The following is a 54,513-nucleotide window of genomic DNA, read 5'->3' as shown; positions in this document are numbered from 1 at the left end:
TCGATCAGATTATCCATGATGTGGCTATTTCTGACCATCATGTGATTCTCTGCTTTGACCGTTCCGGGGCAGTTCCAGGAGACGGAGAAACTCATCAGGGAATTTTTGACATCGCCCTTCTGCGACCGATTCCCAATATGACGATGCTTTCTCCTGCCACGGCCCTTGATTTGAGCCTCTGCCTTATGTGGGCAGTGAACGCAAAAAGACCGGTGGCAATCCGTTATCCAAAACTTTCCTGTCCTAGCGAGCTTCCTTCTTTTGAGGGGAATTTTGTTGAGGGACGGGGAGTTCTTCTTAAAAATTCAGAATTTGCCCCCAACCTCAGCGTGAATTTTGATTCAGAACTTGCCATTTCTGATGAGGAAAAAAAGACTTCCCGCTCAGCCGAAAAGATTTTGCTCGTCTGTACTGGCGGAATCCTAGATGAGTGCCTTGTTTGCGCCCGAAATCTTCTTCAGAAAGGCAAAAACACCGACATTTACACCCTTCGTTTTATAAAGCCCCTTGATGAAGACTATTTTCTCTCGCTGGCAAAAAAATATGACAGGGTGGCGGTGATTGAGGACGGAGTAAAAAATGGCGGAATCGGCGAGTATCTGGAAAATCTTCTGTTTGAGCACGGCTTCAAGAATGTGAGCCTTTTTGCCTTCCCTGAAAAATTTTTCTCTCAGGGAACAAGGGCACAGATTCTTGAAGAAGCCGGTCTTTCCGCAGGGGAAATCGTTAAAAAATTATTAGACGCGGATTAACGCAGATAGACGCAGATAACCTCTGTGAACTCTGTGAGGAATTTATGAAAACACTGCATCTTTCAAATCGCACAATCTCAACTAATCTTCCGGCTTTTGTAATGGGAATCGTGAACGCTACTCCTGATTCTTTTTTTGACAAGAGCAGGGGGGGCGCGGATGAGGCTTTGCGCCTTGTTGACGAGGGAGCGGAAATCCTTGACATTGGCGGGGAATCCAGCCGGCCGGGAAGCGATTATGTGAGCTGTGAAGAAGAAATCCGCCGGGTGATTCCCGTGGTTGAGGAAGTTCGCCGCCACTCAGACATTCCGATTTCGGTGGATACGAGAAAATTTGAAGTGATGAAGGCGGCTTTTGAGGCTGGCGCGGATATTTTAAACGACATTTCCGCCCTTGAAGACGACAGCTCTCTCGCGCCTTTTTGCGCTGAGACAAAAATTCCCGTGATTCTCATGCACAAGAGGGGAAATCCTTCCACGATGCAGAAAAACACTGTCTACGGAAATGTCTTTGACGAGGTGAACGAATATCTTAAAAGCCGGGTGGAATTCGCAAAATCTTTTGGAATCGCTGACGAAAAAATCTGGCTGGATCCAGGAATCGGTTTCGGGAAAAATACCGCCGATAATTTTGAGCTTATGCGCCGTTGCGGTGAATTTTTAGAAGGAAAATATCCTCTTCTTATGGCTCTCTCGCGGAAAACCTGCATAGGGGATGTGACTGGCCGTGAGGTTTCACAGCGGCTTTCTGGCACTATTGCGGCAAATCTTCTTTCAGTGCTAAAAGGGGCTGGTATGATTCGCGTCCATGATGTGAAGGAAGCGGTAGACTCCTTGAAAGTGATGAAGGCCTTTTTTGAAGAGTAATGGCGGCTGGGGATTGAAGCCACCCGCTCTGCGGGGTGCGAAGCACTGGAGCCGAAAGGCGTAATGGCGGAAAGCCCACCAGAAAGTTCTTTCTGCCCCTAAAAAATTATAGATAAATCCGCAAAAAAACGCTATAATACTTGTCTGGAGTTTTTTAATTGAACGCGTTTGACGGATTACAGACGGTTTGGAATCTTATTCGACCGATTATCGATGTGGGTATAATCACTTTTCTCCTGTATAAGGCCTATCAAATTATTATTCGAACGAATGCCGTGCAGATTATTATGGCCGGAATTACGGTCGCTTTGTTCTACGCGGTGGCCTATGTCTTAAAACTTTCCACCCTTTTATGGATTTTAACAAGTCTCGCTCCTGGTTTTGCCATTGCTTTTGCCATTGTCTTCCAACCTGAGTTGCGAAAAGTTTTCCTTAAAATTGGTCAGAATGATTTATTTACATTCGGAAACCGCTCGCGTCACACCTATGTGGATACGGCTGTTGTTGCGGCGGAAACTCTTTCAAAACTCAAAAAAGGTATGCTGGTCGTTTTTATGCGTCATACCCGCCTGGATGATATTATCGAAACAGGAACGAAACTCAATGCGGATATTTCTTCGGCTCTTCTAGTCACTATATTCGGGCATGAGACTCCCTTGCACGACGCGGCTTGTATCGTTCAGAACGGAAAGGTACTTGCGGCCGGCTGTTTCTTGCCTTTAAGCGAGCAGTATGATATCAAAAAGACTTTCGGAACCCGGCATAGGGCGGCTTTGGGCTTGTGTGAGACGACTGATGCCGTCGTTCTTGTCGTTTCTGAGGAGACAGGGGCAATAAGTCTTGCTTATGATTCAAAACTCCATTATGACTTAAAACCTGCACAAGTCACGAAAATGCTTGAGAATCTGCTTGAGGTTTCTGCCGCTCAGCGAACAATTGAGGATACAATCGATGAAAGCAAAGCAAGTATTTGATAAACTTACGGAAAACTGGCTGCCTAAGGCACTTTGTTTTATCATTGCGGTTTTTCTCTATGTAATCTATCAAAACCAGAGTGTAGATACCAGAGTTTTTTCGGTTTCTCTTGGTCTTGAGGCAAAAAATGGGTTCGTATCTGTTGAGCCCCATCCTCGTACTGTCGTAGTTTCTGCCAGAGGCAAATCAGAAGAGCTGGCGCAAGTCCGTGAAAGCGATTTAAAGGCTTACCTTGATTTGAATTATGTTGCGAAAGACGGAAGCTATGATTTTCCTGTCCTGCTTACACTTTCTGATTCTGCCAGCGTGCTTAATCCGCTTGAACTTAAAGTTACTCCTGAGAGAGTGCGTCTTCGGGTTGAAGAAGAAGTTACCGCCTATGTTGATATAAATCCTCTTACAACGGGCAAACCTGCCTACGGATATGGAATCAAGGATGTTACGGTTGTTCCGGATCAGATTGCTATTACTGGTCCTAAAACAATGGTAGAGAATTGCAAGTCTCTTAATACTCTTGGGGTGACTGTATCAAACGCAAAGAGAAATTTCACATCTAAGACAAAGGTTGAGCAAAAGGGATTTTTCATCAAGCATGAGGATTTGTCCGTATCGGTGACAGTTGAGCTTGAGGAAATGGATGGAAGCAAACAATTTACAAAACTTCCTGTAAAAGTCTTAAATCTTTCTCAAGATCTTGAGGTTCGCGCTGTAACGAATGATGTTACTGTAACGCTTCGTGGTTCCCTCGTTTCTCTTGACTCTTTTAAGCCGGATGAAAATTTTGTAACCGCTGATGCTTCAAATATCGAAGAGCCGGGAACCTTTTATGTGCCCCTTTCTTTTTCTGTTCCAAAAAGATTTGCACTTGCTGACGGATATACAAAAAGTGTTCCGATTACATTTACGACAAAACAAACAACTTCGCAGACTGATGCGGTCGAGGAAAAGATTACAGTTGTTGAGACTGATACAGGTATGCTGGAAGAAAAAGTGGAGCAGAAAAAGGCACGATGATTTTAGGACTGGGAACTGATATTGCCAAGGTCTCTCGCTTTGAAAAATGGGTAAGAAACGGAGAGATTATCTCCAGATTTTTTAATGAATGCGAGATTGTAAAAATTGATGACGCTGCTTCGATTGAAAAACGAATGCATTTTCTTTGTGAGCATTATGCTTCACGATTTGCGGCTAAAGAAGCTTTCGCAAAGGCTCTCGGAACTGGATTCGTTGGCCTTGAACTGGCGGATTTTGGTGTTCAAAAAAATGAGAATGGAAAGCCTTCTTTCTACTTTGGCGAAAAAACGACTTCTATAATAGAAAAAAAATGTGGAAAAGGTGCGAAAGTGTTCGTTTCCATTTCACATGAAAAAGAATATGCTGTATCATCTGTAGTAATAGAACAGAATTAATGTGTACGGGGGTGTGATATGTATAAAAAATCTTCAAAAGCTGAATCTGATTCGGATAAAAAGCCGAAGCTCTCATATTGGTCAAAGACTAAGTGCCGTTGCCCGGTTTGTCAGCGTGATTTTGCAAAAGAGGAAATGCTCACCGGTAGCGGACGAATGAATGCCGGTGATTTGACAGATGAGCTTCACAGAAATTACATCCCGTCAGAAAAGTATGGTGCTGTCTATCCTCTTATTTATTCGGTTGGTGCTTGTCCTCGCTGCCATGTTGCTTTTTTATGGAAAGATTTTGAGGAAATTACGGACAAAGCCTCAATTGATGCCTTGCGCGATGATGACGATAACCGAAAGCAAAAAGTTTCGAATATTTTTCCTCATTATGACCTTGAGCATGAGCGAAATCTTCTTGACGGTGCTGCCATGTATTATCTTGCCCTTCTTTCTTATGAGAAGGTTGATTTGGCTTATGCACCAACTTTTAAGCGCGCGATGCTTTCTCTTCGGCTTGCGTGGATTTGCAATCATTTGAATGAGGCGATTCCTGGTTACAATTATGATTATGTTGCAAAACTCTTTTATCAGAAAGCAACTTTTTTCTACGAGCAGACGATGATAAATGAGACTGGTAGAATCGAAACTTTCGCCTCTGTCAGTAATTTTGGTCCCGATATCGACAAAAACTATGGTTACGACGGCATGATTTACCTGATTGGCTTGCTTGAATACAAATACGGTCAAACCGATGACCTGCCTCTCCGCTACAAAAAACTTGATGCGGCCAAGCGTGCGATTGCCAGGGGATTCGGTCTCGGTAAATCTTCTAAGGCAAAACCGGGACCTCTCCTTGAAAATGCCCGAAATCTTTACGACAAAATCACTGACTTAATCAAAGATGCCAACACTATTGATTTTGGCGATGACGACGAAGAAGAAGAGTAGGCAGGAGCTGTCGTGAGGAATATTCTTCTTACCCTTTCCTATGACGGCACTGATTTTTGCGGCTGGCAACGGCAGGACAAAAGCGACGGCGGAAAGCCTGTCCGTACCGTGCAAGGCGAAATCGAAACCGCTTTAGAGAAAATCCACAAGACTCACATTGCCCTCACCGGGAGCGGCCGCACAGATTCCGGGGTTCATGCCTTCAGGCAGGCGGCGAATTTTTTTTCTCCCATTGATTCTATTCCCGTGGAAAGATATGTTCCCGCGATAAACGCTTTTTTGCCCCCGGATATCCGCATTGCCGCCTCAAAAGAGGTTGGGGAGGATTTCTCATCGCGATTTTCTGCCACAAGCCGGACTTACAGATATTTTATTCATACCAAAAATCCCTTCGCTTCCCAAATGCGCTATGTCTGGCCGATTCACCATGAGCCGAATCTTCAAGTCCTGAACGAAATGGCCTCGCATTTACGGGGCGAGCTTGACTGCGCTGCTTTTGCCGCCGCCGGAGACCAGAGCCTTTCCACCTGCCGCTACATTGAGGGCGCGCGCTTTTTCCGTGACGAAAAGGACAGCGATGTGATTGTCTTTGAGATTTGCGCCAATGCTTTTTTATGGAAGATGGTCAGAAGTCTCACCGGAAGCCTGATTTTCTTTGAGAAAAGCGGAAAGGACGCCGCCTATTTTAAGGAAGTGCTGGAGTCAAAAGACCGGAGCAAGGCCGGCCCCACGGCTCCGCCAACAGGCTTATTTTTGTACGATGTGAGTTTTGAGGGCGAGAGGAGGCATGTATGACAAAAGACGACAAAATCAAAATCTATAATCTTCTCAAAACTGCCTCAGACTCTCTTTGCGGCTATGCCTCTCCTGATTTTGCGGGAGAAATGCCGGAATTCCAAGACGATATTGTAATTACTTCTTCTGATTCTACTATTTCTCATATCAATAAAAAAATCGCCGAGTGTAAGCGATGTGGTCTTTGCGCGGGGCGTCTTAATGTGGTTCCGGGAATGGGCGTTGAAAAGCCTCTGGTGCTTGTGATTGGAGAGGGACCTGGTGAGGAAGAGGATAAGCAGGGAAAGCCTTTTGTCGGGCCTGCCGGTCAGCTTTTGGACAAAATGCTTGGAGCGATAGGGCTTTACCGGGACAAAAACTGTTACATCGCCAATATCGTAAAGTGCCGGCCTCCTATGAACAGAAATCCCCTGCCAGAGGAAGCGGATGCCTGCCGTCCTTTCCTTGACGCCCAGATTGCGGCCCTTAAACCCAAGGCGATTTTGTGCGCGGGAAGTGTTGCCGTAAAGAATCTTTTTCACAGCGAAGAGGGCGTAATGAAGCTGCACGGAAAAATCCTCGACTACAAGGGAATTCCTGTGGTGACCACCTGGCACCCAAGCGCACTTTTACGCGCCCCTGAGAACAAGCGCCCTGCATGGGAAGATTTGAAAGTCTTTAAGAATCTTCTTCTTGGAATCGTGCCTGACTACGATAAATGAAAAAATTCCTTCAAGTCGTATTGAACATTCCTCTCAATCAGGCCTTCACTTACCTGGACTGCGAAAATCCTGAGAATAAAAGCAGGACTGGCTTCCGCGCGGACTTAAAATTCGGAAACAGGCGCATGACGGGCTTTGTCGTGGGTGAAAGCGATTCCCTGCCTGCCGATTGCCCGGTTGAGGAAAGCAAAATCCGCCCAATCCTCCGCATTTTGGATGAGGAGCCTCTTTTTAACGAAGAAATCATAGAACTTGCCAAATGGGTCTCCCGCTACTACCTTTGCTCAGTGGGCGAGGCAATCAGCGCCATGCTGCCCGGCGGTAAGCGGGAAAGTGACGCCGGTGGATTTTCCTTCCTTGAAGAAAGCCCTGAGACCAAGGCGCGGACTTTAAGTGACGAGCAGAAAAAAGCGGTTGAAGAGATTTTAGGAATTAGGAATGATTCTAATCTTCACTATCTTTACGGGGCCACAGGAACCGGCAAGACTGAGGTTTTCATGCAGGTTTGCGAGCGTCTTTTGGCACTCGGAAAGGGAGTGATTTACCTTGTCCCGGAAATCGGACTTACAAAGCAGGTGATTCAGGCCGTGGTTTCCAGATTCGGAAACACTGCCGCCGTCTTGCACTCAGGCCTTACCCCCAGCCAGAAATTGAGCGAGTGGCGCAGGATTTTGAATAAAGAAGCCCGCATTGTCATCGGAGCCAGGAGCGCGGTTTTTGCCCCCCTTCCTGATTTGGGCATGATTATAATCGACGAGGAGCATGACGGCTCTTACAAGTCAGGGAACACTCCCCGCTATCACGCCCGTCAGGTGGCCATGTACCGCTGCGGCAAGAAGAAAATCCCCCTTTTGATGGGAAGCGCCACTCCCAGCGTGGAGGCCTGGCACTTAATGGAGAGCGGCGGAATCAAAAAGCATGTCCTCACCCGGCGGCTTGCTGGGGGAGCCATGCCTCAAATCAAGTGCGTGAATCTTTCATCGCTTTCCATTGACGGAGCGATTTCCCCGGTCTTGCAAAAAGAAATTGAAGCCACCCTTGCCGAAAAAAGGCAGACCATCCTCTTTTTGAACCGCAGGGGTTTCACTCACTTTTTCCGCTGTAACTCCTGCGGCTTTGAACTTAAATGCAAGAACTGCTCGGTTTCCCTCACTTTCCACAAGGCCGAAAAGCGGCTTCGCTGCCATTACTGCGGCTATTCTGTCTCTCCGCCCCAGGTCTGCCCTGAGTGCGGCTCTTTGGATGTGGGCTATTCTGGCTTCGGGACGGAATTCATCGAGACGGAGGTGAAGGCTAAATTCCCCAATGCAAGGGTCGTCCGGGTGGACACCGATTCCTTGAATCACAAGGGGGAGCTTACTGAAAAACTGGACGCTTTCAAAAAAGGCGAGTATGACATCATGCTGGGAACTCAGATGGTGGCAAAGGGCTTGAATTTCCCCAATCTCAAGCTGGTAGGCGTGGTTCTGGCCGACACAGGCCTGCACATGCCGGATTTTAGGGCCGCCGAGCGTACTTTCGCTTTGATTACTCAGGTGGCCGGGCGGGCAGGGCGCTTTTTCCCGGACGGCAAGGTTTTAGTCCAGACTTACTGCCCCGATAGCGAGCCTATAGCCTATGCCGTGGCTGGGAAGACCGAGGAATTTTACGAGAGCGAAGTCAAAACACGGGAAATGCTGTCTTTTCCTCCCTTCGCCCGAATCTTGCGCATGGTTTTCCGCGCTCCCAGCGAGCATCAGGCGGTGGCGGGGGCAAACGGGGCTGCCGCCATCCTGAAAAAAATCCTTTACGGCTCAAAATCAAATCCTTCAAAGTTGCAGGAAGCCGCCCTTCACACAGAAATTTTAGGGCCGGCTGAGTGTCCTCTCTCAAAAATCGCCGCAAATTACCGCCAGCAGATAATTCTCCGCGGGCCTTCAATCAGTCTGCTTCAATACATGGCTTCCACTTTTATGGCGAATTTCAAGGCTCCCGGCGAAGTCTACATCGAGTATGATGTTGACCCTGTTTCCTTGTTGTAAAGTTCTCTTTATTTCTATAAAATGATATCTTCTATGAATATAGCTTTGTTTTCTGATTCATATCTGCCTACAAAAAGCGGAATTGTCACTGTTGTTGTTCAGCTTCGTAAAATTCTTACGGAACTTGGTCATCATGTGGTTATTGTCACGGTCTCGCCCCACGGTTATGAAAATTCTGAAGATGACGACCCGAATGTTCTCCGCGTCTATTCAATTCCGGCTCCTGTTGGCGACAATCAGTATATTGCCTTTCCCCACAAAAAAGTTGTCGTTGATTTCTTAAAACAGCACAATATTCAGATAATTCACTCTCACACGGAATTTTACATCGCTCATGCGGCAAAATCTGCCGGCAAGATTCTTCATATTCCTGTGGTTGCAACGACTCACACCATGTGGGAAGATTTTTACAAATACTATCTTTTTCCCTTTGGACGGATGGTTCCAAAAAAAGTCATTCGAAAAATCGTCCGCCGTCTCTACAAAAAATTCTACGCTCTCATTAATGTAAGCGACAAGGCTAGAGAATATTTTAAATCTCCCTTTATGCTTCCATTTACGCCCTCTGTTGTTATTCCTAACGCCATTGACACAGAGGCTTTCCTTTCTCAAAAAATAACAGATGAAGATAAATCTGCCCTCAAAAAATCTCTCGGAATCAATGATAATGAAATTACGCTTATATTTGTTGGCCGTGTGGTTGAGGAAAAGCGAGTTGAAGAATTATACGATGTCATTGTTCGGGTTTTGAAGGCCCGTGCGAATGTTAAAATGATTTTCGTTGGTTCTGGAGGGGCAAGTTATGCCCTTGAGGCGGAAACGGCCCGTCTTCATCTTTCTGATAGAATTCTCTTTACGGGCTTCGTCAACTGGGAAAATCTTTCCCTATATTATTCAATTGGCGATATTTTCGTCACGACTTCTCTTTCAGAAATGCACTCAATGACAGCCCTTGAGGCCCTTCTTTCCCATCTTCCCATTGTCTGCCGTCGGGATGAGAGTTTTTCTGACACGGTTTTTCACGGTAAGAACGGATATCTTGCTGATACCGACGAAGAGATGGACGAATTAATCCTTGATTTGGTGGATGATGGCGAAAAACGAAGGAAATTTGCCGAAGAGAGTTTTGAAATCTCCAAGAATTTTTCTATCCGCCTGCACGGACTCCGCACGCTTGCCTTCTATAAAGAAGTGTTGAAACACTATCCTCTTCCAAGCCCTGTTTTTGACCGTGATTTAAAAAAGGCGATTGATGCCGTAAAGATTGACTAGGAGTTGTTTTTTATGAAAAAGTTCGCTTGCCTGCTGTTTTCGATTTTTGCCTTTCATTTTTCACTTTTTGCCAGAAGTGCGCAGGAGCTTGTGCCCAGCGGGCATTGGGTTTATGATTCTTTGACCGCTCTTTCCCTAGAGGCTGGTATCCGCAATTTTGGTGATAGTGCACCTCTTACAATTGCAGAAATACAATCCTATCTTGGAGAAATCGACTCTGACAATTTGAGTGCGGCCGGAAAAATCCAGTGGCAGCGTATTCAGGATTATTTTTCTGAGGAAAATTTTACTTTCAAGTCTGACATCATCGGCATTGATTTTGATCCGTCCGTAAATCTTGAGGGCTACTACAAGAATAATGATGAAATCGACTGGGTATATGACAGGTATTCGCGAAACAATCTGATTGAAGTTCCTCTTACGATTTCTGTTAAAGACTGGCTTACCCTTGGAACTGAAGTTCATCTGGGCGAGAATAAAGGTGCGACCTTGCACAAGGATAATTATTTCAATGTTCCCACAAAGGACACGGAAGTCGATGTAAACTTTCCTGATTACGGTTATCTTTCTACTGGTTACAAATTCACCGAAAAAACAGGAATTTCCTTTCAGCTTGGAATGGGGGAGCAGTCTCTTGGCCGCACCCAGACAGGCAGCATCATTCTTTCTGATTACATGACAGGGGCCAGCTTCGGAAAACTTTCTCTCTATTCGCCGAATTTCAAGTATACCTTCGATACGATTCAGCTGAATGTTGATAAATATATGTATTTCCATGATTTTGAGGCTCGAATTTTCAAAAAACTCACTGTCAGTTTTATGGAAGCGACTCTCACAAATGCCCCCTGGGAATTGCGTTATGCGAATCCCCTTATGATTTATCACGGAATGGCTCCCTGGCGCGATTACAGCGATGATGACGCTAATAACGGTGAATTTATGGGAATCAAGCTTGATTGGGCTCCTGTCAGATATTTGCGTTTATACGGTATGTTTGCCATGAATCAGTATCAGGTTCCTTACGAGCGGCGAGATTTTGCCGACAGCCTGACTCCGAACTCTTTGGGCGGACAGGCAGGGCTTGAATCAATGATTCCGGCGGGAGAGGGCTATGTGAAAATCTGTGCGGAAGGATATTACGCCCAGCCGACCCTTTACATCAAGCAAAGCCCGGACTGGTCATTTTTCCGCACTTATACGGACAACATCGGGGATAACCAGATTTTCTATGAATGGACAGGCTCTCCCTTCGGCCCGGACACAATCGCAGGGGAACTTTCTATTGGTTATGAAAAACCTGGCTCTTGGTCGCTTGATTTGATTTATCTCTTCATGGCTCAGGGAAATAATGCCGAGAAATCAATTTTCTACGATAAAACAAGTGATACATGGTACAGCTCCACGGACAATGACAATGCGAAAATCCGCGCTGCTCACTCATCGACTGACGCAACGCCTGACAATTGGGCGTATCCCACAAAAGATAACGGAAAAAATCAGTACGCCGAGACTCCGACCGACGTGCCCAAATACACGCATAGAATCTCGCTTCGGGGAAAATGGCAGGCTACAAAAAGCATTTCCTTTACATTCCAGCCTTCTTTTGTCGTGATTTTGAACAAGACTGGCGCAAGCGGATTGCATGAGCGGGGTAATAACGAATTCGGTTTTGAAGGAGCCCTTGCCATGAAAATTCAGCTTGCGAAAATGAAGAATTAGCAAAAAGGAGTTAAAAATGAAAAATTATTCACACAATATGAGGAAGATTTTTGTCTCTTTACTGGTGTTTTTATTTGGAAGCGTTATCTTCTCTCAAGTTGCTGTCGATATTAACGATCCTTTCTATTCTGATGCTCAGGGCTGGGAACTTCGGGGAGTCACTTCAACCCTGCCGCAGCTTCGCCCATACCCCTTAAAGACAGTGGAGCGAATCCTGAATGATGTTATTGAAAACGGAAGCGAAAGGGATTCTGAACTGGCGAAAGAGCATTATGAGCGGATTTTCTCAAAGCCCTATAATTTTTATGCGGAGGGGAGCGGCAAGGCAAAAGTCTCAAAAGAAAAATACGAAAATGAGTCTGAGTCTTCAAAAACAAAGGCCGCAATCGTAAATTTTGGCATTGGCGGAGACACGACTCTTCATCCCCTCGTTTCATTTGCCTATAAAATCGGTCTTTTCTGTCAGACAAAGGATTTTGAAGAGTATTCCCCGCTTTACACAAACATTCCTGCCGACGCGATTTTTGACCCTACGGAGAGCGGGCCATTCACGAATTACGTCACATGGAACGCAAATGCTTCTGTGGGTACGGAAGCTGTTTACGGAACTGCCGGCATGAACCGCATGGGTTTCGGACCTTTCTATGGCGACGGGCTTGCCTTGAACGACACTGGCTATCATTCGGCGAACATCGCATTCAATGCTACGAGCGAAAAATGGAGCTATGCTTCGGTTTATGAGACAATCGGTGCTACCCGCAATATGGGGCGTGATACAAGTGATAACTGGCTTGGCGCTAACAAATATCTTGCTTTTCACGCTATAAAATGGCATTCCCATGAAAAATTCCAAGTGACTTATTACGAAAATATCGTCTTTGGTCCTTACAATAATCTTTCATACTTCGCTCCCGCTCCCTATATGGGCTTGCAGAATATCGGCGGTGCGAATGACAATCTTCAGATGGGCCTTTTGCTTGAGTTCAAGCCGGTCAAAGGTCTTGAGATTGCCGCTGATTTTTTTGCAGATGATATTGATTTGAATGCCCTGTTCAAGGGAAATCTTGATTCAAAGAACAGATTTGGAATTCAGACTGGCGTGATTTATGCCCCTTCCGATTCGATTTTTTCAAAACTGTCTCTTAATTACACGGTTGTCATGCCTTATGTCTACGCTCATTGGGAATATGACGACAATAAAACAGGTTCTTTCACAGGATCAACATGGAATTATCAGAATTATACGAACGGAGGAATTAACATAGGCTCAACGCTTGATCCGAATTCTGACAAAATCTCTCTGAGCGCACAAATCAATGCTACAAAGAATTTAAAAATCACTCTTCTCGGAAACCTGATTCGCCATGCCAACGGTGCGGAGGATTTCTCTGATGACGAAGCGGCAGAATATATGCTGGCTCCTACCGGCACCTACGCCACAAACGGCACTCTCTACATGAGCCAGATGTTTTCTGATGAAACTTCTTCAAGCGGAAAACATGTGGACTCAGCCTGGGAAAAACTGGGCTTCATGACCAGCGACCATAAAATGTACGTGGCACAGCTGGGCTTTAACGCAGAATACACCTTCGCCCGCACAAGAGCCGGAAGATTCTCCCTTTGCGCAGGCTACACCTTCGAGTATGTGAAAAACGCCGGCGTGAACAATAACATTTACAAGGGCGGAGTTGAATATACGGCAAACGACGATGGCACTTACACCGCAGGCGGAAACACATATTCATCATGGGAAGATTTGAAAAAGTCTGACTATGTGCAGAATGCGGTAAAAGCGGCCAGAGAGCAGTGGATTTCAAATCTCTACGATTGCATGAACCATTATTTCTCTGTGTCGATGAAATATAGTTATTAAATAAGACGCGGATAAACGCGGATAAACGCAGATTTATATAAACCTTATCCGCGTGTATCTGCGTGCATCTGCGTCTAAAATATTACAGGAAATCTTATGACTTATACGAAATTTTATATCGGAAAAATCGGGGAGCTTATCTTAAAAGGCTCTAATATCAAGACTTTTGAAAAGCAGCTGGTGGCGAATACTAAGGCTTACCTCAAGAACGTGAATGCGCGCGTCTCCCTTATGGCAGGCCGCCTCTATGTGGAGTGTGACGATGAGGCGCAGGAGAGGGTGGAATTTGCCCTTTCTCACCTGATTGGAATCACCGGCTGGGCAGAGGCCGTTATCGTTGAGAAAAACATCGAGGCAATTAAGCAGGAAGTTTTGAGAGAGGCTATTAAGGCGCGGGATAACGGAGCCAAGACTTTCAAGCTTGAATCCCGCCGAAGCGACAAGTCTTTCCCTTATGACCACTACGGAATCTGCTCTGAGGGAGCAAGCCTTGCCTACAATCAGAAAATCCTCGACGTGGATGTAAAAAATCCTGATGTGGTGATTATGGTTGAAGTCCGTGACCGCTGCTTCGTCTACTCAAACCGCACTAAAGGCCTCCGGGGGCTTCCGGTTGGCGTGAGCGGAAAAGGCTTGCTGCTTTTGAGCGGGGGGCTGGATTCCCCGGTAGCGGGCTACAGGATGCTGCGCCGTGGCATGACCATTGACGCAGTTTACTTCCACGCCTATCCATACACAAGTGATGAAGCTAGGGAAAAGGTTGAGCATCTTGCGGAAATCTTGAGCGGCTACGGGCTCAGAATCCACATCAACACCATTCCCTTTACGGAAGTCCAGATGCAGATTAAGAAAAAATCCCCGGAAAACTACACGACCCTCATGCTCCGTCTCTGCATGATGAAGGCGGCAAACATGCTGGCAGAAAGAATCGGAGCGAGCTGCCTGATTACAGGGGAGAGCCTTGGTCAGGTCGCAAGCCAGACAATCGAGAACATGAGCTGTACCGAAAGCATGGCGGAATATCCGCTTTTGCGCCCTCTTGTGGGAACCGACAAGGAAGAAATCGTCGAAATCGCCAAAGAAATCGGCACTTACGAGACTTCTATTCTACCTTACGAGGACTGCTGCGTTCTTTTCAGTCCCCGCCACCCGGTACTGCGCTCAACGGTAGAGGAAGCTCAGAAGATTTACAAAGAACTTGAAGTTGACGATTTGGTGCGTGAGGCATTCGAAAAACGAGAAATCAAGTTGTTTGAGGTGTGATTGACAAAAAGACAAAAAATGTCATAATGAAAGAGTATTAAAATTGTTTGAGGTATGCCCGCTATGGACTTGTCGAAATTTGAGAAAAATCTTGGAAATAACCTTGCCCTTCTTTTTAAGCAGAAAGTGGCAAAATGCCCACACCTTACCTTGCAGGCGGTCAAAAACAAGAGCGGAATGTTTGTCCGCTACAGCTATTCTCAGGTCTATCAGCATGTAATCGAACTTGCCTCTGCACTCAAAAAAATCGGAATCAAAAAAGGCGACCGTGTGGGTCTTATGAGCGACAACCGCCGGGAATGGCTAATCACTGATTTTGCCCTGCTGGCTTTGGGTGCAATCGATGTTCCCCGTGGCTGTGACTCCATGGGCGTTGAAATGCGCTTTATCCTGAATTATGTGGAGGCTGAGGTTTCTTTTTTCGAGAATGCTCGTCAGCTCCAGAAAGTTCTGGAGAATATAGAGGAAGTACCCACCCTCAAAAAGGCAATTCTCTATGACCACGCCGATGAAGCCACCATTGAAGACGCGAAATCAAAGGGAATAGAAGTCATCTATTATTCAATGCTGGAATCAGAAGGAACTGCCATCACGAAAGAGGAATGGCAGGAAATAGAGAAGGGCATGGAAAATATCGACCGAAGCGATGTGGCCACGATTATTTTCACTTCTGGAACCACTGGCCTGCCAAAGGGCGTTCAGCTTACCCATGACAATTATCTGGCTCAGTGCGAAGTCTGCCGCAGCGTCCTTGGTCTCATGCAGAGCGGGGACTTGTGGCTCACGGTTCTTCCAATCTGGCACAGTTTTGAGAGAGCCTTCCTTTATATGGTTGTTACCCTTGAAGGCGGATTTGCCTACTCTAAGCCGGTTGCTTCCGTAATGATTCAGGATATGCAGCTGGTTCAGCCCCAGTGGATGAATGCCGTTCCCCGCTTGTGGGAATCTGTTGCCCAGGGCTTGTTCCGTGAAATCAAAAAGCAGAGCGCCCTCAACCGCCTTGTTTTCAAATATTCAGTTCTTTTCGGAAAATGGTATTACAAGTCTAAGGCGCGATTCTTGGGCTTGAAGTGCCGCTATCACTGGTATCCGAGAATCATCGATTATGTAACGGGATTTTTCCCCTTCGTGCTTTTGTGGCCGTCTCACTTTTTGGGCGAGCAGCTGGTTTTCTCAAGAATCAGGCAGAAATTCGGCGGAAAGTTCCGTGCGGCAATTTCCGGCGGCGGTGCCTTGCAGCCAGAGACAGAGGATTTTTTCAACGCAATCGGTTTCCGTCTTCTTGAAGGCTACGGCATGACCGAAACCGCGCCCGTAATTTCAGTGCGCAACTCAAAACGGCCGCGAAACAACAACGTAGGCTGGATTTTCCCCAGCTTTGACCTTAAAATCGTCGCCGAAAAAGACGGCCAGATTGTAGACGGAAAGCCCTTGAAGCCGGGAAAGCGGGGCTTGATTCTCGTAAAAGGCCGGCAGATTATGAAAGGCTATTACAAACGCCCAGATTTGACCGAAGCCGTAATCGACAAAGACGGCTGGCTCAACACCGGAGACTTGGGAATGATTTCCTGCGACAACGAGCTTAAAATCGTGGGACGAGCCAAGGACACAATCGTTCTTTTGGGCGGAGAGAACATCGAGCCTGCTGTTATCGAAAAGGCAATCAACGCCAGCCCATATATTGAGCGAACCGTCGTCGTGGGGCAGGATCAAAAATATGTGGGAGCCCTTATCGTTCCTGACCAGAGCAATGTCCTCTCTTACGCTGAGGAGAACAACATCGTCTACGACACTTACGAAAGCCTTCTTGATACAAGCGAAATCCAGAATCTCTTCCGAAGTGAAATCGACGCCCTGGACAACGCAAAGACCGGCTTTAGAACCTGTGAGCGAATCTTCAAATTCGCCATCCTCAAACAGAGCTTCGAGCTGAACAAGGAAATCAACGCCAAGCAGGAACTCATGCGCCACAAAATCAACAAGATTTACAAGAAAGAAATCGCGAAGATTTTTAAATAGAATATATTTCATAAATTCTTGCAGTCTGGCTACTTTGACAATCTCCCTGTAATATCCTAAAATAATTTTAGGAGATTGCATGGCTCAGATTGCAGAGAATCTAGAATCAGTTTTAAATAAAATCCGTGCCGTTGAAAAGCGGGCCTTCCGTGATGAAAATTCCGTCAAGCTGGTCGCCGTGAGCAAATTTCATCCAGCTCAGAGTGTCATTGAAGCTATTCATGCGGGGCAGCTTCTCTTTGGCGAGAACCGTGTTCAGGAAGCGGCCGCGAAATTTGACGAAATCCGTGCCAGGGGCTTGGAGCCGAATCTTCACATCATCGGGAGCCTGCAGCGCAACAAGGTTAAGGAAGCCGTCCGAATCGCCAGCTGCATCGAAAGTGTTGACCGTATCGAATTAATCGAGGAAATTGAAAAACAGGCTGCCAAAATCAATAAAAATATCGAAATTCTTTTTGAAGTCCACACCGGCGAAGACTCAAAGGCGGGCTTTACCAGTGTGGAAGAGCTGGAGAATGCGATAAAGCTCTGTGCCGGGCAGAAATTTCCCCATATCACGCCCAGAGGCTTTATGACCATGGCTCCTTTTACCGAAGACAAAGGTTTAATCCGAAAATCCTTCGTCACCCTGCGAAATCTCAGGGATTCTTTCCAGAAAAAATACCCCAGCCTTGACCTTTCGGAACTTTCCATGGGTATGAGCGGAGACTTTGAGATTGCTATTGAAGAGGGGGCAACTATTGTCCGTATCGGTACGGCTATTTTCGGCCAAAGGAATTAGCTTATGGGTAGCACAAGGTTCAAACGGCAGGTTAGTGTCATCTTTCTTCTTGCTATTTTTTCAGTCGTATCAATTATCCTTCATCTTACAATTCCTTTAAAAGAATCCTATAGTGATAGAGAATTTCATCTTCTTATTACAGAGTGCATTCATGATGATATTATAAGCATGATTCGCGGACCGATTCAGGTTTCCAAGGCTATGGCGCAGAATTCTTTTGCACTAGATCTTCTTGAACATGAAGATGAATATTCCGAAGAGTATTTGATTCAGAAATTCAAGGCCTGGCTTTCAAATATCAGGCAGGCCGGCGAATATACATCCTGTTTTCTGGTTTCTGATAAGACTCGCCGCTATTACACTGGAGACGGGCTTTTAAAAATCATTAATCCCCATGTAGACAGCCATGATATCTGGTATTCCAATATTCTTGCAAAAAATGTTCCCTATGCCCTTGATGTAGATTTGGATCAGGCAAACGGCAACAAGTGGACTGTCTTTATTGACCTTCGTGTCGAAAATTCTAAAGGGGAACTTCTGGGAGTATGCGGAATTGGCGTGGTTGTTGATGAACTGCAGGAACTCTTTAAAAGATACGAAGAAAAATACGAAATCAAAGTAAATCTTGTTGATAAAAACGGTCTTGTTCGGGTGGACACTCACTCAATTAATATTGAAAATGCCTATCACCGCCTTCAAAATCCTTCTTTTACCGAAAAATATGACTACGCTGTCAAGGGAGATGGCTTTGTCGCTACAACATTTATTCCAGAACTTGACTGGTATCTGGTAGTTAGCAACGTTTTGAATAGTCATGTTCAAAAAAGTAAAAGTCCTGTTTTTATTATTACAATTATCCTGCTTTTTATTTTGCTTTCTGTAATAATCTGTCTTCAAATTCACGCAGATGATAAAAATAAATTAGCTAATCCTGTAAAAAATGAGCCTGTGGATCCTCTTACTGGATTGTACAACCGCAATTATTTTAAGGATGTCTATGGGGAGCGCGGAGTTTTCAATACGACCCGCTACAAGTCAATTGCCGTTTTTGATATAGATTTCTTTAAGGAAGCCAATGACAATCTAGACGGAGATGCAATCCTGCTCCATGTTACAGAGGTTGCTCGACGTATTTTTGAGCATGATGAAATTTTCCGCTGGGGTGGCGATGAATTTACGGTTCTTATTACGCAAAATCTTACTCAGGCTTATGATTTATGCTATGCTTTTGCCACAGAACTTGAAAAGGAAGGGCTGGTAACGGTATCTGTAGGGGTAACTGATGTCCGGCTTTCTGATATGATTAAAAAGAATTATTATCGTGCTGCCCAGGCCTGCTATCTCGTTAAGGAGATGGGGGGAAATGGTGTCAAAAGAACATAGGAGAAAGTGTGATGAAGTCTCTTCGTGTTAAAATGCTTACACTCCTGTCTGGAATAATTCTCGCTGTTTATTTTTCGATTTCTATAGCTGGTTCCAGAGAAATGCAGTCCATCATTCGTGACAGTAATGAGAAGACGATGAATATGCTTGCCAGGCAAAAGGTGAGCGAGTTGAATACCCACATGGCCGATGTGGAGCGGGCTGTTCAGTCTCTTGCAGATTACATTACGGATAATTTCGATCTTAAAAAGGCAGAAAAAAATGCTGCTTATCTGACGCAATTTGTCGATGAGTCCTATAGTAAGGCACTCACCATCGCAGGAATTCCAGGTAGTGTAGAAACTGCTTACTTCCGTCTTGAGCCGGTTAAATTCGGTCCCACTGCAGGATTTTTCTTTTTGAAATCTGATGCTGATTCTTTTGTCCGCTTAACTCCTACCGATATATTCAAATATCCCAGCAACGACCGTGAGCATGTTGGCTGGTATTATGAACCGCGGGACAGGGGAAGGGCTAGCTGGCTTTCTCCTTATATCAACCAGAATATAAATATCGTAATGATATCCTATGTCATTCCTGTTTACAAAAATGATGCTTTTTTCGGTGTAGTCGGCATGGATATAAATATGGCAGAAATCCATCGTGTTGTTGATGATATTGACTATAAAAATGGATTTGGCTTCCTGTTGGATGAAAAAGGCAGTTTAGTTTATCACCGAGAGTATCCTGAAGGTCTTTCTGCAATGGAATTTGACGAGGGGTTATTGGATGCTGCATCTTATCTTTTACGCGAAAAAAAACATGACGGAACTGTAGGTTATTATAAATGGCACGAAAAGTCCCATTTCATTGTCGGGGAGAGACTGCAGAATGGAATGATTCTCGCTGTTTCAGTTCCTGAAGATGAAGTCAAAAAGCCTTCATTTCGAATGCGCCGGCTTATGATGATAATTCTAGTGGTTGTAATTTTTGTAATCGTCGCTATGATTCAGCTAGTAATTCATTATGTTGTCCGCCCCATTGACGAACTTACAAATGCCGCTTCGAGAATTTCAAAAGGCGAGTTGAATATTCCTATTCATCACCATTCAGATGATGAAATCGGCCGGCTTGCGGACAGTATCCGGAAAATGGCGTCTGAACTGAGGGAATACATCAGCTACATCCACTCACAGGCTTATACTGATGCAATGACAGGGGTTGGTAACAAAGCTGCCTACCTGGATATTGTTAAAGTCCTTGACCGAAAGATAATCGAAGGACTGGCCGATTTTGCCGTAATTGTCTTTGATGTGAACGGTTTAAAGCGTGTGAATGATAGTTTCGGGCATGAAATCGGAGATTTGTTGATTTCAGATGCAGCAAATGTTCTTAAAACTGTCTTTGGCGAAGAGTCTATTTATCGTATCGGTGGAGATGAATTTATCGTTATAAAAGAAAAAACAGACGAAGAAGAAGTTAAAAATCTTTTTAATAAATTCCATGAGACTATAAGTGAATTTAACAAGTCTCCTCGCAAATACAATAATGAGCTTTCAATTTCTTCCGGCCTTACATTCTATTTAAAAGGAGACGAAAATTATAAGACTGTCTTCCAGCGGGCTGATGGTGAAATGTACATGGAAAAACAGCGTTTTTATCAGGGAAGAAATGACCGGCGGTCACGGTAGTAGATTTTTATTGAAGTTTATTCTATAATATTCCCCAAAAATCTTTCGGAATCAAAAATTCCGTCATCTACGAGGAATATTGTGTACAAGTCAGTTGATGCAAAGGTTGATTTTCCTAAGCAGGAAGAAGAAGTTTTAGAGTTTTGGAAAAAGAACGACACTTTTAAAAAGTCGGTTCAGCAGCGCAGCAAGGCAGAGGAATTCGTTTTCTTTGACGGCCCCCCGTTTGCCACAGGCCTGCCACATTTCGGCCACTTCATTCCCTCAACGATTAAAGACATTATTCCCCGCTATCAGACAATGAAAGGCAAAAAGGTTGACCGCCGCTTCGGCTGGGATTGCCACGGTTTGCCTGTTGAAAACCTCATCGAAAAAGAGCTGGGAATCAACTCTAAGCACGAGATTGAAGAATACGGTGTCGCAAATTTCAACGACAAGTGCCGGGCTTCCGTTCTCAAATACACTGGCGAATGGCGAAAAACCATCACCCGCATGGGCCGCTGGGTTGATTTTGACAACGACTACAAGACCATGAACCCGGACTTCATGGAGACCATCTGGTGGGTGGCAAAATCCCTTTGGGACAAGGGCCTTATCTACGAGGGCAAGTACATTTTGCCTTACTGTCCGCGTTGTGCCACTGTTCTTTCTACCCACGAGCTGGCTCAGGGCTACAAGGAAAAGCAGGATCCTGCAATCACCATCCGCTTCAAGGTCACAAAAGCACCTGCCGCCTTTACTGACCCAGACATGACCAACGGCAAGACTTATTTCCTTGCATGGACGACAACTCCGTGGACTTTGCCTTCAAACCTCGGTCTTTGTATGGGACCGGAGATTGACTATGTAAAGATTCTCGATAAATCTTCCGGTGACTACTACATTTTCGCAGAAAGCCGTCTTGCCTCATATTACAAAAATCCTGAAGACTACGAAATCATCTACCGTCACAAGGGAAGCGAATTCCTTGGCGCGGAATACGAGCCGCTTTTCCCTTATTTTGCAAATCTTAAAGACGCCGCTGAGTGTGAAAAGCAGAGCGGTCAGAAGTGCGAGAAGGGGGCCTTCCGTATGTTCAATGCGGACTATGTCTCAACCGAAGACGGTACCGGCATCGTTCACATCGCCCCGGCCTTTGGTGAAGACGACTCCAAGGTCTTTGCGGGAAGCGGGGTTCCTTTCGTGGAGCCAATGGACGCAGAGTGCCGCTTTACAAAAGAAGTTTCTGACTATGCCGGCATTTTCGTAAAAGACGCTGACAAAGATATCATGGACCGCCTCAAAAAAGAGGGCAAACTGGTTAAGCGGGAGACTGTAAACCACCAGTACCCCCACTGCTGGCGTTGCGGCTCGCCACTCATCTACCGTGGAATCGGCTCTTGGTTCGTAAAGGTTGCCGACCAGCACGACCGCCTCTTAAAGGCAAACGCTCAGATTAAATGGCAGCCTGCCCACATCAAGGAAGGCCGCTTCGGAAAGTGGCTGGCCGGAAGCCGCGACTGGGCAATCAGCCGTAACCGCTACTGGGGAAACCCCATTCCAATCTGGCGATGTGACGACTGCGGCGAAAAAATCTGTATCGGAAGCCGAGCCGAGCTCAAAGTAAAGAGCGGCGTTGACTTGGAAGACCTTCACAAGCAGTTTGTTGATAAAGTTACGATTAAGTGTAAGTGCGGCGGAACCATGCACCGAATCCCGGAAGTCTTTGACTGTTGGTTTGAGTCAGGAAGCATGCCTTATGCTCAGCTTCACTATCCATTTGAAAACAAAGAGCATTTTGAAAAGCATTTCCCTGCAGACTTCATCTCAGAGGGACTGGATCAGACACGAGGCTGGTTCTACACCCTTACCATTCTTGCCGCAGAGCTTTTTGATAAGCCCGCTTTCAAGAACTGTATCGTAAACGGTCTTGTTCTTGCAGAAGACGGACGCAAAATGTCTAAGTCCCTCAGAAACTACACCGACCCTGTTGAGGCAATCAATCAGTTCGGAGCGGATGCCCTCCGTCTCTTCCTCACTCACTCGGCTGTCGTTAAGGCAGACGATTTGCGCTACAGCGACAACGGCGTGCGCGAGGTTTTGAAGAATATCCTCATTCCTCTCTGGAGCGGATACAGCTTCTTCGTAACTTACGCAAATATCGACAATTACACAGCTAAAGGAAGCGTTTTTGAGGGCAAAAAGCCTTCTAATCCCCTTGACGCATGGATTGTCTCTATCACACAGAAGATGATTAAGGATGTCACGACAGCCCTCGATGACTACGACTTGAGCACTGCAATTGACCCCCTCATCAACTTCATCGACCAGCTCAACAACTGGTACATTCGCCGAAGCCGCCGCCGATTCTGGAAGAGCGAGAATGACAGCGACAAGGCAGAGGCCTACGAGTCACTTTACTATGCCTTAAAATCATTCTCTCTGGTTGCGGCTCCCTTCATTCCTTTCATCACAGAAAGCATGTGGCAGAATCTCCGTACCGAAAAGGACGCTGAATCAGTTCACCTGGCAGATTTCCCTGTTTACAATGCAGCCCTCCGTGACGAAAAGCTCGAATTCCGCATGGCAACCGTTCAGAAGGCTGTCTCAATGGGTCGAAGCCTTCGCAATCAGTTCAACCTCAAAAACCGCCAGCCTCTGGCTTCTACCCAGCTTGTCACCCGCAACGCCGAGGAGCGTAAGGTTCTTGAGAGCATGATTGACACCATCCGCGAGGAACTCAATGTTAAAGAAGTAATCTTCCACGAGAGGGAAGACGAGCTTGTCGAATACAAGGCAAAGGCAAACTTCAAGGTTCTCGGAAAAGAGCTGGGAGCCAAAATGAAGGCCGCCGCCGCAAAAATCACCGAGCTTAAAAACGAGGCGATTTCCGACATCTTGGGCGGAAAGAAAGTCACTCTCGATGTTGACGGTCAGAGCGTGGACTTGAACACCGACAAAATCATCGTCGAGCGCATTGAAAAAGAAGACCTCAAGGTCGTAAATGACGGCACCCTTACCGTGGGCTTGGACACAAAAGTCACTGACGAGCTTAAAAAAGAAGGCTATGTGCGCGACCTTATCCGCGGAATCCAGAATCTTCGCAAGGAGAGCGGATTTGAAGTCACTGACCGAATCAAGCTCTTCGTTTCCGGCGACTCTGACTTGAAGGACGCTTTCGGCAAATTTAAGGATTTTGTAAAAGGCGAAACTCTTGCCACCGTTCAGGAATGGAAGGACTCGCTTACCAAGCCGACTTCCGTTGAAGCCGACGACAAAACATGGAGCATTTCTATTGAAAAAGCTTAATTTTTTGAGACTTGCCCTCATCACTATGGTGGGAGCAGGTCTTTTGTTTTCTTGTAAATCTACTCCCGATTTGGAGCCAGTCAATGCCTTTGACCTGCTTGATTCTGACGCGGCTCTTTATCTTTCAGTTCCTGTTCAGGCTAATTCTGAATTCGTCACCGAAGCAGTAAAAAAACTGGCGGGGGCAAGTGAAAAAGATGCTCAAAAAATCGTAGAGCGCCTTGACATGGCTTATCTTGCAATCGGTTTGAATGGAGAAATCCAGCTTTCCGTGACTGGAAAAATCCCCCAGAGTTTTTTGGGAATGGCCTTGAACGAAAAAAAAGGCTGGAAGTCATCTGCGTTTGACGGACATGTTATTTATACTCATCAGTCAAGTTTATACCAGCTTTCACTTCCTTCTGCTTCTAATGCTTTCCTCTCTCATAACATTGAGCCAATGGTAAAGCGGTATAATCGACTCTCTTATTTAGGCAGGGCAGAAGAAGTTGTAACAGAGGAAAGTTCTGAAGTTTCAAATGAATCTCTTGCTTCGGATGTTCTTAGCAATGGAGTTTATCAATTTCTCCAGGGAGATGGAGCGCAAGGTGCGAGTATCACAATGTACTCACCTTTGCCACAGTCATTTTTAAAGTCTTTCCTTGGGGCAACTGATGTTAAAACGCCTGTAAAAAATGTTTCAGCCGTTCTTTCCCCCTATCGTGATGACAATAGTCTTTTTGCAGTCAAGCTTACCTTGAATCTCTCCGATGCTCGTACTGTCAAAGCCACTTGTGCGCTTTTAAAAGTCGCCTTGTTTGGAATTGCGGCCAAAATTGCACAAACTGGCGAAACGCAGATTACAATAACTGATTTGCCAATATCAAGGGCACGCATTCTGTCTTTAATCCGGTAGTTCATGAAACGATTTTTCCTAACAGTTTCGTTTTTTTTGCTTTTATCTTCACTTTTCTCATGCGCTTCAAGTTCAATCCGCGTTCCAGGAGAGTCTCGCATTATTTTAAAGAATCTTGCGACAGAGTATTATACCATTGCTGAAGGCTACATGGATTTAAAAAAATACGACAAAGCTGCGGAATATTACACGCTTGCAATGCGAAATAAGGATTTATACCTGACTGCTTATTATAAACTTGCAAGATGTTATGCACTTTCTGAAAACTGGAAGAAGGCGGGGGAATCTTATTCTGAACTCTTAAAACTCGATCCGAATAATACAATGCTTAAGACAAGTATGGCTTATATTACGGCAAGGCGCGGCGATATTGATGAAGCCCTTGTTTTGTATCGTGAACTAAGCGAATCTAATCCTTACGATGAGAATATTCTCGAAAGCTATCTGGCTCTACTTATACACTTGGCTCGCAAGGAAGACGCTGAGCAGACATTCCTCGTTTTTAAGGAAAAATTCCCTGACAACAAACAAATCACATCTTTTGAGCAGGAGCTTTCCGCTCTTTCTGATTCCAAACCAGAAAAAAAATAATTTTACTGATTTTCTACAAATTCTTTATATTTGTCTGGATTTGCCCTAAACGCAACGATTGGTGAATCTGGATCTTGAGAAGCATAATCCAAAGCTTGACTTGCTTCTAAGATGATTCTTTCAGCCCTGATTGCTCGTTTGCTTACGGATGAAATTCCAACAGAAACCTCGTTTACAGCATTGTTGTTTTTGAGGTAACTTGAAATTTTGTTGTAAAGTTCTTCAAATTTATCTACGGAATTCTGTAAATTTTCTTCAGGCATGATTAAAGCATAAGCGTCTGCCTTGTACTCAAAAATATTGTCTGGAGAACAATTTTCCTTGAGGATGGAGATGATATTTTGTGAAATGCTATTGCCTCTGTCTAGACCATTGATTTTTAAAAGCGCCAAAGTCGCGTCAGATTTTCCATTGTCGATGTAATCATTAAGTCTCTGTTCAATTCCTGCCTGAAGCTGAATCTGTGTAACAGGGGAGACTTGTTTTTCTTCTTCAGAAACTGTATCTTCATCTTTTTCTTCAAAAACATCAGAAAACAAATCTTCATCGGCAAGCTGCTGATTCTCTTGTTCAAACTGATCGATTATGTCAAGCCCGCCCTGATCCTCATCTTCGGTTAGCCTTTCTTCTGTTTCTGTAGAATCTGACTCTTGATTTTCTTCGTCAAAAAGCTCTTCATCATTCCATTCGATTTCGTCTTCTTTTGAGAGAACAGGTTCTTCTTCTGGGAATTGAATTGAAATAGTCTCCTCTGAAGAAGACTCAGCATTTTCTTCTGGCAGAACCTCTGCTCTTTGAGGCTCTTTTGACTCTTCTTCCTTGTCCTCATGCTTCCCTTCAACATCTTTTTGCTTTTCGATTATTGAGTCTTCTTTCTTTGTGGATTTTGAGCTTAAATCTGCATATTTTCGGATAGAGTCACTGTATGACATGTAGTCTTTTGATTTTTCCGTACTACCCATCATGATTATTACAAGCAAGGCGATGAGTGTTCCTGCAAGAATTAAAATGAAGGCAAAACGTGAGTGAATATAGATTGAGTCTGGCGACAAGAGGTAAACGGATGCTTCCAGTGTAAAATTTTTACCAGCCGAAAATACAGTTTCCTGATAAGTTTTGACGAGTTTTGGCGAGGGGAGCGAAAAAAGTCCTGGCGGATATGAATATACTAACTCACCGTTTATTTCAAGTTTAAGCGTAGAAAAATCATCGATGTTGCCAATTGATTGTATGAAATTATTTGCGAATTCTGAAGTTCCGTAGCTGTGTGTGGAGAAATTCTGTTTTGTGTCTGAAAGTAATTTCTCATAGCGGGCATCGGCTTTTGCCGTTCCATTTTTTTTGTCGATATAAATGCCTGCTCCAAACCAGATGATGGCCGTTAAAAAAAGCAAGCCGCTGATAGTCGATACAATGGTAATTGGTCTTTTCATACTCTTTCAGTATATCTTAATGTTTTAAGGTATGCAAGAAAACAAGAGTCCTTTCCGAGTTTTGCGCATAGAGGAAGCAGAGTCGTGAAAGCGTATGTGTTTTCATCATATTCATTTTCTGACTTGAAGGTGGAGCGCAAGTCATTACAGTATCGCGACTTAAAATCATTTAAATTGAACTTGCAGATGTCTGTGTTTTCGGAAACTTCTTTTTTATTCATATAGTCCGACAAAGAGAGCCTGTATGCTTCAAGAATTTCCGTGGTTATTTTTCCATCGTCTTTTTTGATGACTGGTGTCCGGTAGATTAGGGCAGTTGAAGCATTTTCTGCCGTTGCAAGCCTGTTGGATTTTATGCAGAACTGGCTTTCGAGGTAGGTTCCCTTACAATAAGCTCGTCCTCCACTGTAGGAAAAGTCTGCGCCAAAGAATTCTATGTTCTTGAATCCTATTTTTTTTGCAAGACTTGCGGCCGCTATGGTTACGGTTCCGCTTCCCGCCTCAAGATGAGGAAAAGTTCGTTTGCCGGTGTAAAGTGATGCGTATTGTGCAAGTGGGTGACCGCTTTCGGTGAGGATTATGTTCTTCGTGATTGAAAAAGCTCTTCTTACGGAAGCAGCATTTGCGCAAAGGTCAAAAAAGAAGATTGTCTTTTGGGATAAATTCTCCATGTAATGTTCGTGAGAGACTTGCTGACCGTCAATTGATACTACGGCATCACTTATAATATTCTGCTTTGTGAGGGCGGAATAGGCCGTGTCAGTTGCGATTATGTAATAAGAATCCCGTTTTTTTTTGAGTAGTGATATGTTGTTGTCGAGGCTGGGGCCCGCCGCAATTATCGCCGCTGTTTTCATTTTGTCAGTTTTCTTACAGACTTCATCAAAAGATTTTGCTTTTTCTGCCAGTGAAAGATTTGAGATTATATTTTTTTGCCAGATTTTTCCGAAATGGCTCTGTACAGAAAAATCTGCTGCCAGAAGCTTTATCGCCTGAGTTATTGCCTCTTTGCATTGACATGCTTCTTGCGAAAAGACAGATTCCCATTGTCTGAGTGGAAGAATCGTAAGATTTCCATGAATCGCTGGTTTGTAGTGGGTTAGAAGCATTTCTTTAAGATGATAGATATCGGTGAAATAAATTCTTTTTTGTTTTGACAATTTTTTTACCAGGGGAAGTTTCATGAGAAAGGCGAGTGATGATTCTGAATCTTCTACGGCAAGAATCCTGCATTTTTCGTTTTTTTCGAGGATTTTTTCGATATGATATCCGCCTGCAATTCCTAGGATGACAAAGAAAAGGCATGATTCGTCGATTTGAGCCGCAAAACCTTCTGCCTCCCTAAGAGGATTATACTTTGAGTGAAGGGCAATTTCTTGACCAGTAACAGAATTTTTGCAAAGGGGAATTAGATTTCCGTCTTTTGCTTCGGTAAACTGTGAATAAAAATAATTTCCACCCATGATTTTCCTTTTTTTATTTTATAGCAATTTGTTACATTCCGTCAGTAATTTTTCGATTTTTTCTTTGATTTTTATGCGAAGCTCGTTTTTTTTCTCTGGCGAAATTTCTCGTTTTATGAGCAGCGCGTCCATTGGTAAAACTTCGGAGATGAATTCTTCGCTTTCTGAGATTGAAGCAAGTTTTTGAGAAAGAATTTGTTTCCGTTCCTGCCTGTTTTTATGGATGTCGCATTTGTGAAAACTTGGGAAAACTGCCTTTTCGCTTTTCATTTTGCTGAATTCTTCCCATGAGACTTCGCGGATTTTTCCTAATGAGAATTGATAGTTAAAATTATCTGATAGCCTGAAAACCCTTCCGGAAAAGAAATTTGAATTTGAGACAAACCAATCCCGATAGATTTTAAGCACGGCAGAAGAATTGAATCTGGACGAACTTATCCTGCTTTCTTTTGTGCGGAGTCTGAAATCCTTTTGTTCGTTTCCTGCCTCAAGAGCATTTGGTTGAGTGTGTTGATAAGAAACAGCTGGAGCTTGATCCAGACCACATAAAAACACGGGACCACTTGTTATTGAAAGTGCAAATTGCAGGGCCGTTCCTGCGACGGTTCCATTGCGCTCTGTGGGAATTCCTTTTATTTTGAGAGCTTCTAATAAATGTCTTTCAATGCCATCTTGATAGAAAAGTGGCAGAATTTTTTCGTTTTCGAAAATTTTTCCAGGAATTGCACTTTCTGCCTCAAGGGCGAAGATTGTTTTTGCCCTTGAGTTGGGAAAATCAAGGTGTCTTTTTGCCCAATAACCGCCATCGCTTGAAATTACAAGATCGGGGACTATTTCATTTGCACTGAGCGGCATAAAGGCGGATGAAACTGCGATTAAGAAAAAAGATTTCCTGAATTTTTTTATGAAGGGAATCGATGAGAAGAGACTTGGACCTGAGGCTGCGATGATTACGGAGGAGCTTCCCTTTTCGATGGTATAAATTTTTTGTAACCGTGATGCGAAAATAAGACTGTTTTTAAGCCATCGTTTGGAAAAAAAAGCTCTGGTTCCGATTACATCCCGTGCTTTTAGAATTGCGTTTTTGATTTCGGCCCAGATTTTAATGTTTTCATCAGGAAAGGCCTGTTTTGTTGCTGCCCAGTCAAAAACAAGGCTTGAGCACAATTTTTCCTCACTCAATGAATTAAAGATACATTCTCCAAGGCTGGAAAATCCACTGTTAAAATAAAACACATGATCCCATACCGAGTCGTAGTCCTTGAATTCTTTTCGGATTCGAATTGCGCAAATTTCAGCCTGCGGAAAGCGCATTTTTAATGCAGGTAGACAATAAGAAAGTGCAGGTTCTATGATAAAGACACAAAGAGGGGAAAAATCTGCCTCAAGCATTTGGGCAAATCGTTCCCCCTCGTTTTGTGGATTATATTTTGAGTGAAGATATTTACCTTGAAAACTACAAGTTAACTGACCGTTTTTTCCGTTTTCAAAGTGAATCTCTGAACCAGACGCTTCCAATTATTCCGCCACGGATTTAATTCTGACAAAGGAAATCGATTGTGCCTTTTTTGTTTGGACACAAGCCAGCCGAAAGCAAAAGCGTTTCTTTTGTTGCCCCAGTGCCGAGAAGCCCGATAAGCGTGCGTGCGACATGGTAGGCAAGCAACTGCTCATCTTCTTCGTCTTTCGCAAAAAGAACGACTTTAACTTCTCCGTTTTTGCCTGTGTTTGAGCAGTTGGGGGCGCGGAAGAGTGGGGCGACTATTGTTTGTGCCGCTTCTGTAACAGACTGAACGACCAAAGATTTAAGTTCGTCGCCAGGAATTTCTACGCCAGCGAGGTTGTTTTCGATACAGACTTTGAGAGAAAGGATGTAAAGCCTGCTTTCTGAAATCCCAAGTCCTGTATCAATATTTTTGTCGAATTTTGCGAGAATCTTTTTTTCTTGATTTTTGAATTCAACGATGTTTTTTAACATTACAGCCGCCTCTGAAGCGGGGGCAAGGTTTATGTCATCATCGTCATCAAGTTCTATAAGAACAAAAATCAACGGCTCTTCCTTGTTTTTGAAAGGCAGGAAGAAAATCTTGTTGATGGAATTGTAAATATCATCCTCGAATAAACCGTCAAATTTATCAAGTTCGTTGAAATCCCGTGAAAAGCACTGCCATTCAAATGCTTTTGAAAGCGTGTTCATCCAGAATTCTTTTGTCTCAGTAAGCAAAGCCATTTCTCTTGCTGAAAGACCATAGGCATCTGTCGCGTAATAAAAATCGCCTTCAGAAGTGCTGCATGGCGAGAGAATTGCGGCTCGAATGAAGCCTGAGCGCTTTGACCAATTTGTAAATGTCGGCGTAACATCTGCAAGAACGCTTTGTGCTTTCTGCAGAAGACCCCGCTTTTCTGAAATTTCGCTTGTTTCCATTAGTTGAGCCCCAGTTCCTTGAACAATTTTTTGTATGTTTCAAATTGTTCTGACTGCGCAAATTCAGCAATTTTTTCTTCAGGAAGATTTTCCAAAAGCTGATCCATATAAGAAAGAACGGATTTAATCTCTTTCTGCAAGTTGTTTGGAATTGATGACTGGACGACCTCAGTGTCATCCTCTTCTTCTTCGACTGGTTTTGCCGCTTCTGAAGAGAGAAGAGTGTCAAGCTCTCCTTCTGTGATAGAAACCGATTCCTCTGCTTCGTCTGTTGATGAGGCAGAGTCTCCAAGAATATCTTCTACAGACGGTGTGTTGCTTTCGCTTTCCTCTGAAACTTCTTCTGCCTGAGACGACTCTGACTCATCGAATACGAATGGCTCATCCACAAGTGAATCGCTGTCTTTGTTTTCGGCAACTTCAAAGTTGAAGTCTTCGTCATTTGCGTCACTTGCTTCGTTCTGTTCTTCTCCAACAGAAAGAATTGTTTTTTCGTTTTCTCCAGATTCGACACCAGCGTCTTCGATTAGATTTTCATCGCTTGATTCTACGAGAATATCATCATTTGATTTTGGAACGAGAATTTCGTCAGGAAGTTCTTCTTCTGCGACATTTGTATCAATGTCGTCAAGAACTGGTTCTTCGATATTGTCATTAGAGAAATCAAATGCCTCTGAATTTGCATCGCTCTCAATGAATGAAGATTCTTCTGATTCAGTATTTTCGTTGTCCTGCTCCGGTGCCTTTTCTTCTACGATTTCGACAGTGTTGAGGATATTGTCCATTTCATCGAGAGAAAGGGCAATTGTTTCGTCTCCATCTTCTTCATCAAAGAAGCCACCACTTGACTCAGATTCCGTTGGTTCCTGAGCAAGGAAGTTATCTTCCTCTGGAGTTGTCTCTTCGATAGAGTCTTTGTTCTTGAGTTCTTCAAATTCTGATTTAAGATTTGAGATTTCGCTTCTTAGTGAAGAAAGCTCCGACGCAATCTGACTCAAAATGCTGTTTGCAGACGAACTGATTTCTTCGTCTTGTTTTACACTTTCTGTGGCAGCTTGCTCTTCGGCGACAGGCTCTTCTGTAAGAGCTTCTTCTGCAGAAGGCTCCTCGGCAATGTTTTCTTCAAATGAAACGACTTCTTCTGTAGCCGTCTCTTCAGCTACAGGCTCTTCTTCTGCGACTGCTGATTCTGAAACCGGCTCTTCTGTGAGAGGAACAGTATCGAATGTGACTGTCTCGACGGTATCACTTGAATCTTCATGAATTGTTGGTTCCTCTGTAACGCTTGCCGTAAATGCATCGTCTGGAGGAAGTTCAAAAGGATTGCCAGATTCTTCGTTACTTTCAGGAAGATCAACCGCTGTTTCTTCAAAGACTGGCTCTTCCATATCAACTACCGAGATTTCATCAGTGTTTTCAACTGAAACGCTTTCGTTTGCTTCTGGAGCTGGTTCTGAAACAATTCCTGCATTGTCATTGAGTGAAGATGTATTTCCATTTTCGTCTTCAATTGAATCCATGATTGAGTCTAAATCGAAGTCATCGTCATCAGGAGCAGCAAAATCTTGTGCAGGTGCTTCTTCCTGTTCAGGCTCTGAACTTGATTCAATGGAAATATCGCCTGCATCGTCATCTGCGCTTACGGTCATTTCTGAGGGTTCACTTTCGGTGAGGGCTGGGCTTTCATCATCGAGAGAAACAGAAAAGTCATCTTCTGTGCTTGCCGTTTCTTCTGCGGGAGCTGCGGCTTCAGATTCTCCGCTTGATTCTTCTGCATTGATGTCAAACCCAAAGGAGTCCAAGGAAATTTCCTCAGTCCCGTCCTCATTGATTTTTGGTTCTTCTGCGGCTGGCTCGCTTTCCTGCTCTGGTTCGCTTTCACCGTTTGATTCTGGAGCATTAATGTCAAAGCCAAAGTCACTCAGGTCAACGCTTTCTGTTCCGTCATCTGATGTGCTGGCGGCTGGACTGTCTGATGAAGTGTCTCCGCTATCGAAATCTACGCCGAAGTCACTCAAATCTACATCTTCTGAGCCTGGCACCTCTGCTACAGGAGCTGACGGAGCAGAACTTCCAGATGCAAGACCGGCTGATGATTCTGAATCATCAAAGGAAAGGTCAATATCAATAGGACCTTCATCAGAGAGTGCGGGTGCTTCTGAAACACTCGGAGCCTCATCTGAAACTGTAATGTCGCTTGAGTCCATGAATTCATCTGTAGAGACTGACTCTTCGCTGCTGCCAGAACTTTCGCTGCTTGCCGGAGCTGCCGTGTCGTCTCCATCAAAGACTCCGCCTTCGATAAATTCATCGAGGGAAATCTCTTCGGTTTCGCCTGACGGAGCTGCTTCTGGGGAGCTTTCTTCAAAAGAACCCATGCCAGCGATGTTTGCTAGTTCGTCTTGAGAGAGTGCTGTCTCTCCAGAGCCGAAAGACGAATTATCAACTTCATCAACGACATCGATGCTTGAAAAATCTGGTAAATCGATTTCTGAGTCAGACAATGCGTCTGCGTTTTCTTCTATTTCAGATGAAACAGTTCTTGGCGGTTTTTTAACCCATACGCCGTAATTGTCAAGTTCGTTTGTTTTATCTGAATCACTCATATTGTTCCCCTTACAGTGAATTTCGGAAAGCGTTTGACAGCCTTCGATTAAGAAAGTCTTTGAGATAATATCGGAAGTTTTTCGTACCGAAATTACACTTATTATTCATTGTAGCATAATTATAGGTAAAAAGTCCAATTTTTTTTCTAAACTAGACTTAAAAAAATCAATTTATAAAAAAATCTTAGATTTTTTCTCTCTGTCGCCGATATTCAAAAGGCTATGGTAAAAATGTTTCGGGTTCTCTCAGCTGCTCTTGCAGGAACTGCTATATATGTCCTCGTCTCGTTCACTTGTGGTACGGACGGAATCTGGGCAGACGGTCAGCTCCGTGAGCAGAAAAGAATTCTCAGCGCTCGTGCGGATGAAATTCAGAAAATCAATGATAGTCTTACTCTTGAATATACTGCTCTCGAAAAAGACCCGGATGTTATCGCTGGTTTCGCTAGAAAAATGGGCTATGTCCGTGACGGAGAAAAGGTCGTTAAGATTAACGGTCTGATTGCGCTTGATGAATATCATTTTGAGACTGGAACTCCGATTAAATCCATTGAGCCGTACTCCCTTCCTGAGTGGTTTTGCAAAGTTGCGGGATTATTGATGTTCTTTGTGACTTATTTGTACCTGATGGTAAAAGATTTTAATTTTAAAGAAAGACCTTCTAAAAAGATAAAAATAAAGGGGATTCCTGTCTATGATTTGCCGCAAGTGTGATGAAGAGTCCGTTTTGATAGCAGCGGACTATATAAGAAGGGGAAAGGTCGTCGTCCTTCCGACTGATACTGTCTATGGTTTTTCTGGAATCGTTGACGGCCGCCATTATTCCTATCATACATACGAAAAGATTTGCACAATAAAAAAGCGTGATGAAGGCAAGCATTTTATCCAGCTCATAGCAAAACCTGAAGATATAAAGAAATATACCCGCGATGTGATTCCTGACAGCCTGCTTGAAAAGTGGCCTGGGCCTCTCTCGATAATCGTTCATACTTTCGCCGAAGATGGAAATTTTGAGACTACCGCATTCCGCTGTCCCGGTGACGAATGGCTCCGAAAGGTTATTTCTCTCTGCGGCGCGCCGATTTATTCAACCAGCGTGAATCGGAGCGGTTCTCCTGTCCTTGATAACATTCAGCAGATTAAGGCAGAATTTGGTAAAGAAGTGGAGCTGATTGTGGATGACGGAGACAAAAAAGGTGGGATTCCCTCAACGATAGTAGCCATAGAAGAAAACGGTGAAGTAAAGGTAGTACGGGAAGGCTCCATAAAAATTAGCAATTAGAAATGAACAATGAGCAATTTGAATGAGTGAAATACAAATTTCTAACTCCAAATTGCTAATTCCTGATTATTTACGGGTCCAGCTTGAATTTACTGTGCCTTGCTCTGTGCCGTCATTTGTTGCGATGACGGTATTTTTTATGCCCTCAAGAGTGTCGGCCGAAGTGAGTGAGAAGTTCCATGTGATAGGAGATGCGTTTGCGGCGCAGGCAAGGGCCTGCTCTCTGGGCAATTCCGGAAAAAAAGATGCGTTTGACTTTCCGACCTGCGCTATTTCCAAATTTGTGCTTCTTCCTGCTATAGTCGTTTTTTTGACGGAGATTTTTATGTTCATTGTGGCACCGTTTTTAAATATTACGAAACCTCGGCCGCCACGGAGAATGATGATTTTGTCGGCGTAAGGTTCTCCGCTCCATGTTCCTGCCAGAGATTCTATATCGACTCCAGTGCTGAAATCAGCCGCAATATTGGCTTTGTTTGCAGAGATGAATTCTGGGGCAGGGGATTTTAAGTCCGAAAGAACTTTTTCGATTGCGGTTTTTGCCCCGACAAGGATCTTATAGTAAGATTCGTAAGTTTCCGTAGCAGAATGAGTTATTCCATCTGCCTGTGTTACCGCATTAAAACGGCAATTCCAAATTGTTTGACCTGATTCGTTTTTACTGTCTGTGATTTCGGCATAGAAAAAAACTTTTGCGTTCGTGCTTGCAAATTCGGGAAGGAAAACAGAGGCTTTGCTTAAATCCGGCCGCTTGTCGTCTACGGTAATTCCATCAATGGATTTGAGTTGTGTGAAAAAGACATCCTGTGCCATTTTAAGCATATTTCGGTCAGATGAAGCGGAAACGACACCGTAATAGTCGACTAACAGGTTGTCGGCATGTATGAATGAAAGAGAAGATAGAATCATGAATAAGAGGCGTGAGAGCCATGATTTTATACTTTGATTCTTCAAGTTGTCGCTCCGTGAAAATCCGTTTGATTTAAGATAAATCTTTTCGGAAATCTCGTGCCATATCCCTGTCTAAGTCTCGCTGCTTGATAGTTTCGCGTTTGTCGTAGAGTTTTTTGCCTTTACAAACACCCAGCGTGAGCTTGACCCTTCCGTTTTTTAAGTAAAAATCCAGCGGAATCAAAGTAAAACCCTTTTCGTCAACTTTTCGCTGAATCCTTTTGATTTCTTCTTTATGAAGAAGAAGCCTTTTTTTTCGATCCGGGTTGTGGTTGAACACGGATGAATATTTATATTCTGAAATGTGAAAATTTCGCATCCAGACTTCACCATTTATAATTTCGGCAAAAGAATCAGGAAAGGACACATTTCCAGCCTTGACGGACTTTACTTCTGTTCCCTCAAGCTCAATGCCACATTCATAGGATTCCTCTACGAAATAATTGAAGCGAGCCTTTTTGTTCTGTGCGATTATCTTAACATTTTCAGACATATCTTCTTATTATAAACATAACAATCTTGACTTGCAACTGTTTCAAAAAATCTGTTATTCTGTATGTATGGAAAAGAATATTTACGCTATTTCTTATAAATTGAAGCGGGAACTTCATCATAAAATCTTGTCAACTGCGGGCATCGTGCTTTTGTTTTTTTTAGTCGTCTCTTTTCTGATGAGTTTCATAATTTTCCCAATTGAGAATAAATCTGATTCCATGTCGCCTGACCTTCCCTCTGGAAGTTATGAATTTGTATCTCCATTGATGACAAATCCTGAGAGAGGGGATGTCATTCTCATGAGCAATTACAAGAACGAGAATATCGGTTCTTTCAAGAGGTTTTTACGGACTCTGGCGAGTTTTATAACTTTGCGAAAATGGCGACCGTTTGAGACTTATCCAACGGCTGGAACTCGTCCAGTTCTTCGTCGTGTTGTCGGTATGCCTGGGGATACAATTTATATTGACCGATATGTCGTTTTTATCAAAGGTGCTGGAGACAATCATTTCCTTACAGAATTTGAAGTAAGTGATTCTAAATACAATGCTAAAATCCTCGTTCCACCGACTGGCTGGGATCCTGATTTCGGAGCAAAGTCTTCTATTCAGCAGATTACTTTGGGCGCGGACGAATATTTTGTTCTCGGCGATGACCGTCTTTCTGCCGCTGATTCCCGTGTCTGGGGGCCGGTCAAGCACAGTCAGATTCTCGGTAAGGCCCTGGTGCTTTACTTTCCCTTCAATAAATTCAAATTTCTCTAAGTCGTCGTGAAGGCTTCTCTCTATATCCACATTCCTTTCTGCAAGAAAAAGTGCGATTACTGCGATTTTTTCAGCATAGGTGAAAGCGACCGGCGGGGAAAAAACAACGATTTGTCGGATTCTTACATTGAGGCTCTGGCAAAAGAAGCGAAAATTTACGCCGACTATTACAAAATCTCTGAGTGGAAGACTGTCTATGTGGGCGGCGGCACTCCAAGCCTTTTGTCTCCTTCGCAGATTGCGGCTCTTTTTTCTGGAATCAAAAAATCCGCTCCTATTGCGGAAAATGCCGAAGTCACTTTTGAGATGAATCCCGATGATGCGGGGGAGGAATTTCTCTCTTCTTGCGAGAAGGCCGGAATCAACAGGCTTTCCATGGGGGTTCAGGCTTTGGATGACCGGGCCTTGTCTTCTGTTCACCGGGGAAGCTCTGTCCAAATCATTTTAAATGCCCTTGAAAGCATAAAAAATCACTGGAAAGGACGGCTTTCCGTGGATTTTATCGCAGGGCTGCCAGGTCACACTTGGAAAAGTTTTGAAAATCAGTTTGAAATCCTTAGGCAATACCCAAATATCGACCATGTTTCCCTTTATACGCTGACTGTCGAGGAAAACACTCCCCTCTGGAAGAAGATTGAGGAGGGGAAAATCTCTTTTTCTTATGAAAAAGCCGATAAAATGTGGCTTAAAGGGCGGAATATTTTGGAAAAATTGGGCTATTTTCAATATGAAGTGTCGAATTTCGCAAAAAAAGGCTGTGAGGCTCGGCACAACTCTGCCTATTGGAAGCAGGAAGATTATGTCGGTCTCGGTGCGGGAGCCAGCGGAAGCCTTTACGATTTTGAGAAAAAATCTGCCCTTCGCTGGACGGATTTCCTTTCCATTCCTGCCTATCTTGCGGGAGTGGACGAGGCTTTTTCTCTCGGCGAAATTTCTTGCTTAAAAAGAAATGTTGAGAATCTTGACGAAAAAACTCTGGAATTTGAATTTTTAATGCTGGGCTTCAGGCAACTTTGCGGCGTAAGGGAAAGTGATTTTAACAAACGATTCGGAAAAAGCCTTGCAGGGCGGATTGGAGCGGAGAACAGCGAAGGCCTTTTCTCCCAGTGGAAGAAAAACCGCCTTGCAGTGGAAAAAAAATCCCCCGACGGCGACAGAACCTATGCCCTGAACCGCCGTGGAATCCTTTTATTGAACCGATTTCTGGAAGAGCTTATATAATTCATAATTCAGAATTCATAATTCAGAATTCAGAAATCAGAAATCAGAATTATGAATTGGCGCAGGGGATTTCAATCACGAATTCTGAGCCTTGGCCGAACTCGGAGTTGACGCTTATTTTCCAGCCGTGGGCTTTTACTATTGTCATTACCGTGGCCAGGCCTATTCCCATGCCTTCTTCCCGGCGGGATGCGCTTGCCCTGTAGAACATGTCGAAAATCTTCTCCAAATCTTCTTTTTTGATACCGATTCCGCTGTCTTTTATCCTGAAAATGATTTTGCTATTTTCTTGTATTGCGCTGATTTGAATTGAATCCTTCTCGTTGGTGTAGCGCAAGGCGTTGGAAAAGAGGTTTTCTAAAGTGCGCTGGACCAGTTCTTTGTCAAAAGGAAGCTCTGTATTCTCGTCAATCTTGATGTCTGCGCTTACATTCCGCTTGAAGATTCCGCCAGTTGTGACCGCTCCTTCGGCAAATTCCTTGAAAATGGGGGCGATTTTCTGTTTTTTCAGCTGCTGAACCCAGTCCGTCTGGTTGAGTTTCACGAAGTTTATGAGGGTGTTAATCATTGTCTCAAGCTGCTCGGTCTTCGTGCTGATGATTTCAAGGGATTTTTTTGCTTCTTCAGGCGTGTCGTAAAATCCCTCGCTCATGGCCTCGGTGTAGCCTTTGATGACGGCCACTGGAGTGCGCAAGTCGTGGCTTATTCCCATGATGAATTTCGTGCGCCGCTCTTCGTTGTCCTTGAGGGCAAGGCGCATTTTGTCCAGATTTTCGGCCAGAGAAGTGATTTCGTTGTCAGTTTTTGTGTTTTTCTCGTAGTCAAGTTTGACATCCAGCTCGCCGCTTGCGATTCGCTCAGTGTTTTTGCTGAGGGCCGTGATGGAGCGGGTGATTGTCTGGGAAATCGTTACGATAAGGATTATGCAGAAAAGCTCAAAAAAAGCGATGAAGGCGAGAAAGCCCATGAGCATTTTGGCAAATCCGTCCTTTTTGTGCTTGGCTTCCCGGCTGGCCCTGCTGATAAAGAGAATGTCATTGTCATTTTCGAGGGGCGGGGAAGTGAGTTGGTAAAAGTAAGCGTCACTGGTCTCGTTCATGTAATTGAACATGTCATGCTCGCTGATGTGAGTTTGCCTGGTGAATTCCGGCATGGTGGAGAGTAAAATGTCTCCGTGGTTTGCCAGGACTATGAATTCCACATTTGGGGGAAGTGTGCGTAAAAGCTGCTTGAAGACTTTTAAATCCCGCTGTGAAAGGGGAATTTCCTCCAGGGAGCGGATTTGCTTGTAGCCGTCAAAGAGCATGCGCTCAGGCCGGGTGAGAAAATGGTACAAGGGAAGGGAAATTGCCGCCAGAATCGGAACGAGGATAACTCCGATTAAAAAAACACGGAGCTGAGTCTTAATTTTCAAAGAGATACCCCATGCCGAAAACGGTCTTTATGAAATGAGGGTCTGCTGGATTGGCTTCGATTTTTTTGCGCAGACGCTGAATGTAAACCGCCACTGCCGTTACATCGCCGTATTCCGTGCCCCAGACATCCTTGTAGATTTTTTCAGGGGAAAGCTGCTCCCGCTCATGCTTGGTGAGATATTCCAGAACTTTGTATTCTTTGTTTGATAGGGGGATTTTCTCGCTGCCTTTTTTGAGGACGCAGGAATTTAAAAGAAGCTTGTAGTCCCCGAAAGCGTAGAATTCCTCGGCGGCGGCAGAAATTTCTGAGCCGCGGCGCAGGTTTGCCTTTACTTTTGCCACGAGAACCCTGGGCGAGAAGGGCTTGGTAACGAATTCGTCGGCTCCCAAGCCCAGTCCTTCGATAATATCCTCGTCGCCGTCCCTGGCTGAGGAGATAATCACCGGGATTGCGTTGTTGTATTCCTCTCGGAATTTTTTGAGGAAGTCAAATCCGCTCATTCCTGGAAGGTTCAAATCGAGAATCACCAGGTCTGGAATGTTAGTTTTTAGATTCTCCAGGGCGATTTCTGCATTCAGTGCTTTTGTTACTTCCATGCCTTCTTTTGTGAGGTACATCGAAATCAAGTCCGACATTTCAGGTACATCTTCAATAACAAGAATCTTTGTGCTCATTTTTATGCCTCTCTTGTCTTTTTCTTATTTTAAATTATCCAATGAATGAAAAAAACGCAATTAAAAAAAGAGAATCTAATAAAAAATTATATTTTTCCGATAATCAAAAAGAATAAGTGAGAAGTTGCTTCTTGCCTATTAAAAAATTCTCTTTAAATATTATCACACTTGTACTATAATGAGAGAATATTTAAAGTGTTTTGTCTTGCAGGGTGGGGGACTTATGATTCCTGTAACAAAATTAGACGGCTCTACTTACTGGATAAATCCGCACATGATTGAAAGCATGGAGCAGAATCCTGACCTTACGGTCACATTCTTTTCAGGCAAAAAAATCGTCGTGAAGGACAAGCCTCAGGAAGTGATTGACCGGATTGTCTCTTACCGCAAACAGATTGGCATAAATGCTCTTGAAATATAAAAGTAGGAAATGAGGAGAAAAGCATGGATATAGCTACAATAATTGGTCTTATTGGTGGTACGGTTGCTATCGGTCTTGGTGTTGTCACTTCTGGTGGTTCAATCGGTGGTATCGTCGATATTCCGTCTGTATTCGTTACGGTCGGTGGTTCTTATGCCGCATTGTTCATCGTTGCGCCTCTGAAACAGGCTCTCGGTTTGTTCAAAATCATGGGCAGGGCACTCAAGACTCATGATTACGGTGAAAAAACGCTGATTCAGAATATGGTTGCACTCTCCGAAAAGGCCCGCCGTGAAGGTATCCTTGCTTTGGAAGAAGGTCTTGATGATCTTGACAGTCCATTTATGAAAGAAGGCCTGCGTATGGTAGTCGATGGCACTGACGGAAATGTCATTCGTGCGATTATGGAAAACGAGATGAGCGCGGCAGAGGCCCGCCACATGTCATGGATTGGCGTTATCAACGCTTGGGCAGGTTACGGTCCTGGTTTCGGAATGTTGGGTACGGTTATCGGTCTTATTGGTATGTTGAACAACTTGGAAGATAAAAGCTCCCTTGGTCCGAACATGGCTGTCGCTTTGATTACGACCTTGTACGGTTCTATGCTGGCTAACTGGCTCGTAGCTCCGTTCGCCAACAAGCTCTCTGCCCAGAATGCAGCCGAAATGTCAACTATGGAAATGGTCATTGAGGGTGTTCTCTCAATACAGGCTGGTGATAACCCTCGAATCCTTGCGATGAAACTCCTCACTTACCTTGATCCGAAAACACGCAAGATTATCGAACCGGATGTCCTTAAAGACTAATGTTCTTCAAAAAGGCTAAAGTATAATGGCAAAAAAAGAAAAAAAAGAACCGGATAAACCGTCAACCGCCTGGCAAGGTACTTACGGTGACATGATTACTCTCATGCTCTGCTTCTTCGTCATGTTGTATGACCCTTCTGAAGTCGATACGGCGGCATTGGCGCAGATTCAGGACTCCCTTAATATCGTTACAGAATCGATTGAGGCCCCTGTGACGTCGGGCGGTCAGTCTCTGTCTGCCGGAAAACTTGCCGATTTGGGAAACTCAATCTCGTCTCTTCCCTCTGCTGAAAAAGGAAGATCTCTTTCTGTCGCAAAAAAGAAGGCTGTCAGCCTTTTTGCCCCAGAGGTAAAATCAGCGAAGATTACGCTTTCCAGCGATGAGCGGGGGCTTGTTATTTCTCTCGCTTCAGATGTTTTCTTTGAGCAGGGGAGCGCGGTTCTTAATATTGACGAAACTCGTGATATTCTTCTTAAATTATCGAAATTTTTTCAAGATTCGGAATTAAAAAACCGAAGATTTAGAATAGAGGGACATACAGACAGTACGCCTGTGCCAGTTATTCTTGATGAAAACGGAAACAATGTTGGCTATCCGTCAAACTGGGAACTGTCAACGACGCGTGCTGCAAATGTGCTTCATTATCTTGCTGACTTTGGCGTTGATGAGCAACAATTCTCAATCGCCGGTTATGCAGATACTCGACCGATGTTTTCTAATGAAACAAAAGAAGGTCAGGCGTATAACCGCCGCGTGGACATCATCATTCTTGATGAAGGCCATTTTTAATGATAGCATTTTTTGCTAGGATAAGGAGTTTTATATGGCAGACGAAGATGAAGGTTTAGGATTGGATGACGGCGGAGACGCAGGTGCCGCTCCTTCAAAAGGCGGGAAGGGTCTCCTTATTCCAGGTCTTTTAAAATGGGTCGCGATTGGTCTTGCTGCGGTCATTTTGATTGTTACTGTTGTTGTTATCACAATGAAAATAGTGGGTGGCAACAATACTGGAACAAGTGCGGCAATTCCTATGACTGAAGAATATACGGCTTCAAAAGAAATCCTTGACTGGTACACCTCTCTGGGATTGATTCAGACACGCACAATGGAAGCTAATCCTGCTTCTGTCCGCGTAGATGTCGTTCTCGGCTACAAAAAGGAAGATAAAGCTACATCAACAGAAATCACTCAGAGAACTGTTGAACTTAAAGACTTTTTGCGCCGATACTTTACTCAGAAGACAGCAGAGGAATTGCGTCCTCAAAACGAAGAGAACCTCAAAATCGAGATTCGCAACGCTATTAACGACAGTATTTTGAGTTCTTCAAAAATCAAAGATGTTCGCTTTATGCAGATGGATGTCATCCAGCAGTAGCATAGAGTGAGTTCGCTATAAAAAGGTGGAAGGAAAGACATGAACGAGGTTCTGTCACAGGATGAAATTGACCAATTGCTTCAAGCCATCTCTTCTGGTGATTCCGGGGCAGATGATTTTAAGCCGGTCAGTGACACGCGAAAGATTAAGATTTACGATTTTAAGCGTCCGGATAAGTTCTCAAAGGAACAAATTCGTACCGTGCAGATTATGCACGAAACATTCGCGCGTCTTACAACAACAAGTCTCTCAGCACAGTTGCGCTCATTGGTTCATGTCCATGTCGCTTCGGTTGACCAGCTCACTTACGAAGAGTTTGTCCGCTCGATTCCGACTCCAACCACGCTGGCCGTTATCAACATGGATCCTCTCAAGGGTAACGCTGTTCTTGAGATTGACCCGGCCATTACATTCAGCGTTATCGACCGCTTGTTCGGTGGTACAGGTCAGGGAGCGAAAGTCAGCCGTGATTTGACCGATATTGAGCAGTCCGTTATGGAAGGCATTATCGTGCGAATCCTGGCGAATATGCGCGAGGCTTGGACTCAGGTCATTGACCTTCGTCCTCGATTGGGACAGATTGAGACTAACCCGCAGTTCGCTTCAATTGTTCCTCCGTCAGAAATGGTCGTTTTGGTAACCTTGGAAACAAAAATCGGTGAAGAAGAGGGTATGATGAACTTCTGTATCCCTTACCTCACCATTGAGCCGATTGTTTCAAAACTTTCGTCACAGTTCTGGTTCAGTTCTGTCCGACGAAGCTCAACTACCCAATATCTTGGCACTCTCAAAGAAAAGCTTTCTGATGTCAACATGGATGTGGTCGCTGAAATCGGCACAATAAATCTTCCGATTCGTGAAGTTTTGGCTTTGCGGGCAGGTGATGTCGTGCGCCTTTCTACTGTTCGTGTGGGCGATCCGCTTACCTTGAGTGTCGGAAACGAGAAGAAATTTTACTGTCAGCCTGGTGTCGTCGGCAAGAAGATGGCTGTTCAGGTTATAGGAAAAATAGATCAGAGTGAATCTGATGAATTCGAAGAATTATCAGTAGAAGGAGATGAATCTTATGAGTGATGGAACAATATCACAGAGCGAAATTGACGCATTGTTGTCAGGCGTTGATGTTGGAGGTCTTTCATCAGGTCCATCTTCCAATGTGAATGTCGATACAGCTACGCTTACGAAATTTGCAGAGGGCCTGAAAGACAAGGCTGTTGCAAACCTGAACGGCATGACAGGAGCGTCATTCGAAATCGGCGCGCCTTCAGTTGAGGCGATGGATCGTGATCAGCTGCTTGCAAAATTGCCGGAAATGGTGGTTGCTGTAATGGCTGATTTTAATGCAGGCCTCAAGGGTGACCACCTCGTGCTCCTTGCTCCAGAATTTGCGCAGAAAATTACGAGCCTTGTCAATAAAGAAGATAATGCAGAACTTGATGATATGGCACTTTCTGTAATCGGTGAGTTTATCTCAACTCACACAGGTTCAGAAATTACCGACTTGAGTTCTATCGCGGGACTTGCTTCAAATCCTCCGGAGGCAGTTCATGTGCCAAAAGCAATGGTTCGAATTCCTCAGGGAACTTTCGCCTTGTTTACATACCCGCTTTCACTTGATGGTCAGACATACAATTTATGGGAAGCTGTCTCTAGCGATGTGGCAGAGGGGATTGCCCGTGCACTTGGTGGTGGTTCTCCAGATCCGGCTCCCGCAGCTGGCGGAACTCTTAATGCCGCAGATATGGCTTCAATGGCTAATCTTGCTGGCGGTCAACCTCAGATGGGTGGAATGCCCATGGGCGGTATGGCTCAGGCTCAGATGGGCGGCTTCCAGCAGCAGCCGATGATGGGAGGCATGGGTATGGGAATGCCTATGGGTGGTGCTATGCAAATGGGAGGAATGCCTATGGGAATGGGCGTTCCAAATGTACAGTCGGTTCAATACCCGAATCTTACAGGCGGTCCTACAACGCAGGAGCAGGGCAATATCGGTCTTATCATGGATGTAAACATGGAGATGACCGTAGAGCTTGGCCGCACCAAAAAGCAAATCAAGGACATCTTGGGAATGGGCGAAGGTACAATCATCGAGCTTGATAAGCTGGCCGGTGAGCCTGTCGATATTCTCGTGAACCACAAGCCAATCGCGAAGGGCGAGGTCGTGGTCATCGACGAAAACTTCGGCGTCCGTGTCACCGAGATTCTCTCGCCCATGGAGCGCGTGAGCGATCTGCACTAGCCAAAAATTACGAATTCTTTCAAGCATCTGTCAAAAAACATTCGACAGATGCTTTTTTTTATATATTCACTCCCTCATTTTGTACATCATCGCCCCCGTAAACACCGCGCCCAGAATCACAAGCCCTTCCGTGACGGCGGCTCGCTTGCCCGAAAAAGAAATTCTTCATCGCGACATCATTCTATGTGTTTGAAAGAAATGTGGAGTATTTTGAGGAAATGTATAAGAAAGGAGAGAAATTTCCGTGGGCATAAAAAAAAGGGCATCGATTGTTGCTCGACCCCTTAACTCCTTCTGCACTAGGCAGATGAATCACTCTGATAATATAATAATTAAGTGGAAAAGCAATAAAAATGTCTGAAGGAAAAGATAGTTATCATGAACAAGGTACCGCAAATGATTATGACCCCAGTTTAAATGATAAATTTGTAAGTTTGGATGGAAAAAATGAAACTGTTTATAACCGAGAAACAGATCAAAAAATTATTGACCCTGTAAATCAGGGAACTTACAATAGAACAGATCCAAATACAGATCCTATAGGTCACTTTTTTCAGGATATGTTACCTTATTATCGGTGGGGAAATTCTCCTGATGATCCTACAACTACTTGGGAACGCATAACAGGTACTTATCAAGGGAATGTAAATGCTACAAAAGATGAAGCGGCAAAATTCAGGGCACAAAAAGCTGAGGAAGGTAGAAACAAAGCAATGGAGCAATATTATGAGCATCATTAAGATTTATTTCATTATTTTACTGTCATTTACCATTACGAGTTGTTCTATAGGGCCATGGAAAACGACTAAGTTTTGTAGTTGTTCATTGGAAAATCGTGTAAAAACAGGAAGCATAGAAATAAATAGTGAAAATTCTGATTGCATAATTGGAAATGTATTTTTTTATTTTGTTTCAAATGGAATAGAAGATACAATGTACAGCACAAAGTCTCCATATTCAATAAGTCTTGTATTTGAATCACTTCAATACAATACAATAATAACTATAAATTCTATATCGATGGAGTTTGATGGCGAAAAAGTTTGTGTAGAAAATCCTTTGCCAGTGGAGGTCGCAATTAATCAAGCAAGTTATCCAAATAAAGAATCTTATTTCGGATATTTTGAAACAGAATATGCGTATGAACTTCAAACGGTTCGGCAAATTTCGGTAACACTAAATGCAACTGTGACTAGTAACGGAGTTAAAATAACAAAAAATTTGAAAGCAACGGCGGTTAAAGAAGTTAAAAAAGGAATTGTTCAATACAGATATTAAATGATTTGTATAGCCTTTCCCAAATCTCACCGTATAGTGGAATTTTTCTCCCTACTACTTCCCACAAATTGGGATTTGTCAGCCTTGCTGAGGCTGGGCGGGGAATTCGGCAGAATTTCGTGCGGGATTCCCCGATTTCCTGCCGAAAATTTTGCGAGGAGTGATGATTTATCCCGATTTCCGTGCTACAATAGTCTTCAAGGAGGCAAACAGGGGCGTTTCGTTAGACAAATGGCAATTTGTTTGCCTATGCCGCAAACAATCCTGTCAAGTATACAGACCCGGACGGAAAAAGTGAAAAAGAAATGTTAGATGAAGAATCTAAAATCCCGAACTTTTTGCAAAAAATTATTAACAATCCTGAAAATTATGAAATTTCGGTATATCAAAGGGCAGCAATAGTTAGAGGTAATAGAGGTCCTATAAAAGTTCATAGTTTATATATAATAAAAGACAAAGAAAATGATACTGATTACACATTAAGCTTTAATGGAACCGTTGATTTTCTTCCGTTATCAAAAGGTGCTTGGGCTATCAATACTCCTACAGATAGAGCAGGGTACGAGGAAATGCTTAGTGGAAAAAATGGTTATGATATGAAATTAATTGTTCCAAATGAAGTAATTGATATAAAAACTACATTGAACAATATAATAAATTCTATAAATTCAGAAACAAAATATTATTTTATGGATCATCGTTCAAATATGAAAAATCGGGAAAATTGTAACACCGCACTTTTCAACACATTAGCTATTTCATTACCAGATTACAAATTACCGAGAAATGTTCCTCAAAAGCCGTATTTCAGTTTCCTACTGAATACTGCGCCTGCTTTTTATCAAGGAAGGTAGTTCCGTGAATTATTATCTAAAAGTTTGCATTTTTGCTGTAATTTATGCATTGTTTGATTTTATTATTAATTTCAATTTTCTGTTAAACAATAAAATAGTTTATTGTTTACTTCTTATGTTCTTATGCACATACATATTTATTTTTTCAAAGCATTATCCTATTTTATTTAGTATTATAACTGAAATCATTGTTAATTTACTCTATATTAGTGATGCTGTTTTGCTTTTTATTTTGAGTCAGAAGAAACTCGGAGAATCTGCGTTCATTCTTATTGATATTTTCTCTTTTTTACCTTTGGTCATTCTTAACAATTTGTTTTTGATTATGGATATAAAACAAAAAAAGAAAACTGAAAAATTTGATGTATAGCCTTTCCTGATTCCCACCGTATAGTGGAATTTTCGCCCTGTCTTAGTCACAACAATAGGCGTTTGTGGGAGTTGGGGCAGCACAACAGGAAAAAGTCCGGGATTTTGCAAGAAAATATGATATAATGGGGCAAAAATGAGAAACGCAGAGAGAAAATTCTACACTATCAATTTTTATGGAATGTAAAATGAAAAGAATTATTGTCTTGATTTTTATATTATTTTTTTTTCTAATTATATCCTATTTTTATATATTTGATAATTATAAAAAGATTTTATTTTTTGATTATAATTTTGAAAATGCAAATTCTATAAATCATGATTTTTATGAATTAGGATTCAGATATAAAAAAAAATTTGAAGAATGTCCTGAAAAAAGAATTCTAATAGATAAGATTGAAATTCAAGGTTTTTCAGTTAATAAAAATTTTTATATTATTCTATTTTTCAATTCTGACAGAGTTAATAATATAATAAAATCTATACTAAATAAAAAATCTCAAATGAAAATAGAAAAAATATTATTGCCCGATGATTTTTATACTCAAGAAAAAACTGAGGTTTTTGTTTGGACATTTGATGACAGGAGAATATATTTAGCAGATTTAAAAAATACTAGAAAACTTTTTATTGAAAGATATAAATCTGATTAATGGTCACGCTACATATAGCGTTTTCAACTCGTCTGAAATCACTAGATACAAATCCTATAAATAGGCGTTTGTGGGAGCAATGGGAGAAAGAACGAAATTTGTTCGGGAAAATGCAAAAAAACATGGTATAATCGGAGAGAAAATGACTGAGACTGAGAGAAAATTTTATCAGAATTCCTCAAAAAACTGGCTTTCGGCCGTGCGGAGCATGGAAACACGCGGGAAAAAGCAGCTTCTTCCCTCAAATGGCAATTTGTATCACTACGCGGGGAATAATCCCCTATGCTATATAGACCCTGATGGGAGAAAAGCATATTCAATAAAAAATGGCGATACATATCGTTTTTTTTCGGATAATTCGACATTATTTGAGGCATCTGAAGTTGGTTATGACAGTATACCAATTCCTTTCCTTGGAGGAATTGTACAAAATGCTGTTAATAAAGTTCTCGGAATTAAGGAAATAGAAAATAATTCTCTACAAGACGACATTATATCGGCTAATTCTAAAATATCTGATTCTATAGGAGTAATTACAGGAACTTCATCTTCATTAGGAAAAACAAACAAAGTATTTGGCTTTTTAGGTAAAAATTCTAATAAAGCTTCATTTCTATTTTTCTCTGTTCATCTTGGAGCAATACTTTTAAAGGGGGGGATTATTGCTAAAGATAATTTGATAGGGTCCCTTTTTGGCAGTGATTTATATTCATCTTCGCATGAAGGACTTTCGGAACTATACAATATTGCAAAAAATGGGATAAATGAACTTATTAAAAATGGTAAATTGCATTATGAGAATGATAAAACAGGAAATATAAAATGGATGTCGTATAATCAAAAAAGTGTAAACAAAATAAGAGATGATATAAGAAAAGCAAGGCAACTGCAAGACTAAAGGAAAATATTATGATAAGAGATATTCTAATTATTCTTTCGCTTTCTTTGCTTCTTACACTAGGTAGTTTCGTGCGAGGGTTCTTTTGGTCTGGATGCAAAACTAAAAATTTTTTAAGGAATCTAGTAATAATGTTTGTTATCGCAATTATTGTAGTCGGTGTAGTATATTATTTTTTGCCAACTTACTCCACCGAAAATTAAAATGACATTTTTTATTTAGACGCGTTACATCTAGCGTACCTCGCGCCCTTCAAATTTCTGTTTGTTACTCCCACAAATAGGCGTTTGTGGGAGTTGGGGCAGCACAACAGGAAAAAGTCCGGGATTTTGCAAGAAAATATAAAATCCCACTGATTTAAACTCTGAAATTCTGCTATAATACAACGAATCATGTCTCCCGAAAAAAGGAAAGATAAAAAAGCATGGCAGAATACAATATTTATTGTGATGAAAGTTGCTATCTTCAGAATGACCGTTTTGATGTAATGGGTTTTGGCTGCATTTGCCTTCCGAAAAACGATTCTCGGCAAATCTCATTGGCTTTAAAGAAAATAAAGAGTCAATATAATTGCCGCCAGGAATTAAAGTGGATAAAAGTCTCCCCGAAGAATGTCTTGTTTTATAAGAGACTTGCGGACTATTTTTTTGAGGAGACGGGCATTTCTTTCAGTGCGTTGGTCGTGGAAAATAAAAAGTCTCTGGCACGCGAAGAATTTAATCTTGGAAACCACGAAAGTTTTTATTATAAAATGTACTATTGCCTTTTACGGAATATGATTGACCACAGGCGGAGGGACGATATTTTCAATGTTTATTTTGACATAAAAGACAGTCACGGCTCGTATAAAATCAAGCAGTTGAAGCAAGCACTGGGCAATTACATGCACGATTACAAGGATTATGCGCTTCCGAAATTTCAGATTATCCGCTCGCACGAAAGCGAAGCCCTGCAACTGGATGATTTCTTGCTGGGTGCCGTGATGTACAAAAGTCGCAAACTTGAGACGAGCGAGGCAAAAAAAGAAATCGTTTCATATATAGAATCAAAGTCGGGCTGCAGTCTTGGCTCTTCCAACGAGCCGTGGAACACGAAATTTAATCTTTTTCATTTTTTCCCAAGTTCAGAGAAGGGGGCGTAATGCTTGACTTGCCCGAATTGACAAAGATTCCCGACGATGCGGTTTCCCAAGTGCCTGAACTATTCAAAATATTCAAGCGGGATTTTATAGACAATATCACATATTTTATGGCTTATCCTGTTGTCGTTCCCCGCCCGAAAGAAGGAGAGAAATATCCCGAAATTTTCTGGCACATCATTTCAAGGCAGGAGCGGAAAGGAAGCAGAAGCAGCGACACTCGCGGCATAGACTACGAGCGGGCGAAGAGACTTTGCTGGCTGAAACCCATTATCCAAAATTTCAGAAATTCCGACATTACATGCTGGAGATGCAAAGAATTTGACAAAAAAGCAGGAAAAGAAATCTACAAGTATTACCTGTGGTACAAAAACGGAAAATTCCTTGTTATACTGAAAAGCATAGAGACAAAGACAAAGAAATTCTTCATCGCGACATCATTCTATGTGTTTGAAAGAAATGTGGAGTATTTTGAGGAAATGTATAAGAAAGGAGAGAAATTTCCGTGGGCATAAAAAAAAGGGTATCGATTGTTGCTCGACCCCTTAACTCCTTCTGCACTAGGCAGATGAATCACTCTGATAATATAATAATTCAAAATACTGATTCCGTCAACAAGAAAGCGCCTTGTGCCTACAAATGGCAATTTGTACCACTACGCGGGGAAATACCCCTGTCAAGTATACAGACCCGGATGGAAAGTTTATACAGACTATACTTTCATGGCAGCATCAAAATTCATTGCAGAATAAAAATGCGACTATTGGTCAATATCAGTCTTATAGTTCTAAACAATATGGAGAAACGGAAAACAGTGTTGGCAATTTCGGTTGTCTTTTTACTTGCTTTGTTAATGTTGGGAATTCTTATAACATACGAAATTCACATGGAGTGTATGAAGAAAAAACCGTTGCAGAACTGGCTTCAAATGATGATTATTTTACATTTAATGGGGTATCGCGGATAGGTGGTGCGCCGACCGATTTCGACTCTTCTACAAAAAATTTGAAGAATCTTCTTTTTGATATGACAGGAGAAAATCTTGAAGTTTCAAAATATTATGGAGGTGAGAAAAATGCCATGTTATTTCTTGCACAACAGGCTGATAAGGAAGCATATGTTATCGGTCAGGTGAAAACTAAAAACGGAAGTACCCATTTTATAAATATAACAGGGGTAAAATCTGACGGTTCGATGAACTATTTTGACCCTTATTCTTACAATGACACAAGAAATAAAAAAGAATACAAAAAATCTGATTTGATAGCGATTTATCTCATTTACAAACCAGAAGGAGACAATCAATGAAAAAATTCGTTTATTTCTGTCTTTTTTTGTTTCTGTATTTTCTCTCTGCATGCAGCAAGAACTCATCAGATTCGGCTGGAAGTTTTGACGATTTGGTTTCAGATTTTTTGACCGTATCTGATTATAGCAAGGACATTTCGCCTGATGAATTTCTTTTGGAGATGTGGGGAAAAGGAGATTCGCAGGGAATTAAAAAGGCAATTCTGAAAGGAGCGAACGCAAATTCAATTTACAAGGGAAAATCTTTGCTTTACTATTTAGCCTCAAAAAATCAGACCGAGGTTGCATTGCTTGCCATTGAGCATGGAGCAAATGTCAATTGGGTTGACACGGAAGAGCAGCTTTCTGTTTTTTCATGGGCTATTCATCACAACAATTTGATTTTAGGAAAAGCCATTTTAGAAAAAAATGTTGATTTAAATTATCGCGGTTACAACGGGCAGACTTATCTAACCTGTTGCACAGAAAATCAGAATGACAAAAATCACGGATTGTATTTGAATTATGATTTTGCGGAAATGTTTTTGGGATATGATTATGTGCGTTCGTATTTTAAGCAAGAAAGCGGCACTTTATATGACTTGATTTATCGCTGGACTGAAAAAACTCCTAAGCTTATCGAAACAATTTATGGGGAAAATTATGTTTTCCCCGATGAAATTCCCGTTTTGCTTATTGCAATCGACAATAAAGATGCATTGGAATACTTCATAGGAAAAGGCGTGAATCCCAACAAAAAATATTATGATGATGAGGAAGAACTGTTTTTCACCCCATTAGAAAAGGCATTGGAAGTGAGGGATAATCTTACTCATTATCACGGCAACGACAAAAAATTCGACGAAGATTCTGATGATGTCAAAAAAATCGACTTAATAATAGAATACTTAAACACTTTTTTGTAAAAAAATCTCTTCTTGTATAGTCTTTTCCGACTTTTGTTGTATAGTGGAATTTTCGCACTTCTTTAGTCACAACAATAGGCGTTTGTGGGAGCAATGGGAGAAAGAACGAAATTTGTTCGGGAAAATGCAAAAAAACATGGTATAATCGGAGAGAAAATGACTGAGACTGAGAGAAAATTTTATCAGAATTCCTCAAAAAGCTGGCTTTCGGTCGTGCGGAGCATGGAAACACGCGGGAAAAAGCAGCTTCTTCCCTCAAATGGCAATTTGTACCACTACGGGGGAAATAACCCGGTACAGTATACAGACCCTGATGGGAAACGTTTAGATTTGTTTTTTAACAAATCTAAACAAACTCTAACAGTAAGATTTCGGTGCACAGAAGATAGCACTCCTTTAACATGGTCATTCAGTTATGAGAAAGTTACATCTAATGTGGTTCCTGGCGACCAACGAACTATAAGTACCAGAGATGATGGAACATTACAGAGCAATGGAACAAAACCTACACAATTTCCAAATGGAGATTTCAATTTAACAGGAACTGGAAAAACAAGTAATTCTTCTCATTATGGGGATTTTTGGATTACCACAGATGCCACTCAGAGCCTTGAAGTGTTTAAAGGCGATTTGCAAGAAAATGGAAAATATTCGAATGTATCTCCAGTTCTTGATGAAAATGGCGTTCAGATATATACCATTGATGGAGGCTATTACATCCACTTTACAGATTATACAAATACATATGGTTGCATTGGAGTAAAAACAAAAGAAGATATGCAATTGTTGCTTAAGTTATTTGAAATTAATAAACATTGTGATAATACTACTGCAAAAATTCATGTAAGTGGTAATCCAGAAGAATGGAGCAAATAATATGAAACGAAAATTAATCGGCTTTTATCTTCTCATAATGGGAATTGCTGTTTGGACGGAGCAAATAACAAATTATGAAAACGGCATTTTGAAATCTTATGAAACAAATGACACGACAATAAATGTTTCCATCAATTCAAATGCCAAGAATTTTTACTCATTCAAAACTGATGTCAAGACAAAAAAAACTCAAGTCACGGAATCGATTTCTTTACGAAAAATCAATGATTCGACTTTTGAAATCAAGAAAAATTCATTTTCCGCCATATTAAAAATCCAGAATCACGAAGATTTTTCTGAATATTCTTTCGGTGACGATAAAGTTTGCATTGGCTCGTCATATTTTGCTTACTTCATGGCTGACCAAAAAACGATTTTCTATTCTGACGGTTGCGTTTATTGTGCAGAATCAAAGAACTGGGACGGGAATCCGTTCTTTTTGAATATGTACAGAATTGAGGAGCAAAACACAAATTCTTGCACGGTCGGATTTTACGAATGTGTTGATGACCAAAAAGGTGGCAGTTATTATTTTTTGAATTCATTCGAACTTCAAAAAACATGTAAGCCCGATTCAAATTTTACTAAATTTATCAATTTTCTCATATGCAAAGATTACATTTCTCTCGGAAAAATTCCATTTTACTTCATTCTTGATTCCAACACAGTTTCGGAATATAAAACGACCTGCATTTCTTACACTTCTGATTCGGCTCTTGTGGAAAAAAAGGCTTCCTACAAAGCATCGAATCTCTCGACAATTTCGGGATTGCCATGGGCTTCATCGAACGGGTTCGGAATCGGCGATAAAATAGAAATCACCGTTATCGGAAACAAAAGCAATTCACTGTGCCTTTACAACGGTTTCCAGTCAGAAAATGAGAGCCTTTATCTGAAAAATTCAAGGGCAAAACGGATAGAGGTATCAAACAAAAGTAGCAAGGAAAAAAAGATATTTGAACTGAAAGACACAAAAGAAAAACAAACTCTCGACTTGACAGGTATTATAAGAATCCCCCCAAAATCTTTTTATAAAGAATCTTGCTATAATATGCTCGAAATTAAAATTTTGGAAGTCTATCCAGGTACAAAATATAAAGATTTATGCATACAGGCGATTATTCCAGCGACAGAATGATTTTCTTGTATAGCCTTTTCCAATTTTCCCTGTATAGTGGAATTTTCGCCCTGTCTTAGTCACAACAATAGGCGTTTGTGGGAGCAATGGGAGAAAGCACGGAATTTGTTCGGAATATTGCAAAAAAACATGGTATAATCGGAGAGAAAATGACTGAGACTGAGAGAAAATTTTATCAGAATTCCTCAAAAAGCTGGCTTTCGGTCGTGCGGAGCATGGAAACACGCGGGAAAAAGCAGCTTCTTCCCTCAAATGGCAATTTGTACCACTACGGGGCCAATAATCCGGTACGCTATATAGACCCTGATGGAA

The 54,513-nt window shown here is 42.7% G+C and carries 50 protein-coding genes; 41 read left to right on the top strand and 9 right to left on the bottom strand.

All coding sequences use genetic code 11. The annotated features are described in order from the left end of the window. The 20 genes from B2089_RS02055 to B2089_RS01960 form a co-directional block, all read left to right on the top strand. Positions 1-752 (top strand): transketolase C-terminal domain-containing protein (locus B2089_RS02055; protein ID WP_296685660.1); only part of this gene is annotated, 752 nt, incomplete at its 5' end. A 44-nt stretch (positions 753-796) separates the two neighbouring features. Next, positions 797-1,618 (top strand): dihydropteroate synthase, encoded by an 822-nt coding sequence (gene folP / locus B2089_RS02050; RefSeq protein WP_296325887.1) that lies wholly within the window; start codon positions 797-799, stop codon positions 1,616-1,618. Positions 1,619-1,776: 158 nt separating this feature from the next. Further along, positions 1,777-2,592: a diadenylate cyclase CdaA gene (gene cdaA, locus B2089_RS02045; RefSeq protein WP_296325886.1), complete on the top strand. Its 816-nt coding sequence runs from the start codon at positions 1,777-1,779 to the stop codon at positions 2,590-2,592. Continuing rightward, complete coding sequence (locus tag B2089_RS02040) at positions 2,570-3,607, top strand: CdaR family protein (RefSeq protein ID WP_296325883.1); 1,038 nt, start codon at positions 2,570-2,572, stop codon at positions 3,605-3,607. Before cdaA ends, B2089_RS02040 begins: the two co-directional genes overlap by 23 nt. Then, positions 3,604-4,002, top strand: a complete 399-nt coding sequence (acpS, locus tag B2089_RS02035; protein ID WP_296325881.1) for a holo-ACP synthase — start codon at positions 3,604-3,606, stop codon at positions 4,000-4,002. Before B2089_RS02040 ends, acpS begins: the two co-directional genes overlap by 4 nt. Before the next feature lie 18 nt (positions 4,003-4,020). Further along, entirely contained in the window at positions 4,021-4,941 is a 921-nt protein-coding gene (locus B2089_RS02030) for a DUF2225 domain-containing protein (protein ID WP_296325879.1), read from the top strand. 12 nt (positions 4,942-4,953) lie between these two features. Then, positions 4,954-5,736 (top strand): tRNA pseudouridine(38-40) synthase TruA, encoded by a 783-nt coding sequence (gene truA / locus B2089_RS02025; RefSeq protein ID WP_296325877.1) that lies wholly within the window; start codon positions 4,954-4,956, stop codon positions 5,734-5,736. Beyond that, positions 5,733-6,437 (top strand): uracil-DNA glycosylase, encoded by a 705-nt coding sequence (locus tag B2089_RS02020; RefSeq protein ID WP_296325875.1) that lies wholly within the window; start codon positions 5,733-5,735, stop codon positions 6,435-6,437. Before truA ends, B2089_RS02020 begins: the two co-directional genes overlap by 4 nt. After that, positions 6,434-8,458, top strand: a complete 2,025-nt coding sequence (gene priA / locus B2089_RS02015) for a replication restart helicase PriA (RefSeq protein ID WP_296325873.1) — start codon at positions 6,434-6,436, stop codon at positions 8,456-8,458. The genes B2089_RS02020 and priA overlap by 4 nt, the downstream gene beginning before the upstream one ends. Before the next feature lie 33 nt (positions 8,459-8,491). Next, entirely contained in the window at positions 8,492-9,730 is a 1,239-nt protein-coding gene (locus tag B2089_RS02010; RefSeq protein ID WP_296325871.1) for a glycosyltransferase, read from the top strand. A gap of 12 nt (positions 9,731-9,742) precedes the next feature. Beyond that, on the top strand, positions 9,743-11,449 hold the full coding sequence (locus tag B2089_RS02005; protein WP_296325869.1) for a hypothetical protein: 1,707 nt from the start codon (positions 9,743-9,745) through the stop codon (positions 11,447-11,449). 16 nt (positions 11,450-11,465) lie between these two features. Further along, on the top strand, positions 11,466-13,322 hold the full coding sequence (locus tag B2089_RS02000; RefSeq protein ID WP_296325866.1) for a hypothetical protein: 1,857 nt from the start codon (positions 11,466-11,468) through the stop codon (positions 13,320-13,322). A gap of 96 nt (positions 13,323-13,418) precedes the next feature. Continuing rightward, positions 13,419-14,585, top strand: coding sequence for a tRNA uracil 4-sulfurtransferase ThiI (gene thiI / locus B2089_RS01995; protein ID WP_296325861.1), 1,167 nt, complete (start codon positions 13,419-13,421; stop codon positions 14,583-14,585). A 63-nt stretch (positions 14,586-14,648) separates the two neighbouring features. Further along, positions 14,649-16,604: an AMP-dependent synthetase/ligase gene (locus B2089_RS01990; RefSeq protein ID WP_296325855.1), complete on the top strand. Its 1,956-nt coding sequence runs from the start codon at positions 14,649-14,651 to the stop codon at positions 16,602-16,604. Between the two features lie 79 nt (positions 16,605-16,683). Continuing rightward, positions 16,684-17,385 carry a YggS family pyridoxal phosphate-dependent enzyme gene (locus B2089_RS01985; protein ID WP_296325851.1) on the top strand — a complete coding sequence of 234 codons (702 nt, stop codon included), beginning with the start codon at positions 16,684-16,686 and terminating at the stop codon, positions 17,383-17,385. A gap of 3 nt (positions 17,386-17,388) precedes the next feature. Further along, a complete protein-coding gene (locus B2089_RS01980; protein WP_296325849.1) occupies positions 17,389-18,768 on the top strand; it encodes a sensor domain-containing diguanylate cyclase in 1,380 nt (459 codons plus the stop codon). Positions 18,769-18,779: 11 nt separating this feature from the next. Next, complete coding sequence (locus B2089_RS01975) at positions 18,780-20,438, top strand: sensor domain-containing diguanylate cyclase (RefSeq protein WP_296325891.1); 1,659 nt, start codon at positions 18,780-18,782, stop codon at positions 20,436-20,438. An 81-nt stretch (positions 20,439-20,519) separates the two neighbouring features. Continuing rightward, a complete protein-coding gene (gene ileS / locus B2089_RS01970; RefSeq protein WP_296325847.1) occupies positions 20,520-23,726 on the top strand; it encodes an isoleucine--tRNA ligase in 3,207 nt (1,068 codons plus the stop codon). Beyond that, a complete protein-coding gene (locus B2089_RS01965; protein ID WP_296325845.1) occupies positions 23,713-24,621 on the top strand; it encodes a hypothetical protein in 909 nt (302 codons plus the stop codon). Before ileS ends, B2089_RS01965 begins: the two co-directional genes overlap by 14 nt. A gap of 3 nt (positions 24,622-24,624) precedes the next feature. Continuing rightward, positions 24,625-25,212 (top strand): tetratricopeptide repeat protein, encoded by a 588-nt coding sequence (locus B2089_RS01960; protein WP_296325842.1) that lies wholly within the window; start codon positions 24,625-24,627, stop codon positions 25,210-25,212. A 2-nt stretch (positions 25,213-25,214) separates the two neighbouring features. Here B2089_RS01960 and B2089_RS01955 read toward each other — a convergent pair whose 3' ends face one another. The 5 genes from B2089_RS01955 to B2089_RS01935 are packed head-to-tail and all read right to left on the bottom strand — an operon-like array spanning position 25,215 to position 33,139. Then, positions 25,215-26,645: a hypothetical protein gene (locus B2089_RS01955; RefSeq protein ID WP_296325841.1), complete on the bottom strand. Its 1,431-nt coding sequence runs from the start codon at positions 26,643-26,645 to the stop codon at positions 25,215-25,217. Further along, positions 26,642-28,108, bottom strand: a complete 1,467-nt coding sequence (locus B2089_RS01950) for a motility associated factor glycosyltransferase family protein (RefSeq protein WP_296325839.1) — start codon at positions 28,106-28,108, stop codon at positions 26,642-26,644. Before B2089_RS01950 ends, B2089_RS01955 begins: the two co-directional genes overlap by 4 nt. Before the next feature lie 18 nt (positions 28,109-28,126). Next, on the bottom strand, positions 28,127-29,626 hold the full coding sequence (locus B2089_RS01945) for a 6-hydroxymethylpterin diphosphokinase MptE-like protein (protein ID WP_296325838.1): 1,500 nt from the start codon (positions 29,624-29,626) through the stop codon (positions 28,127-28,129). Between the two features lie 16 nt (positions 29,627-29,642). Next, positions 29,643-30,533, bottom strand: a complete 891-nt coding sequence (locus tag B2089_RS01940; protein ID WP_296325835.1) for a hypothetical protein — start codon at positions 30,531-30,533, stop codon at positions 29,643-29,645. Next, a complete protein-coding gene (locus B2089_RS01935; protein ID WP_296325834.1) occupies positions 30,533-33,139 on the bottom strand; it encodes a hypothetical protein in 2,607 nt (868 codons plus the stop codon). Before B2089_RS01935 ends, B2089_RS01940 begins: the two co-directional genes overlap by 1 nt. 222 nt (positions 33,140-33,361) lie before the next feature. Between B2089_RS01935 and B2089_RS01930 the strand changes: the two genes are divergently transcribed. After that, positions 33,362-33,853 carry an FtsB family cell division protein gene (locus B2089_RS01930; RefSeq protein ID WP_296325832.1) on the top strand — a complete coding sequence of 164 codons (492 nt, stop codon included), beginning with the start codon at positions 33,362-33,364 and terminating at the stop codon, positions 33,851-33,853. Next, the gene (locus B2089_RS01925) at positions 33,834-34,421 is read left to right on the top strand and encodes an L-threonylcarbamoyladenylate synthase (RefSeq protein ID WP_296325830.1); all 588 of its coding nucleotides are present in this window, start codon (positions 33,834-33,836) and stop codon (positions 34,419-34,421) included. The genes B2089_RS01930 and B2089_RS01925 overlap by 20 nt, the downstream gene beginning before the upstream one ends. Before the next feature lie 66 nt (positions 34,422-34,487). Here the strand turns inward: B2089_RS01925 and B2089_RS01920 are convergent, their stop codons facing one another. Together B2089_RS01920 and smpB are read right to left on the bottom strand one after the other, a co-directional pair. Beyond that, the gene (locus B2089_RS01920) at positions 34,488-35,375 is read right to left on the bottom strand and encodes a TP0183 family DNA metabolism protein (RefSeq protein ID WP_296325827.1); all 888 of its coding nucleotides are present in this window, start codon (positions 35,373-35,375) and stop codon (positions 34,488-34,490) included. A gap of 28 nt (positions 35,376-35,403) precedes the next feature. Beyond that, positions 35,404-35,865 carry an SsrA-binding protein SmpB gene (gene smpB / locus B2089_RS01915; RefSeq protein ID WP_296325825.1) on the bottom strand — a complete coding sequence of 154 codons (462 nt, stop codon included), beginning with the start codon at positions 35,863-35,865 and terminating at the stop codon, positions 35,404-35,406. 67 nt (positions 35,866-35,932) lie between these two features. Here smpB and lepB point away from each other — a divergent pair, with 67 nt between their 5' ends. Further along, positions 35,933-36,631, top strand: a complete 699-nt coding sequence (lepB, locus tag B2089_RS01910) for a signal peptidase I (RefSeq protein ID WP_296325823.1) — start codon at positions 35,933-35,935, stop codon at positions 36,629-36,631. 6 nt (positions 36,632-36,637) lie between these two features. Next, complete coding sequence (gene hemW / locus B2089_RS01905) at positions 36,638-37,852, top strand: radical SAM family heme chaperone HemW (protein WP_296325816.1); 1,215 nt, start codon at positions 36,638-36,640, stop codon at positions 37,850-37,852. Between the two features lie 49 nt (positions 37,853-37,901). On the opposite strand, the gene B2089_RS01900 is transcribed toward hemW, so the two are convergent. Together B2089_RS01900 and B2089_RS01895 are read right to left on the bottom strand one after the other, a co-directional pair. Beyond that, positions 37,902-39,266, bottom strand: a complete 1,365-nt coding sequence (locus B2089_RS01900) for a HAMP domain-containing sensor histidine kinase (RefSeq protein WP_296325814.1) — start codon at positions 39,264-39,266, stop codon at positions 37,902-37,904. After that, the gene (locus B2089_RS01895) at positions 39,256-39,942 is read right to left on the bottom strand and encodes a response regulator transcription factor (protein WP_296325812.1); all 687 of its coding nucleotides are present in this window, start codon (positions 39,940-39,942) and stop codon (positions 39,256-39,258) included. Before B2089_RS01895 ends, B2089_RS01900 begins: the two co-directional genes overlap by 11 nt. Positions 39,943-40,165: 223 nt before the next feature. On the opposite strand from B2089_RS01895, the gene B2089_RS01890 reads away from it, so the two are divergent. The 17 genes from B2089_RS01890 (at position 40,166) to B2089_RS01810 (ending at position 54,201) form a co-directional block, all read left to right on the top strand. Then, positions 40,166-40,363 carry a flagellar FlbD family protein gene (locus tag B2089_RS01890; RefSeq protein WP_296325810.1) on the top strand — a complete coding sequence of 66 codons (198 nt, stop codon included), beginning with the start codon at positions 40,166-40,168 and terminating at the stop codon, positions 40,361-40,363. 23 nt (positions 40,364-40,386) lie between these two features. Beyond that, positions 40,387-41,169, top strand: a complete 783-nt coding sequence (locus B2089_RS01885; protein WP_296325808.1) for a motility protein A — start codon at positions 40,387-40,389, stop codon at positions 41,167-41,169. 25 nt (positions 41,170-41,194) lie between these two features. Continuing rightward, positions 41,195-41,959: a flagellar motor protein MotB gene (gene motB, locus B2089_RS01880; protein WP_296325806.1), complete on the top strand. Its 765-nt coding sequence runs from the start codon at positions 41,195-41,197 to the stop codon at positions 41,957-41,959. 34 nt (positions 41,960-41,993) lie between these two features. Beyond that, positions 41,994-42,545, top strand: a complete 552-nt coding sequence (locus B2089_RS01875) for a flagellar basal body-associated FliL family protein (protein WP_296325803.1) — start codon at positions 41,994-41,996, stop codon at positions 42,543-42,545. Between the two features lie 39 nt (positions 42,546-42,584). Beyond that, positions 42,585-43,619, top strand: coding sequence for a flagellar motor switch protein FliM (gene fliM, locus B2089_RS01870; RefSeq protein WP_184658341.1), 1,035 nt, complete (start codon positions 42,585-42,587; stop codon positions 43,617-43,619). Beyond that, positions 43,612-44,784: a flagellar motor switch protein FliN gene (gene fliN, locus B2089_RS01865; protein WP_296325801.1), complete on the top strand. Its 1,173-nt coding sequence runs from the start codon at positions 43,612-43,614 to the stop codon at positions 44,782-44,784. The genes fliM and fliN overlap by 8 nt, the downstream gene beginning before the upstream one ends. A gap of 353 nt (positions 44,785-45,137) precedes the next feature. Next, positions 45,138-45,524: a hypothetical protein gene (locus B2089_RS01860; protein ID WP_296325799.1), complete on the top strand. Its 387-nt coding sequence runs from the start codon at positions 45,138-45,140 to the stop codon at positions 45,522-45,524. Next, positions 45,511-46,062 carry a hypothetical protein gene (locus B2089_RS01855; RefSeq protein WP_296325797.1) on the top strand — a complete coding sequence of 184 codons (552 nt, stop codon included), beginning with the start codon at positions 45,511-45,513 and terminating at the stop codon, positions 46,060-46,062. Before B2089_RS01860 ends, B2089_RS01855 begins: the two co-directional genes overlap by 14 nt. 305 nt (positions 46,063-46,367) lie before the next feature. Continuing rightward, on the top strand, positions 46,368-46,916 hold the full coding sequence (locus tag B2089_RS01850; RefSeq protein ID WP_296685603.1) for a hypothetical protein: 549 nt from the start codon (positions 46,368-46,370) through the stop codon (positions 46,914-46,916). A 557-nt stretch (positions 46,917-47,473) separates the two neighbouring features. Continuing rightward, positions 47,474-47,938, top strand: coding sequence for a hypothetical protein (locus tag B2089_RS01845; protein ID WP_296325793.1), 465 nt, complete (start codon positions 47,474-47,476; stop codon positions 47,936-47,938). A gap of 142 nt (positions 47,939-48,080) precedes the next feature. Next, positions 48,081-48,836, top strand: a complete 756-nt coding sequence (locus B2089_RS01840) for a hypothetical protein (RefSeq protein WP_296325791.1) — start codon at positions 48,081-48,083, stop codon at positions 48,834-48,836. A gap of 424 nt (positions 48,837-49,260) precedes the next feature. Further along, on the top strand, positions 49,261-49,977 hold the full coding sequence (locus B2089_RS01835; RefSeq protein WP_296325789.1) for a DUF3800 domain-containing protein: 717 nt from the start codon (positions 49,261-49,263) through the stop codon (positions 49,975-49,977). Continuing rightward, the gene (locus tag B2089_RS01830; protein ID WP_296325787.1) at positions 49,977-50,489 is read left to right on the top strand and encodes a hypothetical protein; all 513 of its coding nucleotides are present in this window, start codon (positions 49,977-49,979) and stop codon (positions 50,487-50,489) included. The genes B2089_RS01835 and B2089_RS01830 overlap by 1 nt, the downstream gene beginning before the upstream one ends. A 124-nt stretch (positions 50,490-50,613) precedes the next feature. Then, positions 50,614-51,282, top strand: coding sequence for a hypothetical protein (locus B2089_RS01825; RefSeq protein WP_296325785.1), 669 nt, complete (start codon positions 50,614-50,616; stop codon positions 51,280-51,282). Continuing rightward, complete coding sequence (locus B2089_RS01820; protein ID WP_296325783.1) at positions 51,279-52,187, top strand: hypothetical protein; 909 nt, start codon at positions 51,279-51,281, stop codon at positions 52,185-52,187. The genes B2089_RS01825 and B2089_RS01820 overlap by 4 nt, the downstream gene beginning before the upstream one ends. A 156-nt stretch (positions 52,188-52,343) precedes the next feature. Continuing rightward, on the top strand, positions 52,344-53,063 hold the full coding sequence (locus B2089_RS01815; RefSeq protein WP_296685601.1) for a hypothetical protein: 720 nt from the start codon (positions 52,344-52,346) through the stop codon (positions 53,061-53,063). Position 53,064: 1 nt separating this feature from the next. Next, complete coding sequence (locus B2089_RS01810) at positions 53,065-54,201, top strand: NADase-type glycan-binding domain-containing protein (protein ID WP_296685595.1); 1,137 nt, start codon at positions 53,065-53,067, stop codon at positions 54,199-54,201. The last annotated feature ends 312 nt before the right edge of the window (positions 54,202-54,513 follow it).

Source organism: Treponema sp. UBA3813, from assembly GCA_002368605.1.
Lineage (GTDB): Bacteria > Spirochaetota > Spirochaetia > Treponematales > Treponemataceae > Treponema_D.
Note: the sequence above shows the minus strand (reverse complement) of the source record. Positions and strands in the feature narration are given on the sequence as shown.

Excerpts from the sequence above, each read along its gene's own strand:
- lepB (WP_296325823.1), top strand. The coding sequence starts at position 35,933 with ATGGAAAAGAATATTTACGCTATTTCTTATAAATTGAAGCGGGAACTT.
- B2089_RS02010 (WP_296325871.1), top strand. The coding sequence starts at position 8,492 with ATGAATATAGCTTTGTTTTCTGATTCATATCTGCCTACAAAAAGCGGA.
- B2089_RS02000 (WP_296325866.1), top strand. The coding sequence starts at position 11,466 with ATGAAAAATTATTCACACAATATGAGGAAGATTTTTGTCTCTTTACTG.
- B2089_RS01975 (WP_296325891.1), top strand. The coding sequence starts at position 18,780 with ATGAAGTCTCTTCGTGTTAAAATGCTTACACTCCTGTCTGGAATAATT.
- B2089_RS01930 (WP_296325832.1), top strand. The coding sequence starts at position 33,362 with ATGGTAAAAATGTTTCGGGTTCTCTCAGCTGCTCTTGCAGGAACTGCT.
- fliN (WP_296325801.1), top strand. The coding sequence starts at position 43,612 with ATGAGTGATGGAACAATATCACAGAGCGAAATTGACGCATTGTTGTCA.
- B2089_RS01830 (WP_296325787.1), top strand. The coding sequence starts at position 49,977 with ATGCTTGACTTGCCCGAATTGACAAAGATTCCCGACGATGCGGTTTCC.
- smpB (WP_296325825.1), bottom strand. The coding sequence starts at position 35,865 with ATGTCTGAAAATGTTAAGATAATCGCACAGAACAAAAAGGCTCGCTTC.
- B2089_RS01835 (WP_296325789.1), top strand. The coding sequence starts at position 49,261 with ATGGCAGAATACAATATTTATTGTGATGAAAGTTGCTATCTTCAGAAT.
- B2089_RS01890 (WP_296325810.1), top strand. The coding sequence starts at position 40,166 with ATGATTCCTGTAACAAAATTAGACGGCTCTACTTACTGGATAAATCCG.
- B2089_RS02030 (WP_296325879.1), top strand. The coding sequence starts at position 4,021 with ATGTATAAAAAATCTTCAAAAGCTGAATCTGATTCGGATAAAAAGCCG.
- B2089_RS01935 (WP_296325834.1), bottom strand. The coding sequence starts at position 33,139 with ATGAGTGATTCAGATAAAACAAACGAACTTGACAATTACGGCGTATGG.
- B2089_RS01845 (WP_296325793.1), top strand. The coding sequence starts at position 47,474 with ATGAAAAGAATTATTGTCTTGATTTTTATATTATTTTTTTTTCTAATT.
- B2089_RS01885 (WP_296325808.1), top strand. The coding sequence starts at position 40,387 with ATGGATATAGCTACAATAATTGGTCTTATTGGTGGTACGGTTGCTATC.
- B2089_RS01820 (WP_296325783.1), top strand. The coding sequence starts at position 51,279 with ATGAAAAAATTCGTTTATTTCTGTCTTTTTTTGTTTCTGTATTTTCTC.
- B2089_RS01850 (WP_296685603.1), top strand. The coding sequence starts at position 46,368 with ATGTTAGATGAAGAATCTAAAATCCCGAACTTTTTGCAAAAAATTATT.
- acpS (WP_296325881.1), top strand. The coding sequence starts at position 3,604 with ATGATTTTAGGACTGGGAACTGATATTGCCAAGGTCTCTCGCTTTGAA.
- B2089_RS01985 (WP_296325851.1), top strand. The coding sequence starts at position 16,684 with ATGGCTCAGATTGCAGAGAATCTAGAATCAGTTTTAAATAAAATCCGT.
- priA (WP_296325873.1), top strand. The coding sequence starts at position 6,434 with ATGAAAAAATTCCTTCAAGTCGTATTGAACATTCCTCTCAATCAGGCC.
- B2089_RS01825 (WP_296325785.1), top strand. The coding sequence starts at position 50,614 with ATGGCAATTTGTACCACTACGCGGGGAAATACCCCTGTCAAGTATACA.
- B2089_RS01955 (WP_296325841.1), bottom strand. The coding sequence starts at position 26,645 with ATGAAAAGACCAATTACCATTGTATCGACTATCAGCGGCTTGCTTTTT.
- B2089_RS01925 (WP_296325830.1), top strand. The coding sequence starts at position 33,834 with ATGATTTGCCGCAAGTGTGATGAAGAGTCCGTTTTGATAGCAGCGGAC.
- B2089_RS01840 (WP_296325791.1), top strand. The coding sequence starts at position 48,081 with ATGACTGAGACTGAGAGAAAATTTTATCAGAATTCCTCAAAAAACTGG.
- B2089_RS01940 (WP_296325835.1), bottom strand. The coding sequence starts at position 30,533 with ATGGAAACAAGCGAAATTTCAGAAAAGCGGGGTCTTCTGCAGAAAGCA.
- B2089_RS01815 (WP_296685601.1), top strand. The coding sequence starts at position 52,344 with ATGACTGAGACTGAGAGAAAATTTTATCAGAATTCCTCAAAAAGCTGG.
- B2089_RS01895 (WP_296325812.1), bottom strand. The coding sequence starts at position 39,942 with ATGAGCACAAAGATTCTTGTTATTGAAGATGTACCTGAAATGTCGGAC.
- B2089_RS01810 (WP_296685595.1), top strand. The coding sequence starts at position 53,065 with ATGAAACGAAAATTAATCGGCTTTTATCTTCTCATAATGGGAATTGCT.
- motB (WP_296325806.1), top strand. The coding sequence starts at position 41,195 with ATGGCAAAAAAAGAAAAAAAAGAACCGGATAAACCGTCAACCGCCTGG.
- B2089_RS01860 (WP_296325799.1), top strand. The coding sequence starts at position 45,138 with ATGTCTGAAGGAAAAGATAGTTATCATGAACAAGGTACCGCAAATGAT.
- B2089_RS01990 (WP_296325855.1), top strand. The coding sequence starts at position 14,649 with ATGGACTTGTCGAAATTTGAGAAAAATCTTGGAAATAACCTTGCCCTT.
- thiI (WP_296325861.1), top strand. The coding sequence starts at position 13,419 with ATGACTTATACGAAATTTTATATCGGAAAAATCGGGGAGCTTATCTTA.
- B2089_RS01980 (WP_296325849.1), top strand. The coding sequence starts at position 17,389 with ATGGGTAGCACAAGGTTCAAACGGCAGGTTAGTGTCATCTTTCTTCTT.
- folP (WP_296325887.1), top strand. The coding sequence starts at position 797 with ATGAAAACACTGCATCTTTCAAATCGCACAATCTCAACTAATCTTCCG.
- B2089_RS01875 (WP_296325803.1), top strand. The coding sequence starts at position 41,994 with ATGGCAGACGAAGATGAAGGTTTAGGATTGGATGACGGCGGAGACGCA.
- B2089_RS02020 (WP_296325875.1), top strand. The coding sequence starts at position 5,733 with ATGACAAAAGACGACAAAATCAAAATCTATAATCTTCTCAAAACTGCC.
- B2089_RS02005 (WP_296325869.1), top strand. The coding sequence starts at position 9,743 with ATGAAAAAGTTCGCTTGCCTGCTGTTTTCGATTTTTGCCTTTCATTTT.
- B2089_RS01855 (WP_296325797.1), top strand. The coding sequence starts at position 45,511 with ATGAGCATCATTAAGATTTATTTCATTATTTTACTGTCATTTACCATT.
- B2089_RS01950 (WP_296325839.1), bottom strand. The coding sequence starts at position 28,108 with ATGGGTGGAAATTATTTTTATTCACAGTTTACCGAAGCAAAAGACGGA.
- B2089_RS01960 (WP_296325842.1), top strand. The coding sequence starts at position 24,625 with ATGAAACGATTTTTCCTAACAGTTTCGTTTTTTTTGCTTTTATCTTCA.
- B2089_RS02040 (WP_296325883.1), top strand. The coding sequence starts at position 2,570 with ATGAAAGCAAAGCAAGTATTTGATAAACTTACGGAAAACTGGCTGCCT.
- fliM (WP_184658341.1), top strand. The coding sequence starts at position 42,585 with ATGAACGAGGTTCTGTCACAGGATGAAATTGACCAATTGCTTCAAGCC.